This is a genomic window from Nonomuraea wenchangensis (assembly GCF_900111685.1).
Lineage (GTDB): Bacteria > Actinomycetota > Actinomycetes > Streptosporangiales > Streptosporangiaceae > Nonomuraea > Nonomuraea wenchangensis.
In genome coordinates this window covers 57,672-113,390 of the sequence record NZ_FOHX01000010.1, presented here as the reverse complement: position 1 = coordinate 113,390, position 55,719 = coordinate 57,672, and the positions used below count along the sequence as shown (strand labels likewise).

General features: G+C 72.0%; 55 protein-coding genes (2 of these 55 running past the window's edge). 21 read left to right on the top strand and 34 right to left on the bottom strand.

All coding sequences use genetic code 11. The annotated features are described in order from the left end of the window. From BMW85_RS28480 to BMW85_RS28445, 8 genes are all read right to left on the bottom strand, one after another. On the bottom strand, positions 1 to 1,567 hold the 5' portion of the coding sequence (locus BMW85_RS28480) for an exo-rhamnogalacturonan lyase family protein (protein ID WP_091087366.1). 1,007 nt of this gene lie to the left of the window's left edge; the window shows 1,567 of its 2,574 coding nt (coding positions 1-1,567); the start codon lies at positions 1,565 to 1,567; its stop codon lies beyond the left edge, outside the window. Beyond that, the gene (locus BMW85_RS28475; protein WP_091087364.1) at positions 1,564 to 2,184 is read right to left on the bottom strand and encodes a rhamnogalacturonan acetylesterase; all 621 of its coding nucleotides are present in this window, start codon (positions 2,182 to 2,184) and stop codon (positions 1,564 to 1,566) included. The genes BMW85_RS28480 and BMW85_RS28475 overlap by 4 nt, the downstream gene beginning before the upstream one ends. Then, positions 2,181 to 3,092: a carbohydrate ABC transporter permease gene (locus tag BMW85_RS28470; protein WP_091087362.1), complete on the bottom strand. Its 912-nt coding sequence runs from the start codon at positions 3,090 to 3,092 to the stop codon at positions 2,181 to 2,183. Before BMW85_RS28470 ends, BMW85_RS28475 begins: the two co-directional genes overlap by 4 nt. A gap of 10 nt (positions 3,093 to 3,102) precedes the next feature. Beyond that, complete coding sequence (locus tag BMW85_RS28465; RefSeq protein ID WP_091087360.1) at positions 3,103 to 4,080, bottom strand: ABC transporter permease; 978 nt, start codon at positions 4,078 to 4,080, stop codon at positions 3,103 to 3,105. Positions 4,081 to 4,153: 73 nt separating this feature from the next. Continuing rightward, entirely contained in the window at positions 4,154 to 5,587 is a 1,434-nt protein-coding gene (locus BMW85_RS28460; RefSeq protein WP_091087358.1) for an extracellular solute-binding protein, read from the bottom strand. Between the two features lie 119 nt (positions 5,588 to 5,706). Beyond that, positions 5,707 to 6,336, bottom strand: coding sequence for a YesL family protein (locus BMW85_RS28455; RefSeq protein WP_245775120.1), 630 nt, complete (start codon positions 6,334 to 6,336; stop codon positions 5,707 to 5,709). A 236-nt stretch (positions 6,337 to 6,572) separates the two neighbouring features. After that, positions 6,573 to 7,592 carry a LacI family DNA-binding transcriptional regulator gene (locus BMW85_RS28450; RefSeq protein ID WP_091087356.1) on the bottom strand — a complete coding sequence of 340 codons (1,020 nt, stop codon included), beginning with the start codon at positions 7,590 to 7,592 and terminating at the stop codon, positions 6,573 to 6,575. A gap of 135 nt (positions 7,593 to 7,727) precedes the next feature. Continuing rightward, entirely contained in the window at positions 7,728 to 8,303 is a 576-nt protein-coding gene (locus tag BMW85_RS28445; protein WP_091087354.1) for a TetR/AcrR family transcriptional regulator, read from the bottom strand. A gap of 100 nt (positions 8,304 to 8,403) precedes the next feature. Between BMW85_RS28445 and BMW85_RS28440 the strand changes: the two genes are divergently transcribed. After that, positions 8,404 to 9,228, top strand: coding sequence for an NAD(P)H-binding protein (locus BMW85_RS28440; protein ID WP_091087351.1), 825 nt, complete (start codon positions 8,404 to 8,406; stop codon positions 9,226 to 9,228). A gap of 233 nt (positions 9,229 to 9,461) precedes the next feature. Here BMW85_RS28440 and BMW85_RS28435 read toward each other — a convergent pair whose 3' ends face one another. Next, on the bottom strand, positions 9,462 to 10,127 hold the full coding sequence (locus tag BMW85_RS28435) for an acVLRF1 family peptidyl-tRNA hydrolase (protein WP_091087348.1): 666 nt from the start codon (positions 10,125 to 10,127) through the stop codon (positions 9,462 to 9,464). Between the two features lie 145 nt (positions 10,128 to 10,272). On the opposite strand from BMW85_RS28435, the gene BMW85_RS28430 reads away from it, so the two are divergent. Next, on the top strand, positions 10,273 to 11,301 hold the full coding sequence (locus BMW85_RS28430) for an EAL domain-containing protein (protein WP_091087346.1): 1,029 nt from the start codon (positions 10,273 to 10,275) through the stop codon (positions 11,299 to 11,301). Here BMW85_RS28430 and BMW85_RS28425 read toward each other — a convergent pair. The 6 genes from BMW85_RS28425 to BMW85_RS28400 form a co-directional block, all read right to left on the bottom strand. Beyond that, entirely contained in the window at positions 11,298 to 11,903 is a 606-nt protein-coding gene (locus tag BMW85_RS28425; RefSeq protein WP_091087343.1) for a response regulator transcription factor, read from the bottom strand. The genes BMW85_RS28430 and BMW85_RS28425 overlap by 4 nt on opposite strands. Then, positions 11,900 to 13,018, bottom strand: coding sequence for a sensor histidine kinase (locus BMW85_RS28420; protein WP_091087341.1), 1,119 nt, complete (start codon positions 13,016 to 13,018; stop codon positions 11,900 to 11,902). Before BMW85_RS28420 ends, BMW85_RS28425 begins: the two co-directional genes overlap by 4 nt. Beyond that, on the bottom strand, positions 13,015 to 13,749 hold the full coding sequence (locus tag BMW85_RS28415) for an ABC transporter permease (RefSeq protein ID WP_091087338.1): 735 nt from the start codon (positions 13,747 to 13,749) through the stop codon (positions 13,015 to 13,017). Before BMW85_RS28415 ends, BMW85_RS28420 begins: the two co-directional genes overlap by 4 nt. Continuing rightward, positions 13,749 to 14,636, bottom strand: coding sequence for an ABC transporter ATP-binding protein (locus tag BMW85_RS28410; RefSeq protein ID WP_091087336.1), 888 nt, complete (start codon positions 14,634 to 14,636; stop codon positions 13,749 to 13,751). The genes BMW85_RS28415 and BMW85_RS28410 overlap by 1 nt, the downstream gene beginning before the upstream one ends. Before the next feature lie 123 nt (positions 14,637 to 14,759). Continuing rightward, positions 14,760 to 15,605 carry an ATP phosphoribosyltransferase gene (hisG, locus tag BMW85_RS28405; RefSeq protein WP_091087334.1) on the bottom strand — a complete coding sequence of 282 codons (846 nt, stop codon included), beginning with the start codon at positions 15,603 to 15,605 and terminating at the stop codon, positions 14,760 to 14,762. 64 nt (positions 15,606 to 15,669) lie between these two features. Further along, positions 15,670 to 15,933, bottom strand: a complete 264-nt coding sequence (locus BMW85_RS28400) for a phosphoribosyl-ATP diphosphatase (RefSeq protein WP_020547470.1) — start codon at positions 15,931 to 15,933, stop codon at positions 15,670 to 15,672. Between the two features lie 253 nt (positions 15,934 to 16,186). Here BMW85_RS28400 and BMW85_RS28395 point away from each other — a divergent pair, with 253 nt between their 5' ends. From BMW85_RS28395 to BMW85_RS28380, 4 genes are all read left to right on the top strand, one after another. Next, positions 16,187 to 17,203, top strand: a complete 1,017-nt coding sequence (locus BMW85_RS28395; RefSeq protein ID WP_091087332.1) for a LacI family DNA-binding transcriptional regulator — start codon at positions 16,187 to 16,189, stop codon at positions 17,201 to 17,203. 244 nt (positions 17,204 to 17,447) lie between these two features. Further along, positions 17,448 to 18,695: an extracellular solute-binding protein gene (locus BMW85_RS28390; RefSeq protein WP_177240926.1), complete on the top strand. Its 1,248-nt coding sequence runs from the start codon at positions 17,448 to 17,450 to the stop codon at positions 18,693 to 18,695. A gap of 10 nt (positions 18,696 to 18,705) precedes the next feature. Continuing rightward, positions 18,706 to 19,638 (top strand): carbohydrate ABC transporter permease, encoded by a 933-nt coding sequence (locus tag BMW85_RS28385; protein ID WP_091087327.1) that lies wholly within the window; start codon positions 18,706 to 18,708, stop codon positions 19,636 to 19,638. Beyond that, the gene (locus BMW85_RS28380) at positions 19,638 to 20,594 is read left to right on the top strand and encodes a carbohydrate ABC transporter permease (RefSeq protein WP_091087325.1); all 957 of its coding nucleotides are present in this window, start codon (positions 19,638 to 19,640) and stop codon (positions 20,592 to 20,594) included. The genes BMW85_RS28385 and BMW85_RS28380 overlap by 1 nt, the downstream gene beginning before the upstream one ends. A gap of 73 nt (positions 20,595 to 20,667) precedes the next feature. Here the strand turns inward: BMW85_RS28380 and BMW85_RS28375 are convergent, their stop codons facing one another. From BMW85_RS28375 to BMW85_RS28330, 10 genes are all read right to left on the bottom strand, one after another. After that, the gene (locus tag BMW85_RS28375; RefSeq protein WP_245775119.1) at positions 20,668 to 22,635 is read right to left on the bottom strand and encodes a DEAD/DEAH box helicase; all 1,968 of its coding nucleotides are present in this window, start codon (positions 22,633 to 22,635) and stop codon (positions 20,668 to 20,670) included. Positions 22,636 to 22,916: 281 nt separating this feature from the next. Further along, entirely contained in the window at positions 22,917 to 23,279 is a 363-nt protein-coding gene (locus BMW85_RS28370) for a metal-sulfur cluster assembly factor (protein WP_091087320.1), read from the bottom strand. Beyond that, positions 23,276 to 23,713 carry a Fe-S cluster assembly sulfur transfer protein SufU gene (gene sufU / locus BMW85_RS28365; RefSeq protein WP_091087317.1) on the bottom strand — a complete coding sequence of 146 codons (438 nt, stop codon included), beginning with the start codon at positions 23,711 to 23,713 and terminating at the stop codon, positions 23,276 to 23,278. Before sufU ends, BMW85_RS28370 begins: the two co-directional genes overlap by 4 nt. Before the next feature lie 2 nt (positions 23,714 to 23,715). After that, entirely contained in the window at positions 23,716 to 24,969 is a 1,254-nt protein-coding gene (locus tag BMW85_RS28360) for a cysteine desulfurase (protein ID WP_091087315.1), read from the bottom strand. After that, positions 24,966 to 25,712, bottom strand: a complete 747-nt coding sequence (gene sufC, locus BMW85_RS28355) for a Fe-S cluster assembly ATPase SufC (protein ID WP_091087313.1) — start codon at positions 25,710 to 25,712, stop codon at positions 24,966 to 24,968. Before sufC ends, BMW85_RS28360 begins: the two co-directional genes overlap by 4 nt. A 6-nt stretch (positions 25,713 to 25,718) precedes the next feature. Further along, the gene (locus tag BMW85_RS28350) at positions 25,719 to 26,048 is read right to left on the bottom strand and encodes a non-heme iron oxygenase ferredoxin subunit (protein ID WP_091087311.1); all 330 of its coding nucleotides are present in this window, start codon (positions 26,046 to 26,048) and stop codon (positions 25,719 to 25,721) included. Further along, a complete protein-coding gene (gene sufD / locus BMW85_RS28345; protein WP_091087309.1) occupies positions 26,045 to 27,166 on the bottom strand; it encodes a Fe-S cluster assembly protein SufD in 1,122 nt (373 codons plus the stop codon). Before sufD ends, BMW85_RS28350 begins: the two co-directional genes overlap by 4 nt. Continuing rightward, the gene (gene sufB / locus BMW85_RS28340; RefSeq protein WP_091087307.1) at positions 27,166 to 28,578 is read right to left on the bottom strand and encodes a Fe-S cluster assembly protein SufB; all 1,413 of its coding nucleotides are present in this window, start codon (positions 28,576 to 28,578) and stop codon (positions 27,166 to 27,168) included. The genes sufD and sufB overlap by 1 nt, the downstream gene beginning before the upstream one ends. Further along, positions 28,575 to 29,288 (bottom strand): helix-turn-helix transcriptional regulator, encoded by a 714-nt coding sequence (locus tag BMW85_RS28335; protein WP_091087305.1) that lies wholly within the window; start codon positions 29,286 to 29,288, stop codon positions 28,575 to 28,577. Before BMW85_RS28335 ends, sufB begins: the two co-directional genes overlap by 4 nt. A gap of 95 nt (positions 29,289 to 29,383) precedes the next feature. After that, a complete protein-coding gene (locus tag BMW85_RS28330) occupies positions 29,384 to 30,619 on the bottom strand; it encodes a multidrug effflux MFS transporter (RefSeq protein ID WP_091087303.1) in 1,236 nt (411 codons plus the stop codon). Positions 30,620 to 30,792: 173 nt separating this feature from the next. On the opposite strand from BMW85_RS28330, the gene BMW85_RS28325 reads away from it, so the two are divergent. Together BMW85_RS28325 and BMW85_RS28320 are read left to right on the top strand one after the other, a co-directional pair. Then, the gene (locus BMW85_RS28325) at positions 30,793 to 31,701 is read left to right on the top strand and encodes an ABC transporter ATP-binding protein (protein WP_091087300.1); all 909 of its coding nucleotides are present in this window, start codon (positions 30,793 to 30,795) and stop codon (positions 31,699 to 31,701) included. Then, positions 31,698 to 32,486 carry an ABC transporter permease gene (locus tag BMW85_RS28320; protein ID WP_091087299.1) on the top strand — a complete coding sequence of 263 codons (789 nt, stop codon included), beginning with the start codon at positions 31,698 to 31,700 and terminating at the stop codon, positions 32,484 to 32,486. Before BMW85_RS28325 ends, BMW85_RS28320 begins: the two co-directional genes overlap by 4 nt. Before the next feature lie 41 nt (positions 32,487 to 32,527). Here BMW85_RS28320 and BMW85_RS28315 read toward each other — a convergent pair whose 3' ends face one another. Then, positions 32,528 to 33,712 (bottom strand): MFS transporter, encoded by a 1,185-nt coding sequence (locus BMW85_RS28315; protein ID WP_091087296.1) that lies wholly within the window; start codon positions 33,710 to 33,712, stop codon positions 32,528 to 32,530. A gap of 107 nt (positions 33,713 to 33,819) precedes the next feature. Between BMW85_RS28315 and BMW85_RS28310 the strand changes: the two genes are divergently transcribed. Beyond that, a complete protein-coding gene (locus tag BMW85_RS28310; protein WP_177240925.1) occupies positions 33,820 to 34,734 on the top strand; it encodes an EamA family transporter in 915 nt (304 codons plus the stop codon). Between the two features lie 316 nt (positions 34,735 to 35,050). On the opposite strand, the gene BMW85_RS28305 is transcribed toward BMW85_RS28310, so the two are convergent. The 5 genes from BMW85_RS28305 to BMW85_RS28285 are packed head-to-tail and all read right to left on the bottom strand — an operon-like array spanning position 35,051 to position 39,577. Continuing rightward, positions 35,051 to 35,728, bottom strand: a complete 678-nt coding sequence (locus BMW85_RS28305; protein WP_091087293.1) for a GntR family transcriptional regulator — start codon at positions 35,726 to 35,728, stop codon at positions 35,051 to 35,053. Positions 35,729 to 35,741: 13 nt separating this feature from the next. Next, positions 35,742 to 36,710 carry an ornithine cyclodeaminase family protein gene (locus BMW85_RS28300; protein WP_091087290.1) on the bottom strand — a complete coding sequence of 323 codons (969 nt, stop codon included), beginning with the start codon at positions 36,708 to 36,710 and terminating at the stop codon, positions 35,742 to 35,744. Further along, positions 36,707 to 37,672: a proline racemase family protein gene (locus tag BMW85_RS28295; protein ID WP_091087288.1), complete on the bottom strand. Its 966-nt coding sequence runs from the start codon at positions 37,670 to 37,672 to the stop codon at positions 36,707 to 36,709. The genes BMW85_RS28300 and BMW85_RS28295 overlap by 4 nt, the downstream gene beginning before the upstream one ends. After that, a complete protein-coding gene (locus tag BMW85_RS28290) occupies positions 37,669 to 38,670 on the bottom strand; it encodes a proline racemase family protein (RefSeq protein ID WP_091087286.1) in 1,002 nt (333 codons plus the stop codon). The genes BMW85_RS28295 and BMW85_RS28290 overlap by 4 nt, the downstream gene beginning before the upstream one ends. A gap of 10 nt (positions 38,671 to 38,680) precedes the next feature. Continuing rightward, entirely contained in the window at positions 38,681 to 39,577 is an 897-nt protein-coding gene (locus BMW85_RS28285; RefSeq protein ID WP_091087284.1) for a dihydrodipicolinate synthase family protein, read from the bottom strand. Positions 39,578 to 39,697: 120 nt separating this feature from the next. On the opposite strand from BMW85_RS28285, the gene BMW85_RS28280 reads away from it, so the two are divergent. Beyond that, entirely contained in the window at positions 39,698 to 40,687 is a 990-nt protein-coding gene (locus BMW85_RS28280) for a COX15/CtaA family protein (protein WP_091087768.1), read from the top strand. Between the two features lie 74 nt (positions 40,688 to 40,761). Next, positions 40,762 to 41,448, top strand: coding sequence for a SanA/YdcF family protein (locus BMW85_RS28275; RefSeq protein ID WP_091087765.1), 687 nt, complete (start codon positions 40,762 to 40,764; stop codon positions 41,446 to 41,448). Positions 41,449 to 41,454: 6 nt separating this feature from the next. Here the strand turns inward: BMW85_RS28275 and BMW85_RS28270 are convergent, their stop codons facing one another. Together BMW85_RS28270 and BMW85_RS28265 are read right to left on the bottom strand one after the other, a co-directional pair. After that, positions 41,455 to 42,642 carry a PrsW family intramembrane metalloprotease gene (locus BMW85_RS28270; RefSeq protein ID WP_091087281.1) on the bottom strand — a complete coding sequence of 396 codons (1,188 nt, stop codon included), beginning with the start codon at positions 42,640 to 42,642 and terminating at the stop codon, positions 41,455 to 41,457. 98 nt (positions 42,643 to 42,740) lie between these two features. Beyond that, a complete protein-coding gene (locus BMW85_RS28265; protein ID WP_091087278.1) occupies positions 42,741 to 43,685 on the bottom strand; it encodes a heme o synthase in 945 nt (314 codons plus the stop codon). A 349-nt stretch (positions 43,686 to 44,034) separates the two neighbouring features. On the opposite strand from BMW85_RS28265, the gene tkt reads away from it, so the two are divergent. From tkt to pgl, 6 genes are read left to right on the top strand one after another with little or no spacing between them, the layout of a single operon-like run. Continuing rightward, on the top strand, positions 44,035 to 46,065 hold the full coding sequence (gene tkt / locus BMW85_RS28260; protein ID WP_245775130.1) for a transketolase: 2,031 nt from the start codon (positions 44,035 to 44,037) through the stop codon (positions 46,063 to 46,065). Between the two features lie 9 nt (positions 46,066 to 46,074). Continuing rightward, complete coding sequence (gene tal / locus BMW85_RS28255; RefSeq protein ID WP_091087273.1) at positions 46,075 to 47,166, top strand: transaldolase; 1,092 nt, start codon at positions 46,075 to 46,077, stop codon at positions 47,164 to 47,166. Then, the gene (locus BMW85_RS28250; RefSeq protein WP_091087271.1) at positions 47,166 to 48,755 is read left to right on the top strand and encodes a glucose-6-phosphate isomerase; all 1,590 of its coding nucleotides are present in this window, start codon (positions 47,166 to 47,168) and stop codon (positions 48,753 to 48,755) included. Before tal ends, BMW85_RS28250 begins: the two co-directional genes overlap by 1 nt. Positions 48,756 to 48,777: 22 nt before the next feature. Continuing rightward, the gene (zwf, locus tag BMW85_RS28245; protein ID WP_091087269.1) at positions 48,778 to 50,358 is read left to right on the top strand and encodes a glucose-6-phosphate dehydrogenase; all 1,581 of its coding nucleotides are present in this window, start codon (positions 48,778 to 48,780) and stop codon (positions 50,356 to 50,358) included. After that, the gene (locus BMW85_RS28240) at positions 50,359 to 51,273 is read left to right on the top strand and encodes a glucose-6-phosphate dehydrogenase assembly protein OpcA (RefSeq protein WP_091087266.1); all 915 of its coding nucleotides are present in this window, start codon (positions 50,359 to 50,361) and stop codon (positions 51,271 to 51,273) included. A 32-nt stretch (positions 51,274 to 51,305) separates the two neighbouring features. Next, entirely contained in the window at positions 51,306 to 52,079 is a 774-nt protein-coding gene (gene pgl, locus BMW85_RS28235; RefSeq protein WP_091087265.1) for a 6-phosphogluconolactonase, read from the top strand. A gap of 7 nt (positions 52,080 to 52,086) precedes the next feature. On the opposite strand, the gene add is transcribed toward pgl, so the two are convergent. Continuing rightward, on the bottom strand, positions 52,087 to 53,166 hold the full coding sequence (gene add / locus BMW85_RS28230) for an adenosine deaminase (protein ID WP_091087262.1): 1,080 nt from the start codon (positions 53,164 to 53,166) through the stop codon (positions 52,087 to 52,089). Positions 53,167 to 53,263: 97 nt separating this feature from the next. Between add and BMW85_RS50495 the strand changes: the two genes are divergently transcribed. From BMW85_RS50495 to BMW85_RS28215, 4 genes are all read left to right on the top strand, one after another. Then, complete coding sequence (locus BMW85_RS50495) at positions 53,264 to 54,004, top strand: class I SAM-dependent methyltransferase (RefSeq protein ID WP_218155960.1); 741 nt, start codon at positions 53,264 to 53,266, stop codon at positions 54,002 to 54,004. A gap of 182 nt (positions 54,005 to 54,186) precedes the next feature. Then, a complete protein-coding gene (locus BMW85_RS49800) occupies positions 54,187 to 54,351 on the top strand; it encodes a hypothetical protein (protein WP_177240924.1) in 165 nt (54 codons plus the stop codon). A gap of 110 nt (positions 54,352 to 54,461) precedes the next feature. Beyond that, the gene (locus BMW85_RS28220) at positions 54,462 to 55,571 is read left to right on the top strand and encodes a TOMM precursor leader peptide-binding protein (RefSeq protein ID WP_091087260.1); all 1,110 of its coding nucleotides are present in this window, start codon (positions 54,462 to 54,464) and stop codon (positions 55,569 to 55,571) included. Between the two features lie 29 nt (positions 55,572 to 55,600). Next, positions 55,601 to 55,719: the beginning of a tetratricopeptide repeat protein gene (locus tag BMW85_RS28215; RefSeq protein ID WP_091087258.1), read on the top strand. 1,318 nt of this gene lie beyond the right edge of the window; the window shows 119 of its 1,437 coding nt (coding positions 1-119); it begins with the start codon at positions 55,601 to 55,603; its stop codon lies off the right edge, out of view.

The following is a 55,719-nucleotide window of genomic DNA, read 5'->3' as shown; positions in this document are numbered from 1 at the left end:
AGGCGTAGCCGCCCACGTCGTAGCGCCAGGTGTGGCGGTCGGGGTCGTAGGTGTGCATGACGTCGCCGTAGTCCCAGAAGCCGTACCAGCGGCGTTGCTCGCGTTCGCGGACGTACAGGTCGAACAGGAAGTCGAGGCGGTCCTCGATCTCGGCGCGGGCCGGCGTGGAGCGGTCAGGCAGCTCCCAGACGCCGAGCACGCCCGCCTCGCGCAGCCGCGCCGGCGTGGCGGTCAGCAGGGCGGGCTCGTTCATGGCGGCGGCGAAGGCGGCGAGGTCGGCGGCGGGCGGCGTGGCGGCGAGGGCGCGCAGGGTCAGCTCGTGCGTACGCGCGATGCCCCGCGGATCGCCGAAGCCCGGCTCGTAGTCCTCGTAGGTGATCTCCAGACCTTCGAGCTGCTCCTCGAAGGTGTCCTGGCCCATGCCGTCGTGGTAGAAGCGCAGGTCCATGGCGGGGGCGGAGGGCGACCACAGCCAGACGGTCGCCGTGGCGAGGCCGGTGGCCGCGTTCCTGACGTCGAGCCGGGTGGGGTGCAGCCGCCAGAAGTCGCGCAGCCCGAAGCCGAGGCCGCCGCTCACGCCGCCGACGTAGCCGTAGCCGGCCGAGCGGGTGCCCGACGGGATCGTCACCCAGGAGCAGCCCTCGCCGGTGCGCTTGCGCAGCGTGAAGCCGTCGGCGGAGGACTGGTCGAGGGTGTAGTCGTTCCAGGCGGGGACGAGGTGCAGGCGGCTCGCGACCTCGGGGGCGATCTCGCCGCAGGGCAGCCCGGCGACCTGGTCGCGGCGGACCCGCTCGCCGGGGTCGAGGCGCAGCCCGGTGAGGCCGCGCACGGCCTCGGTGAGGAAGCCGTCGGGGCCGGCCAGGCGTACGTGCCGGTCGTGCGGCTCGTCGCGCATGACGACGTCGGCGCGCAGGCCGAGGCCGGCCAGGAAGTCCCGCTCCGGGTCGCCGTCCCAGACGAACGTGTGCGTGATCCGCACGTCCTCGGCCCCGGCGTGGAAGTACAGCCGGACCGTGAACGGCAGCCAGTCCCCGTGCCGCCCGTCCAGCCTGAGCACCGCCCGCACCGGGCCGTCCTGCTCGACCGTCACCCGTTCGACCAGGCCGGTGCGCCGCTCGCGGGGCGGGGCGGCGCCCTCGTCGGGGGTGGGGCCGGCCTGGCGCAGGCTGACCAGGCGCACGTCCCTGGCGATCTCGCGCCCGTCGCGGGCGACCGAGCGGGCGAGCGTGCCGCCGCTCTCCTCGACCGTCCAGGTGACGACGCCGGTGGCGACGACCAGGGCGCCGGCCTCGCGGGTGACGGTGACGGGGGTGGACAGCGCGGCGGGCTCGCGGCCGGGCTCCAGGCGGTACTCCCGGGCGGCGGGGCCGGCGCCGGCGGCGTGCGCGGACCACTTGACCGAGCCGTCCGGCCAGGTGGCGCTCACCCAGCTCTGCACGGGCACCTCGCGGCCGGCGTCGTCGCTCAGCGCGAACGGCGTCCCCGGCGCGACCGTCCCCCTCGGCCAGGGCACGCCCCAGGCCACCCCCTGGTCGCCCGGTCGGTCCAGCCAGCGCAGCGCGGTCATGAGATCTCCTTCAGTCGCTCGGCGACGATCGCGGCCACCTCGTCGGCGCCGCGGAAGCAGAAGTGGGTGTCGTCGGCGACGCCGCCCGGGTAGAGGGGGTGCACGCCGGGCGGGAAGTGCGTGAACAGGGCTTTCGACCCCTCGGGGCCGAGCCGTTCGTACAGGGCGGTGGTGGCCGCGGTCAGGTCGACGAGCGGCACGCCCTCGGCGGCGGCCAGCTCGCGGACCTGGCCGGGGTAGCCGCCGTGCGTGGGGACGAGCCGGCCGCCCGCCCAGCGGCGGCGCTGCACGGGCGTGCACAGCACGGGCCGCGCCCCCGCGGCGCGCGCCTCCGCGACGAAGGCCCGCAGGTTCTCCCGGTACGGCAGCTCCGGCTCCTTCTGGTCGTTGTGCCCGAACTGCAGGACGACCAGGTCACCGGGGACGGCCTCGCGCAGCAGCGCCGCCCACAGCCCCTCGGCCCGGTGGCTGGCCGTGGTGGCGCCGCCCTTGGCGAAGTTGCGCACCGGCAGGCCGAGGCGGGCGCCGAGCTGGGCGCCCCAGCCCGACATGGGCGCCTCGGCGGCCGGGCAGGAGGCGACCGTCGAGTCCCCCGCCAGCAGCACGGTGACGGTCACTCCTTGACGCCTCCCAGCAGCACGCCCTTGGCGAAGTGCTTCTGCAGGAACGGGTAGAACAGCAGGATCGGCAGCGTCGCGATCACCACGACGGCGAACTTCAGCCCCTGCTCGGGCGGCACCCACGTGCGGTCCATCTGGGCGAGCGCGTTGGCGGCGTCGGTGCTGGTGAGCTGGCGCACCAGGATCTGCATCGTCCACTTGCTCGGGTCGTTGATGTAGAGCAGCGGCGACATGTAGTCGTTCCAGATCGCCACCGCGTAGAACAGCGAGAACGTGGCGATGATCGGCTTGGACAGCGGCAGGACGATCTTGAAGAAGACGCCCATCTCGTTGCAGCCGTCGATGCGCGCCGCCTCCTCCAGCGCCTGCGGCAGCTCCTGGAAGAAGCTCTTGACGATGATCAGGTAGAACGGGTTGATCGCCAGCGGCAGGATCAGCGCCCAATAGCTGTCGAGCAGCCCGAGGTCGCGCACCACCAGGTAGGTGGGGATCATGCCGCCGGAGAAGACCATCGTGAAGATGACCAGGTTGAGCACCAGCGTCCGGCCCGGCAGATAGCGCTTGGCCAGCGGGTAGGCCATGGTGAAGGTCAGCAGCACCTGCACCACCGTGCCGACCGCCGTCACGACGACGGTGGTGAGCAGCGCGCGCAGGAAGGTGGGGGTGTCGAAGATGTACGCGTAGGACTCGGTGACGAACTTCTCCGGCCACAGGAAGAACGGCCGGGAGGAGATCTCCGCCTCGCCGGCGAACGAGCCGGCCAGCACGTACAGCAGCGGCAGCACCGTGATCGCCGCCAGGCCGACGAGCACGATCACGTTGAGCGTGTCGAACACCCGGCTGCCGAGCCCGGCCTCGTTCCCCACCGGGAGGCCGGCTTTCTTGGTCTTGGTGATGGTGGCCATGCCGGGCTCCTCAGAACAGTCCACGCTGGCCGAGGCGCTTGGCCAGCCAGTTCGAGCCGAAGATCAGGATGACGCCGGCCACGCCCTTGAACAGGCCGACGGCGGTGGAGTAGCTGATCGCGCCCTGGGTGATGCCGGCGTAGTAGACGTAGGTGTCGAACACGTCGGCGACCGAGCGGTTCAGCGAGGTGGTCATCAGCCAGATCTGCTCGAAGCCCGAGTCGAGCAGGTTGCCGGAGGCGAGGATCGCCATGACCACGACCGTGGGGCGGATGGCGGGCAGCGTGACGTGCCAGAGCTGGCGGAAGCGGCCCGCGCCGTCCATGCGGGCGGCCTCGTACAGGTTGGGGTCCACACCGGCCAGCGCGGCCAGGTAGATGATCGTGCCCCAGCCGGTCTGCTTCCAGAGCTGCTGGAGGATGATCAGCGGTCTGAACCACTCCTCCTGCGCCATGTAGTCGATCTTGGCGGTGTCGCCCAGGAGCTCGCGCATCCAGCCGGCGAGCACGCCGAAGTCCGCCGCGAACAGCACGTACGTCAGCGACGCGACGATCGTCCAGGACAGGAAGTGCGGGATGTAGATGAGCGACTGCACCGAACGCTTGAGAAAGCCGACCCGCACCTCGTTGAGCAGCAGCGCGACGATGATGGGCGCGGGGAAGACGAACAGGATGTGCAGCAGCGCCAGCAGGAGCGTGTTGAACATCAGCCGGCCGAAGTCGGGTCCGGCGAACAGCTCCTCGAAGTGCTTGAGCCCGACCCAGGGGCTGCCGGAGTAGCCGAGGAAGGGCAGGAAGTCCTGGAAGGCGATCGTCAGCCCGTACATCGGCAGGTACTTGAAGATCACGAAGTACGCGACGCCGGGGACGAGCATCAGGTAGAGCCAGCGGTAGCGGCCTACCGCGGTGCGGAGCGGCACCTTGGCGGCGCCTTTCCGGCTCTCCTTGGGCGCCGCCTTCCCGGGAGGCGCCGCCAGGTCGGTGGCCACGAGCGGCCTCCTTTCGTGGGAGAGCCCGGGGGCGGCAGGGCCCCCGGGGCTCTCGGGCGGGGTCGGGCGGCCGCTACTGGCCGAGCTTCTTGACGAGGTCGTTGATCTCGGTCGTCACCTGGGCGCCGCCGCTGTCGTACCAGCGCTTGATCTCGCCCTTGAGCTGGTCCTCGGTGATCGCGCCTGACAGGAACTTGATCCGCGCGTCGGGGACGATCGTGTCGATCTGCGGGCCGCGCGCGACGGCGGTGTCGGAGACCACGGGCAGCGCCGCGTTGTGCACCGCCGTCTTGAGGTCCTCCTCCATGAGCTGCTTCTGCAGCGTGAGCATGTCCTGGTACGGCTTCCCCGACGGCACCCGCTGGTAGGCGATGCCGCCGATGTCGACGGTGCCCTTGGTGCTGAGCTGGATGAAGGCGTCGTCGGCGTTGTCCTGGATGACCTTGACGGCCGGGTCGTCCTCGTTGATGAGCGCGGCGGTGTCGCCGTTCTCGACCTTGTAGTTGCGGCCCTCGATGCCGTTGGTGACCAGGTTCTGGCCCTCCTTGGTGGCCAGCTTGTCCAGGGTCTTCAGCACGTTGTCGAGGTCCTGCTCGGTGCGCACGCTCTGCTTGGAGATCGCGAGGACGTCGGCGTAGCCGGTGAACGGGTAGGAGAACTTCTGGCCGTCGGAGCGCTTGAGGTTGCCGACCATGGCGACCTTGTCGCCGTAGTTCTCCTTGTCCTCCTGGTAGAACAGGTCGAGGACCTGGCGGGAGCGGATGTTGACGTCGATGATCATGCCGCCCTTGCCCTGGTGGAACGGCTCGTTCCACTTGGCGGTGTCGAGCGTGGCGAAGTCGGGGTTGATCATCCCGCCGTCCACCATCTTCTTCAGCCAGCGGTTGGCGTCGAGGAACTCGGGGGTGTCGAAGCCGGGGACGATCTTGCCGTCGCGCTCGCCCCAGCCGTTGGGGGCGCCGAACCAGGTCTCGATCACGTCGTACGGGCTGGCGCTGGCGTAGTTGCCCGGCCATTTCGGGATGATGAGGCCGTAGGTGTCGTTCTTGCCGTTGCCGTCGGGGTCCTTCTCGGTGAACGCCTTGGCGACGTCGTAGAGGTCGTCGACCGACTCGGGCAGCTTCAGGCCCAGCTTGTCCAGCCAGTCCTTGCGGATGACGATCGCCGAGCGCAGCAGGGGCCGCATCCGGTAGAGGCCGAAGATCCGGCCGTTGATCGAGGAGTTGAGCGCGCTCCGCTCGTCGGCGGGCTTGAGGTTCGGATATTTGTCGAGCTTGTCGGTCAGGTCCCAGAACGCCCCGGCCTGAGCGGACTTCACGAACGCCGGCAGGTGCGGGTCGACCACCATGACCTGCGGGAGGTTGTCCGAGGCCAGGGTGACGTTGAGCTTGTCGGTGTACTCGGCGTTGGGCACCCAGGTGATCTGCAGCTTCTTGCCGAGGAACTTCTCGACGGCCTGCTGCAGCTCACCCTTCGGGTCGGGCGCGGTGCCGAACAGCTTCGACATGAACGTGATCGTGTTCGGGTCGGACTGAGGCGCCTCCCCGCCGCCCGAGCAGGCCGAAGCGGTGAGAGCAGCCGTTACCGTTAACACGCCGGCGAGGAGCCGCCGGCGACGGGATGCGCTCATGAGTTCCCTTTCGAATGCAGGCGCGCCTCGTTCTCCTCGAAGAAGCGCAGGCAGAGCCACGTGTTGAGATGGATCCACGCGCCGAAGCTGATCAACGGGGCGAGGACGGGCGCCGCCGAGGTCGCGAAGGCGATGGCGGAGAGCACGAGCAGCAGCAGCACGGACGAGGCCGGGCGCATGAGCGCCAGGTGGACCGCCTTGGGCACGTACGCCCACAGCGGCAGGTCGTGATGCGCGTAGAGCGGGCCCACGTAGGCTCCCGCACCGGCCAGTGCGACGAGCGCCACGAGGGTCGCGATCCGCATCGCCCCCATGCCGGGGCCGAGCGCGGACAGGTACAGATAGTTGCCGACGAGCAGGACGCCGGCCACCGCCAGAGGCAGGACCAGCAGCGAGGCCCGGACGAACTCGCGCCGGTAGACGCCCCAGAATTCGCGCCAAGCCTGAAACGATTCATAACGAGCGTGTCTCCGGGCCAGGGTGTAGGCGGCCACGGTGGCGGGCCCGAGCCCGAGCACCACCCCTCCTGCGAGGGTGAACACGAGCCACATCAGGTTGAGCCGGACCGCCCAGATGGCCTCTGAGCAGGCAGCTTGGATTCTGATCGACATGGCGGGACGAGTCATCCGGCACCACCTTCTCGTGGCATCCGCCCCGACACGGGGGTGGGCTGTTGCGCCGCCGTTCCTGCCCGGTTACACGGGAGTGAACGGCGGTTGGTGCGAAATTAGTGTTGAATCGACTCAAAGTCAATGACGAGATTCGCGGAGATTCGGGTCCTCGTCGTGAGGGCGGGGGGCCGTACGGGCATGCGCGGACGCGGCCCGTCGCGCGCGCGAGAGGCCGTGACCGGGGGCGGGCGTCAGGGATCGCGGCGCGGGGCGCTCGACTCCCTGATCACCAGGTCCGGCTGGAAGATGACCTGCCTGTGCCGGTGCTGCTCAGGGTCGGCCACCTCTTCGAGCAGCAGGTCGATGGCGGTGCGGCCGAGCAGTTCGCGCGGCTGCCTGACGGACGACAGCGGCACGGCCGCCGCCGCGGCGAAGTCGATGTCGTCGTAGCCGATGATGGCCAGGTCCTCGGGCACGCGCAGCCCGTGCGCGGCCATCGCCTGCAGGAAGCCGAGGGCCATCATGTCGTTGGCGCAGAAGGCGGCCGTGGGCCGCTCGTCCGGCGGCAGCGCCGCCACCCGTTCCCCGATGGCCCGCCCGCCGGCCACGGTCAGCGCGGGCGCGGTACAGGTCAGCAGCTCGACGGCGCCGCCGGTGGCGGCGATCGCCGCCTCGGCGCCCGCGTGCCGGTCGGCCACCTGTTTGACCGACATCGGGCCGCCGGCGAACATCACGCGCCGGTGCCCGCGCTCGACGAGGTGGGCCCCGGCGAGCTGCCCGCCGAGCCGGTCGTCGACCGCCACCGAGCACTGCAGCCCGGTGGCCGGGCTGTCGACCAGCACGACCGGCGTGCCGCGCGCGGCCAGCTCCTCCAGCCATGGGTTCTCCGCCTCGACCGGGGTGATGAGGATGCCCATCACCCGCTGCTGTTCGAGCTGGTCGAGGTGGCGGCGCTCGCGGCCGGGGTCGCCGGCGCTGTTGCACAGCACCACCATCGTGTCGTGGTCCTCGGCGACCGACTCGGCGCCCTGGGCCACGTCCACGAAGAAGGGGTTGGCCACGTCGAGCACGACGAGGCCGACCGTCCTGCTGCGGCCCACCCGCAGGTGGCGGGCCACCTCGTTGCGGACGAACCCGAGTTTCTTGATCGCGTCGAAGACGCGTTCGCGGGTGGCCGGTGACACGATCTCCGGGCGGTTGAGCACGTTGCTCACCGTCCCCACGGAGACGCGCGCCAGCTGCGCGACCTCCTTGATGTTCCTGGTCGCCATCGATCCTCACGAGGCCGTGCTGCGGGTGCATGATTCGCCGCTCTCACGTGGTCCGCGTACGGAGCTCCACGGTGAACTCGGCCCATCATAGCCGGGGTCAAGATTCTTTTGAATCGTCTCAATAGCTCAAAACGGTCACAGGGGCACGGTCGCCCCCTCCGCCCTCATGCCGTCCAGCATGAGCCGCAGGTAACGGCCGGGGTCGGCGGCGACGGGGGCGGGCAGCCGGTCGGGGTGGCAGGTGAAGACGTTCAGCAGGTGGACGAGGTCCTCGACGCCGACGTCCCGGCGCATCGCGCCGTCCTCCTGCGCCCGGCCCACGAGCTCGCCGAACCGCTCCAGCCAGCCGTCCCGCGTCCGCGCGAACCCGTCCCTGCCGGTGTACGCCTCGTCGGGCAGCGCGGCCAGGGCGGTCGCGAGCGCGGCCCGGCCCGGCTCGGCCGCCCAGGAGACGAAGGCGCGGATCGCGCTCCAGGCGTCGGCCGCCTCGTCCGCGGCCTGGTCGAGGGCCTCCGCCATGCTGTGCACGTAGTGGTCGCCGACGGCGGCGAGCAGGGCCTGGCGGTCGGGGAAGCGGCGGTAGAGGGTGCCGACGCCGACCCCCGCGCGCCGGGCGATGACCTCCATGGGCGCGTTGACGCCGCGCTCGGCCAGGACGGCGGCGGCGGCCTCGACGATCCGGCCCAGGTTTCGCCTCGCGTCGGCGCGCACCGGCGTCTCCCCTCTCCTCCGGTCGATCAAGTGGACGATCAGATTCCGGTTAGTGTACCGTGCGGCCAACCGGAATCTGATCGTCCGCTTAGGAGACCTCATGATCGTCATCACCGGGGCCACGGGCACCATCGGGCGGGCACTGGCCGGGCAGCTGGCCGGGCACGACGTGCTCGCCGCCGTCCGCCGGCCCGCCGACCTGCCGTGCCCGTACGCGCTCGCCGACCTCGAGCGGCCCGAGACCATCGGCGCGTTGCTGTCGCCCGGCGACCGGCTGTTTCTCAACAGCTCGCTCTGGCCCGGCTTCGCCTCGGCCCACCGGGCCGTCATCGACCTCGCGGCGCGGGCGGGCGTCGCCCAGGTGGTCACGGTCTCCGTACGGGGTGCCCGTCCCGGAGGGCTGCTCGGGGGTGGCATGCACGGCGAGGTGGACGAGCACCTGCGGGCGTCCGGCGTGCCGTACGCGATCCTGCAGCCGACCGGGTTCATGCAGAACCTGCCGGGCGAGGTCCGGGACGGGCGCATGTACGGCTCGTACGGGCCGGGACCGGTCAACTACATCGACGCCAGGGACATCGCCGACGTGGCCGCCGCGCTGCTCACCCGCCCGGCCGGGCCGGGGCGCGACCACGTGCTCACCGGGCCCGAGTCGCTGCCGCACGAGCGCATCGCCGAACGCGTCAGCGCCGCCCTCGGCCGTCCCATCCGGTACGTGGACCTCCCGGTGCCCAAGATGGCCGCCCACCTGGAGCGACAGGGCATGCCGGCGCCGTTCGCCACGGACCTGGCCGCGCTGATGGCCGAGACGGGCGACGGCCGCTGGGCGCCCACCACGACCGAGGTCGAGGCCATCACCGGCCGACCGCCCCGCACCCTGGACGACTTCCTCACCGACCACCGAACCACCTTCACAACGACGCCCTGACGCACGCGGGTGGCGGGCTGGGATGGGGTGGACCCAGGCGGACCACCTCGGGCCGGCCACTTCAGGTAGGCCGACTCAGGCGGGTCTCCTCAAGCGGGTGCGCTGGGAAATGGACCCCGGACGGACCACCCCAGGCGACCGGCTCAGGCAGCCCCCCAGGCGAGGCCCACTCCACGGGACCCTCCCAGACTGGGCCGCCCCAGAACGCGGCAGTCCCAGACGGGAACGGAGGCTCAAGCGGGCGGAGGTTCGTGGTCTACCACTCGGACGCGGACTGCGCGGAAGGTGGCCGGGGTGTCGCGGAGTACGGCAAGCCGTGGGTCGGGCACCACGAGGAACGGCTGGGCTTCCAGTGCCAGCAGGGGCGCGAGCCGCCGGTCGCGGCGCAGCGCGTCCATCGCCCGCCGGTCGCCCCCGAGCACGACGGCCTCCAGCTCCCCCAGGTGCGGCGACAGCACCCGCACCGCCGTCTCAACGGCGTCGTCGCCGGCCCGGCTCGCCTGGTTGCGCCGCCGCCGGGCGAAGCGCTGCTGCGACCAGCCCCCCGCCGCCGTACGCCCCTGGACCAGCCGCGAGCCGACCTTCGAGGCCAGCAGCTCGTCGCCGTGGAAGACGCCGGCCGCGTAGCCGCCGAGCCGGACGAGGAACACCCCCACCCGGCGCTCGGCCCGTACGTGCGCGACGAGCCCGCTGACGTGCGGCGGCCCGGCGGCCATCGGCGGGAACGGCACGTGCAGCTCGGCCAGGGCGCCGTCGCGGGCCCGCAGCCGGACCACGTGCCCGTCGCCGCTCGCCGTGAAGGGCCCGTGCCGCTCGGCGAACCCGTCGATCCACGGATGCACCCGCCCCGGCGGCACCACCACCCACCGGCCCCCACCCTTAGCCGGACGCCCGCTCATGCCTCGAAGGCTAGCCGACAGCTCCCGGGCGACGGGGCCGGGGATGGGGCCGGGGATGCGGCCCGGGACAACTCAAGGGGAAATGACGGTTAAATCTGTTTCGCGGGTCTTATGTGGCGTGCGGGTTCCGCCGGATCCTGTCCTCGTGGCGACCTCCCTGCTCACCAGCCCCCTCGTGGATCTCGACACGGGGGCGATCATCGCCCATGGCGCCGGCGTGGACCCTTCGGGCGAGCTCCGGGCGACCCCGCTGCCGATGATGCTGGAGCTGCCCGTCCACGTCGTGCTGTCGGGCGCGGGCGCCCTGACCCCGCTGCACGAGGCCCTGCGCCGGGCGGGGCGGCACCCGCGCGAGGCGATCCTGCTGCTCACCGGGACCTGCTACGAGCAGGACCAGCCGCTGCTCAAGGTCGCGCTCAACGGGCTGCGCACGATCGGCTACCTGCTCGGCCTCGCCGACGTGGGCTCCAACGGGCCCTCGCCGGAGCTGGCCGCGGACGTCTCGCCGTACCTGGTGGCGCTGGCCCCGGAGCTGGTCGCGCGCGTCCCCGGCGACCACCGCGCGACCAGCGTCGCCCGGTCGGTGGTGACGCTGGCCCGCGGGATCGGCGCGCACGTGATGGCGCCCGGCGTCGAACGCGAGAGTCAGGCGGCGACGGTCCGCGGCCTCGGCGTACGCCTCGCGCACGGCCCCCTGCTGGCCCCCGGCCCCGACGGCAAGGTACGCGTCCCGCTCCCGGTCACCGACCCCGGCCCCGGCGCCGCCCTGCTCGGCCCCCGCGTGCAGGAGCTGCTGATCCCCGCGGTGACGCTGCCCGCCGAGGCCAGGGCGGAGGAGGCCGTCGCCGCCTTCGGCCACGAGCCGACGATCACCAGCGTGATCCTGGTGGACGAGTACCAGCGCCCCCAGGGCAGCCTGGACCGCGGCCGTTTCCTGCTGTCGTTCGCCGCCCGGTTCGGCCACGCCCTGCACAGTCAGAAGCCCGCGCGGCGCCTGGCCGACCCGCCGCGTACGGTGCCGCGCACCACTCCGGCGATCGCCGCGGTGCAGGCGGCCAGCAGGGACGCCGGCCGCGTCTACGACGACCTGGTGGTGACCGACGAGATGAACCGCTGCCTCGGCATCGTCCGCGTCTCGGACCTCATCAGGGAGGTCACCTCCATGACGCGCTAGACCCAGCCCTGCGTACGGGCCCGCTGCACGGCCTCGATGCGGTTGCGGGCGTGGGTCTTCTGGATCGCCGAGGACAGGTAGTTGCGCACGGTGCCCTCCGACAGGTGCAGCCGCTCGGCGATGTCGCCGATGGTGGAGCCGTCCGCCGCGGCGGACAGCACGTCGCGCTCGCGCCCCGACAGCGGGTTGGGCCCCGCGCTGAGCGCCGCCGCGGCCAGGCCGGGGTCGATGACCCGCTCCCCCGCGTGCACGCGCCGGATGGCCGCCGCCAGCTCCCTGGCCGGGCTGTCCTTGACGAGGAAGGCGACCGCGCCCGCCTCCATCGCGGTGCGCAGGTAGCCGGGCCGCCCGAACGTGGTCAGGATCATCACCCGGCAGCCGGGCGTGCGCCGGGTGATGGTCGCGGCGGCGGCCAGGCCGTCGGTGCCGGGCATCTCGATGTCGAGCAGCACGATGTCGGGCCGGGCGCGGGCGACGACCTCGGCCGCCTCCGCGCCGTCGGCGGCCTCGCCGACCACCTCGATGTCGGGCTCCAGGTTGAGCAGGGACGCCAGCGCGCCCCGTACCATGCCCTGGTCCTCGGCCAGCACCACCCGGATCACGCCGGCACCTCCACCCGCAGCCGGAACCCGCGCGGGCCCGGTCCCGCCGCCATCGCGCCGCCCGCCTCGACGGCCCGCTCGTTCAGCCCCGACAGGCCGCTGCCCATGAGGACGGGCTCCTTGCCGCGCCCGTCGTCGGCGACCTCCAGGACGGCCAGCCCGTCCTCGTACGTCACCTTGATCTCGCAGCGGCCGGCCCGCGCGTGGCGTACGACGTTCGTGGTGCCCTCGCGCACCGCCCAGGCCAGCAGGCCCTCGACCGGCTCCGGCAGGGGCGTGCCCGACACCTGCACGCGGGCCCGCACGCCGGCCGCCGCCAGCACGGACCTGGCGTTGTCGAGCTCCTCGACCAGGCCGCGCCGCCGGTAGCCGGTGACGGCCTCGCGTACCTCCGACAGCGCCTTCCTGGCGACCGACTCGATGTCCCTGACCTCGCGCTGCACCTCGGGCGCGCCCTCGGCCAGCCGCCCCGCCAGCTCGCTCTTGAGCGCGATCAGCGACAGGCTGTGGCCGAGCAGGTCGTGCAGGTCGCGGGCGATGCGCAGCCGTTCCTCGGTGGCGGCCAGCCGGGCCACCTCGCCCTGCGCCCGGTGCAGTTTGACGGTCAGCCCCCGGGTGTTGCGCACGCTGATGAACAGCACGCCGAGCGTCACCACCTGCAGCCCGAGGATGATGATGGTCTCGGGCGAGCTGTGGTGGAGCAGGCCGCCGCCGACCAGCAGGCCCAGGTTGGCGAGCATGGCGAGCAGCGCCGCCGCGGCCGGCAGCGTGAACCCGCACAGCACGACGCTGTAGACCGGCATGCTGAGGAAGGAGCCGCCGAAGACCAGCGCGCCGGTGACCCCAACCGCGGTGGTGAGCGCGAGCAGCGGGTACGTCCACCGCCCCCGTTCCAGGAAGCTCCGGGCGCTCACGACCGTGGCCAGGAACAGCACGACGAACGCCGCCAGCACCGCCCCCGCCCAGACCGCGCGGACGCCGGTGATCGCGCCGGTCACGATCTCCGCGACGGGGAAGACCAGGTAGACCAGCCCGACGGACAGGCCGAGCAGCCGCCGCCGGAGCGAGGGCCGGTCGTCCTCCCCGCCGAAGCTGATCCGCTCGGCGAAGCTCATGCCCGCACTGTAGCCCGGCGGTAGAGGAAGGCGGCGGCGAGGCCGAGCACCACCCCCCAGGCGGCGACGACCAGGACGTCGGCGAGCCCGAGCCCGTGACCGCCCGCCACGCTCCAGCCGAGTGCCGCGTAGTGGTAGGACGGGGTGACCTCGGCGACGGCCTTCATCGTGGTGCCGAAGATCTCCGGCGGGAACCACAGCCCGCCGGCGATGGCCAGGGCGAACATGCAGATCATGGCGGCCGGCTGGGCGGCGTCGGGCGACAGCGCCGAGCCGATGGCCAGCCCGAGCGCGATGAACGGGATCGTGCCCAGCCACATCGCCAGCAGCAGCCCCGCCCACCGCGCGGGCGGCATCGACACGCCCTGCTGCACGATGGCGACGACGCTGACCAGCAGCAGCGACGGCAGCACGAGCAGCAGCGCGGTCGCCAGCTTGGTGACGATGATCGCCCAGCCGGGCAGCGGGGTGATCTGGAGCTGGCGCAGCCAGCCCGACTGCCGCTCGGTGGCCCAGGGCACGGCGGAGCTCATCATGGACGATGCCAGGCCCCCGTAGGCCGCCATCGACACCATGAGGATCACCGCGTAGCTGACGCCGCCGGCGTCGGTCTGCTCGCCGTAGATGTTGGCATTGATCAGGTAGAGGAGGACGGGGAAGGCCACCACGAAGATGAGGTAGCGCCGGTTGCGCAGCATGCGCAGCGTCTCGGTCCTGGCGTAGTAGAGCATCAGGAGGGCTCCCGGGTGAGGGCGAGGAAGGCGGCTTCGAGGTCGGCGCCGGACAGCCGCACGTGCCGTACGTCGAGCGTGGTGCCTCGGTACAGCCCGTTCAGGGTGGCGTCGGGATCGCCGGTGTGGAGGGTGACCTCGCCGTCGGCGATCTCGACGGAGGTCACGCCCGGCAGCCGGTCGAGGCCGGCCGCGGGCTGCGAGCCGAGGGCGAAGCGGACGATCTGGCCGCCCGCCCCGGCCTTGATCTCGGCGGCGGTGCCGTCGGCGGCCAGCCGGCCGCGGGCGATGACGACCACCCGGTCGGCGTGGGCGTCGGCCTCCTCCAGGTAGTGGGTGGCGAACAGCACCGTACGCCCGCCGGCGGCGTAGTCGTGCATGGCGGCCCAGAAGCGCAGCCGGGACTCCACGTCCATGGCCGCGGTCGGCTCGTCCAGCAGCAGGATCTTCGGAGCGCCGGCGACGGCCAGGGCGAAGCGCACGCGCTGGGACTGGCCGCCGGACAGCTTGTTCGCCCGGCGGCCGGCCAGCTCGGTCAGGTCGGCCAGGCGCAGGATGTCGTCGAGGGGCAGCGGGCGCGGGTAGAGCCGGCGGACGAGGTCCACGAGCTCCTTCACGGTCAGCTCGGGGATGAGCGTGCCGTGCTGGAGCATGGCGCCCATCTCGCCGTCGCGTACGGCCGCGTCCGGCGCGCGGCCGTGCACGGTGACCTGGCCGGAGCTCGGGCGCAGCAGGCCGAGCAGCAGGTTGATGGAGGTGGACTTGCCGGCGCCGTTGGGGCCGAGGAGCGCGACGGTCGAGCCGGGTTCGATGGCGAGGGAGAGGTCGTCGACGGCGAGCACGTCCCCGTAGTGCTTGCTGACGTGATCGAACGTGATGGCGTTCATGCGTCGAACGTTAAAGTCACGGCCGGGACCCGGGCAGTGTGATCCTTCCGGGTTCGACCGTGACATTTGTCAGACGCGGCCCCCGCTCGTCAGAAACGCCAGGATGTCAGAGGCGGCAGGCTGTCAGAGGCGGCAGGCGTAGATGTCGGTCACCAGGATCGCCCGCGCGCCGATGTCCCAGAGCTGGTCCATCACCTGCTGGTGGCCCTTGCGGCGGACCATCGCGCGCACCGCCACCCAGCCCTCGCGGTGCAGCGGCGAGACGGTGGGGCCCTCCATGCCGGGCGTGAGCGCGATGGCCTCCTCGATGCGCTCGGCGCGGATGTCGTAGTCCATCATCACGAAGTCGCGGGCGTGCACGACCCCCTGGAAGCGGCGGACGAACTGGCCCGCGCCGGGCGTCTCCGGCGCGCCCTGCCGCTTGATGAGCACCGCCTCGGAGCGCATGATCGGCTCGCCGAAGACCTCCAGGCCGACGTTGCGCAGCGTGGTGCCGGTCTCGACGACGTCGGCGATGGCGTCGGCCACGCCGAGCCTTATCGCGGTCTCCACCGCGCCGTCCAGCTTGATCACCCGGGCGTCCACGCCCTGGTCGGAGAGGTATTTCTCCAGCAGCCCGGCGTAGGAGGTGGCGATGCGCCGGCCCTCCAGGTCGTGCACCGAGGTCATCGCGCCGGCCGTGCCGGCCAGGCGGAAGGTGGAGCCGCCGAAGCCGAGCGGCATGATCTCCTCGACCGGCGCGCCGGAGTCGACGAGCATGTCGCGGCCGGTGATGCCGACGTCGAGGGTGCCCTCCCCGACGTAGACGGCGATGTCGCGGGGGCGCAGGAAGAACAGCTCGCAGCCGTTGTCCTCGTCGACGACGACCAGCTCCTTGCTGTCCCTGCGGGAGCGGTAGCCGGCTTCCTTGAGCATGGCCTGGGCGGCCTCGCTGAGCGCGCCCTTGTTGGGTACTGCCAGACGCAGCATGTCAGGTCCTCGTTCGGTCTCTCGAGTTCTCCAGGTCGGGTGCGGCGGCGGGCGCGGGCGCGCCCTAGAGATGCTTGTAGACCTGGTCGAGCCCGATGCCCTTGGCGATCATGAGCACCTGCACGTGGTAGAGGAGCTGGGAGATCTCCTCGGCCGCCCGGTCGTCCGACTCGTGCTCGGCCGCCATCCAGCTCTCGGCGGCCTCCTCGACGACCTTCTTGCCGATGGCATGGACGCCGGCGTCGAGCGCGGCCACGGTGCCCGACCCCGCGGGCCGGGTGCGGGCCTTCTCGGACAGCTCGGCGAACAGCTCTTCGAAGGTCTTCATGGTCTCTCTCGTCGTCGATGGCGTGCCTGACAAGCCTAGTCTGCGGGACGAGGTGACGCCGCCCGCCGTCCGCCACGCGAGACGCCCCCGATCGGCCCACGGCGGATCCGACGGCGGCGCGGAACCCAATGGGACTGTACACGGAGCCGTTTCCGGTTTATGAACCGGAAAAGCATTGTGCCCGGATCGGACCGGAGATTGCCAATGTCGCTGATACGGTTCAGCGGTTTATCGGGCGCGGGAGGGAGCGGGCGTGAAGAGGCCGACGATCGCCGACATCGCGCGGCGGGCCGGCGTGTCCAAGGGGGCCGTGTCGTACGCGTTGAACGGCCGCCCCGGCGTCTCGGAGGAGACGCGGGCGCGCATCAGGGCCATCGCCCAGGAGCTCGGCTGGCGACCCAACCTGGCCGCGCGCTCGCTGAGCGGCTCCCGCGCCGACGCGATCGGCCTGGTGCTCTGCCGGCCGGCCCGTTTCCTCGGCGTGGAGCCGTTCTTCATGGAGCTGGTCAGCGGCGTCGAGGACGAGCTGGCGGCCAGCTCGTGCGCGCTGATGCTGCAGGTGGTGCCGGACCGTCAGGCGGAGATCGCGGTGTACCGGCGCTGGTGGGGCGAGGGCCGGGTGGACGGCGCGATCCTGGTGGACCTGTGCGCCGCCGATCCCCGGGTGGCGGAGGTGGAGCGGCTCGGCATGCCCGCCGTGGTGGCCGGGCATCCCTCGGGCGCGGGCCCGCTGCCCGCCGTGTGGTCGGACGAGGCCGCCGTGATGGCCGAGGTGATCGGCTACCTCGCGGCGCTCGGCCACCGGCGGGTGGCCAGGGTGGCGGGGCTGCCGGCGCTGCTGCACACCCGGATCAGGGACGAGGCGTTCGCGCGGGGCTGCGCGGCGGCCGGCCTCGGCGGGCATCCGGTCGAGCACACCGACTACACCGGCGAGGAGGGCGCGCGGGCGACGAGGCTGCTGCTCAGCGCCCGGCCCCGGCCCACGGCGATCGTCTACGACAACGACATCATGGCGGTGGCGGGCCTGTCGGTCGCCCAGGAGATGGGGCTGGCCGTGCCCGCCGGGCTGTCGATCGTGGCCTGGGACGACTCCCCGCTCGCGCGGGTGGTCCGGCCGCCGCTGACGGCCGTGACCCGGGACGTCCCCGCCTACGGCGCGCACGCCGCGCGCACCCTGCTCCGGGTGATCGCCGGCGAGCTGCCGGACGGCGCCCCTGAGCCGCCCGCGCGCCTGCTGCCGAGGGGGAGCACCGCTCCGCTTTCATTGTGACGGAAAATTTCCGCTGGGGCCGTAACCGAAGGTCATCGCCGTCGCGGGAGCCGGGAACGCGCTCTCTCACAAAATCGCCTATTGTGGCTTACCCGCTTAAGTGGTGAAATCCGCTCCCACAAGAAATGGGCGCCGGCCAAGGGACCCGCAGGCACATCCGCACGTCCGCCGGCGCAAGTCCGGCGCCCATCCGACGGAGAGATCGGATGGCCCCATGCGACGAACCATGCCCATGCGACGAACCATGGCAGCGTGCAGCACGATCCTCGTGGCCGCCCTCAGCACGGCCTGCGCCACGAGCGGCCAGACCCGGACGGAGCAGGCCGACCAGAACGCCCCCATGACCCTGTCCTTCTGGTCCACCGGCGGCGACGACGAGACGGCGACCTTCCAGAAGGCCGCCGACCTCTACCACCAGAAGCACCCCAACGTGACGGTCAAGGTGCAGACCCTGTCCTGGGACGACGCCTACGCCAAACTCCTCGCCGCCGCGACCAGCCGTACGGGCCCCGACATCCTCTCCGGCGGCATGACCTGGACCATCCAGTTCGGCGCCCGCGGCGCCATGGTGGACCTGCGCAAGCACGGGATCGACGCGCTCAAGGGGCAGGCGCAGCCCGCCCAGTGGGAGTCGGCGGTCTCCCCCGACGGCTCGGTGTACGGGGTGCCGCTCGACATGTCCACCCTGGCCCTCTACTACCGCACCGACCTGCTGGACAAGGCCGGCATCGACGCCCCGCCCAAGACGTGGGAGGAGCTCGTGAAGGACATCGGCACGCTCAAGGCGGCCGGGGTGAAGAAGCCCTACAGCCAGGACTGGGGCAACCTCGACTGGATCGGCTACTTCAACTACCTCTACCAGGCCGGCGGCGCCTTCTACACCGCCGACTGCAAGCCCTCGCTCGACACCCCGCAGGCCGAGCAGGCGCTGACGTACTGGGTGGACCTCTACCGCGAGCACGGCGCCCCCACCGCCACGGTCGAGGGCTCCGACGCCCTCGACACCGGCACCGCGATGGTGGTGGCCGGCAACTGGATCGCCAAGGGCCTCGACACCAACAAGCCCAAGCTGAAGGGCAAGTGGGCGATGGCGCCGCTGCCCGCCGGGCCCGCCGGGCCGACCACGTTCATCGGCGGCCGGGCGATCGGCGTCACCTCCTACAGCAAGTACGCCCAGACCGGCGCGGACTTCGTGAAGTTCATGTACACCGACGAGGCCATCGCCGCCGTCGCCGACGAGGCCAGGAAGCGCAACATCTCCTACATCCCGCCGCGCCCCGACAAGATCGTGGGCGGCTCGACGTTCACGCCCGAGCAGGCGCAGGTCTTCGCGCAGGCGATCGGCACGGGCAAGGCCGCCCCCGGCTGCCCCGGCTGGGACGAGAGCGCCTCCGACGTCGCCAAGCAGCTCCAGTCGGCCATCCTCGGCAAGACGGACGCGAAGACCGCGCTCGCGGAGGCGGCCAAGGTCATGCAGCGCAACGCCGGTTAGGAGGCCGACAATGGCGGGTCCCGTCCCCATCGGCGGCCGGCTGCGCCGCGTCCCCGTCGACCGGCTGCGCCGCTACGGCACCTCGTACGCGATGCTGCTGCCGTTCCTCGCGCTGTTCGCGGCGTTCCTGCTCTGGCCGCTGGCCAACTCGCTCTACCTCAGCTTCACCTCGTTCGACGGGGTCAACCCGGCCGTCTTCACCGGCCTGGACAACTTCGCCGAGCTCGCCGGCGACGCCAGGTTCCGGCACGCGCTCGGCAACACCGCGCTCTACGTGGTGGCCTCGGTCGTGCTCGGCACCCTGCTGTCGCTGGGGCTGGCGCTGGCCTTCAACGGCCCGAGCTGGCCGCACCGCATCATGCGCACGCTGTTCTTCCTGCCGTCGGTGACCTCCTCCATCGCGCTCATGCTCATGTGGAAATGGGTGCTGTTCCCGAGCGAGGCCGGCCTGGCCAACACGATCGTCCACTGGCTCGGCGGCTCGACCGTGCCCTGGCTGGCCACGCCGAGCCTCACCATCCCGATCCTGGTGCTGATGTCGGTGTGGGGCGGCATGGGCTACGGCATGGTGCTGTACGTCGCCGGGCTCGGCTCCATCCCCGAGGAGTACTACGAGGCGGCCAGGATCGACGGCGCCTCGACCTGGCAGCGGTTCCGCCACATCACGCTGCCGCTGCTGCGGCCGGTCACCACGTACGTGGTGGTGACCGGGCTGATCGGGGCGTTCCAGGTGTTCGAGGCGGTCTACATCGTCTTCCGCGGCACCAACAACATCGGCGGCGTGCTCGACTCGGCGCTGATGATCGTGCCCTACCTCTACGACCAGGGGTTCACCCACTTCAAGCTGGGCTACGCCTCGGCGATCGCCTGGGTGCTGTTCCTGATCATCTTCGTGCTGAGCCTCGTCAACCTGCGCGTCGGGCGCGCGATGAAGGAGCTGTGATGGCCGTCGCCCCCATGGACCGGCTCGCCCCGGCGCGGCGGCGGGCCCGGCACGAGCAGCCGCGCGCGGGCGGCCGGGCCCGGCGGAACCGGCACCTGCTGCGCCTGCCGTTCTATCTGCTGTCACTGACGATGGTCGTGCCGTTCTACTGGCTGGTCATCACGGTGCTGAAGCCGCCGACGGAGCTGTCCAGGATCCCGCCGTCGTTCGTGCCGGAGTCGCCGTCGTTCGTGAACTTCCACGACCCCGAATGGTCGGCGGAACGGGTCAACCCGGGGCATCTGCAGGGGGTGTTCCAGCGGTTCCAGGTGGAGTTCGGGTTCTGGCGGTTCCTGTTCAACAGCGTCCTCGTCACCACGGCGATCACCGTGGGGGCGCTGCTGATCTGCTCGCTGGCGGCGTACGTGATCGCCAAGCACCGGATCAGGGGCCGCCGGGTCATCTTCCTGATGATCATCGCGTCGATGATGGTGCCCTGGCAGACGACGCTCATCCCGAACTACGTCATCATGCGCAACCTGGGCTGGCTGGACACCTACACGGCGTACATCGTGCCGGGGCTGGCCAAGGCGTTCGTGCTGTTCTTCCTCGTGCAGTTCCTGCAGTCGGTGCCGAACGAGCTCATCCAGGCGGCCCGCGTGGACGGCGCCGGGGAGTGGCGGATCTGGTGGCAGATCGTGCTGCCGCTGCTGCGGCCGGCGCTCGCCGCGATGTCGATCTTCATCGTGCTGGCCGAGTGGAACAACTTCCTGTGGCCGCTGGTGATCGTGCAGAGCGACGAGATGGCGAACCTGCCGGTCGCGCTGGCCCGGCTCAACTCGTACTTCGGGGCGCCGGACCATCAGGGCGCCATCATGGCGGGCGGGTTCATCGCCTCGGTCCCGACCATCGTGTTCTTCCTGATCTTCCAGAAGTACTTCACCCGGGGCATCGCCCTGAGCGGCCTGAAAGGCTGACCTGTCCCGGGAACGCCGCCGCCCGCCGCACCTCGGGGGTGTGGCGGGCGGTGGGTTGGTTCAGCGGGGTCGGTCAGCGCGCGGGGCGGCGGTCCGCGGAGAACGGGCGGGGGCGCTGGCCGCGGTCGTCGGAGCCGCGCCAGTCGCCGCGCGACCCGCGGTCCTGGCCGGCGCGCCCGCCACGGTCGTCGCCACGGTAGCCACGCTCGCCGCGGAAACCACCGCGCCGGTTGTCGCCCGAGAAGCCACGGTCGTTCGAGACGCCGCGGTCGCCCGAGAAGCCACGGTCACCGGAGGAGCCCCGGTCACCGTTGTAGCCACGGTCGCCCGAGAAGCCCCGGTTACTGTTGTAGCCACGGTCGCCCGAGGAGCCGCGGTCGTTCGAGAAACCACGGTCACCGGAGAAGCCGCGCTCCCCCGAGGGGCCGCGGTCGCCGTTGTAGCCGCGGGCACCGTTGGAGCCGCGGTCGTCGCGGGAGCCGCCGCGGTAGCCGTCACGGCCGCCCTCGCGGACGGGCCGGTCGCCCTCGCGGAAGCCGCGCCTCGGCTGGTAGCCGCGGTCGCGGCCCTCGCCCACGGTGCGCGACTCGTCGCCGTGCCGGCGCGGACGCCGGTCCTCGCCGCTCCCGTAGGAACGCTCGCCCCCGAAGGAACGCTCGCCGTCCTCGTGGCGGCGCGGGCGGCGCTCGCCGTCGAAGTCACGGCGCGGGCGGCGGTTGCGGCGGTCGGAGCCGCCGGCCCCGCCGCCCTCACGGCGCGGCCGCAGCGGCTTGCGCACGTCGGGCTCCCACACGGGGATGGCCTCGCCGCTCGGGATGCGGGCGCCGGTCACCTCGGCGACCCGCGGGTGCCCCGGGGCGGCCTTGAGCCGGAACGGGTGGATGCCGGCCCGGCGGGTGAGCGCGTCGGTGGAGCGCCGCTCGTTCGGCAGCACCAGCGTGACGACGGTGCCCTTCTCGCCGGCCCGCGCGGTGCGCCCGCCACGGTGCAGGTAGCTCTTGTGGTCCTGGGGCGGGTCGAGGTGCAGCACCAGCGAGATGTTGTCCACGTGGATGCCGCGCGCCGCGACGTCGGTGCAGACCAGCACGTTGACCGAGCCCTCGCGGAACTCGGCGAGGATGCGGGTGCGCTGGTTCTGGCGCTTGCCGCCGTGCAGGCCGCCGGCCTTGACGCCGACGCGGGCGAGCTGCTTGCACAGCCGGTCCACGCCGTGCTGGGTGCGCACGAAGATGATGGTGCGTCCCTCACGGTTGGCGATCTCGGCCGCCACGTCGAACTTGTCGTCGCGGGTGACCTGCATCACGTGGTGCTCCATGGTGTCGACCGGCGAGGTCGCGGGGGCCACGGAGTGCGTGATCGGGTCCTTGAGGAAGCGCTGCACCAGCTTGTCGACGTCGCCGTCGAGGGTGGCGGAGAACAGCAGCCGCTGCCCGTCGGAGGGGGTCTGCGCGAGCAGGTCGGTGACGACCGGGAAGAAGCCGAGGTCACACATGTGGTCGGCCTCGTCGAGGACGCTGACCTCCACGTCGGCGAGCGAGCACTCGCCCTGCCGGATGAGGTCGCCGAGCCGCCCGGGGGTGGCGATGACGAGGTCGACGCCGCGCCGCAGCGCCTCGATCTGCTTGCCCATGGACATGCCGCCGACGACGACCTTCATGCGCAGCCCGAGGCCGCGGCCGAGAGGTTCGAGGGCGTCGTGGACCTGGAGCGCGAGCTCACGGGTCGGTACGAGGATCATCGCGCGGGGCCGCCCGGGAACGGGCCTGACCCCGGCGAGGCGGGCCATGGTGGGCAGGCCGAAGGCGAGGGTCTTGCCGGAGCCGGTCTGGCCACGGCCGAGCACGTCGTTGCCGGCGAGCACGTCGGGGATGGTGGCGCTCTGGATCGGGAAGGGGCTCTCGATGCCCTGTCTGGCCAGTCCGGAGACGAGCGGCCTGGGCAGCCCCAGGAGCTCGAACTCGGACGGGCCCGCTTCCGGGGCGGCCGTGGAGGTCGCGCCGGAGATGCTCTCGTCGAGCGCGGGCATGACAGCGTCAAGCATGGTCACGAAAGTCGTGCCTTTCCGTCGAAGTGGCACGTCACTTCTGCGAAAGGACGAGCCAAGATGTACGGCACACGCCGTACCAGATCAGAGAAAGAGGGGGAGGATGCACCGGCGCACCGGCCGCAGGCGATGCTGAAACGCGCGATGAGGCGTCAGGTGCATCTGATCCAACGCCGGGATGGTATCGGATATTTCCCGGCCGGGTTCGGACCTTCCGAAAACCCTTATGACACGCTGAAACGGCTGACGTCGGACGCCAGCCGTGCAGCGAACAGAGGTCAGACGTTGAAGCCTAGCATACGAAGCTGCTCACGGCCCTCATCGGTGATCTTGTCCGGGCCCCATGGCGGCAGCCAGACCCAGTTGATCTTCACGTCGGAGACCATGCCGTCGAGCGCCGAGTGCGCCTGGTCCTCGATGACGTCGGTCAGCGGGCAGGCCGCGCTGGTGAGCGTCATGTCGATGGTGGCCACGGGCTTGCCGCCGCCGGCCGGGTCGAGGTTGAGGCCGTAGATCAGGCCCAGGTCGACGACGTTGATGCCCAGCTCGGGGTCGACGACGTCCTTGAGCGCCTCCATGACCTCCTCGCTGGTGATCTCACCGTCGAACTCGGTCGTCGGCGTCTCCGTTGGCTTGCTCATTGGGCGGCACTCCTCACCACTGCGTCCTTGTAGGCCATCCAGGACAGCAACGCGCACTTCACGCGGGCCGGGAACTTGGCCACGCCCGCGAAGGCGACCGCGTCGCCGAGCACGTCCTCGTCGGCCTCCACCTGCCCCCTGCCCTGCATGAGCCGGGTGAACTCGTCGACGACCGACAGCGACTCCGCGACCGACGAGCCGGTGGTCAGCTCGTGCAGCACCGAGGCGGCAGCCTGGCTGATCGAGCAGCCCTGCCCGTCGTAGGAGACGTCGAGCACCTTGTCGCCGTCCACCTTGACCCTGAGCGTGATCTCGTCGCCGCAGGTCGGGTTGACGTGATGGACCTCGGCGTCGTACGGCTCGCGCAGCCCGCGCCCCTGCGGGTGCTTGTAGTGCTCCAGGATCAGCTCCTGGTACATCGACTCGCCGATCATGGCTATGCGAACACCTTCTGGACGTGATGCAGGCCGCGAACCAGGGCGTCGATCTCGCCCGTGGTGTTGTACAGATAGAACGACGCCCGCGTGGTCGCGGGTATTCCGAACCGCAGGTGCAGCGGGCGGGCACAGTGGTGCCCGACGCGCACCGCGACGCCGAACTGGTCGTCGAGGATCTGCCCGACGTCGTGCGGGTGGATGCCCTCCATCGTGAACGACACCGTGCCGCCCCGCGCCTCCAGGGTCTCGGGGCCGATGACGCGCAGCCTCGGCACCTCGCGCAGCGCCTCCAGCGCGTAGCGGGTCAGCTCGCGCTCGTGCGCCTCGATCGCCTCCAGGCCGACTCCGGTGAGGTAGTCGACGGCGGCGCCGAGACCGATGGCCTCGACGATCGGCGGCGTGCCGGCCTCGAACTTGTGCGGGGCCGGGGCGTAGGTCGAGCGGTCCATCCAGACCGCCTCGATCATCTCACCGCCGCCGAGGAACGGCGGCATGGCGTCGAGCAGCTCGGCCCGCGCCCACAGCACGCCGATGCCGGACGGGCCGACCATCTTGTGGCCGGTGAAGGCCACGAAGTCGGCGTCCAGCGCGGCGACGTCCACCGGGTGGTGCGGCACGGACTGGGACGCGTCCAGCAGGATGAGCGCCCCCACCTCGTGGGCCCGCCTGGCCAGCTCGACCACCGGGTTGACGGTGCCGAGCACGTTGGACTGGTGGGCCACCGAGACGATCTTCGTCCGCTCGGTGATCACGCCGTCGGCCAGGTCGAGCCGGCCCTCGTCGGTGACGCCGAACCACTTCAGCGTGGCGCCGGTGCGCTGCGCGAGCAGCTGCCACGGCACGATGTTGGAGTGGTGCTCCATCTCGGTGACGACGATCTCGTCGCCGGGCCCGAGGGTGAAGCGGGGGTCGGTGTTGACGGGGTTGCCGAAGGAGTAGGCGACGAGGTTGAGCGCCTCGGAGGCGTTCTTGGTGAAGACCACCTCGTCGCGCGACGCGCCGACGAAGCCCGCGACCTTGTCACGGGCGCCCTCGTACGCCTCCGTGGACTCCGCGCCGAGCACGTGCATGGCCCGCCCCACATTGCTGTAGTGCAGGGCCAGGTGCTCGCGCATGGTCTCGATGACCAGGTTGGGCTTCTGCGAGGAGTTGCCCGAGTCGAGGTAGACGAGCGGTCGCCCGTCGGGCAGCTCGCGGGAGAAGACCGGGAAGTCCTTCCTGATCCGCTCCACGTCCAAGCTGGTGGAAGTCATGCAGATGCCTTCGTGTACTGCTCGTAGCCCTCGGCCTCGAGCTTGTCGGCCAGCTCCGGCCCGCCCGCCTCGACGATGCGCCCGCCGGCGAAGACGTGCACGAAGTCGGGCTTCACGTAGCGCAGGATGCGGGTGTAGTGCGTGATCAGCAGCACACCGGTGTCGCCGGTCGCGCGGAAGCGGTTGATGCCCTCGGACACCACGCGCAGCGCGTCCACGTCGAGGCCGGAGTCGGTCTCGTCGAGGACGGCGATCTTCGGGTTGAGCAGCTCCATCTGGAGGATCTCGTGGCGCTTCTTCTCGCCGCCGGAGAAACCCTCGTTGAGGTTGCGCTGGGCGAAGGCGGGGTCGATGGACAGCGCGTCCATGCCGTTCTTCAGGTCCTTGGCGAACTCGCGCAGCTTGGGCGCCTCGCCGCGGACGGCGGTGACGGCCGAGCGCAGGAAGTTCGAGACCGACACGCCGGGGACCTCGACGGGGTACTGCATGGCGAGGAACAGCCCCGCGCGGGCGCGTTCGTCGACCGACAGCTCCAGCAGGTCGACGCCGTCGAGCAGGACCCGCCCGCCGGTGACGGTGTACTTGGGGTGGCCGGCGATCGCGTAGGCCAGCGTCGACTTGCCCGAGCCGTTGGGGCCCATGATGGCGTGCGTCTGGCCGGAGTTCACCGTGAGGTTGACGCCGCGCAGGATTTCCTTGTCCTCGACGGCGACGTGCAGGTCGCGGATCTCAAGGGTGGACATGGTTGCTTATGACTCCTTCGAGAGCGAGACGAGGACGTCATCGCCGTCGATCTTGACTGTGTAGACGTTCACGGGCTTGATGGCGGGCGGGCCGGTCGGCTTGCCGGTGTGCACGTCGAAGCACGAGCCGTGCAGCCAGCACTCCAGCGTGTCGTCGTAGACCTCGCCCTCGCTGAGCTTGACCTCGGCGTGTGAGCAGACGTCGTGCAGGGCGAAGACCTGCTCGCCCTTGCGCACCAGCGCCACCGGGGTCTCCCCCACCTCGACGCCGATCACTCCCCCGTCGGGGATGTCGGCGAGCGCGCACACCTTCTCGAAGCTGCCGGCGTCGCTCATCGGGCGAGCTCCGCCTCGACGGCGCTCATGACGCGCTCGCGCAGCTCCTCGACATGGATCTTCTCGATGAGCTGGCCGAGGAAGCCCCGCACGACCAGGCGGCGCGCCTCGTCGTGGGGGATGCCGCGGGCCTGGAGGTAGAAGATGTGCTCGTCGTCGAGGCGGCCGGAGGCGGAGGCGTGCCCCGCGCCGGCGACCTCACCGGTGAGGATCTCCAGGTTGGGCACCGAGTCGGCGCGGGCGCCGTCGGTGAGGATGAGGTTGCGGTTGAGCTCGTAGGTGTCGGTGCCCTCGGCCTCGACCCTGATGATCACGTCGCCGATCCAGACGGCGTGCGCCCGGTCGCCCTGCAGCGCGCCGCGGTAGTCGACGTTGCTCTTGCAGTGAGGCTGGGAGTGGTCGACCAGCAGGCGGTGCTCCAGGTGCTGTCCGGCGTCCACGAAGTAGACGCCCGACAGGTCGGCGTCGCCGCCCGGCGCGGTGTAGGCCACGCTGGGCGACAGCCGCACCAGGTCGCCGCCGAGCGTCACCACGAAGCTGCGGAAGGTCGCGTCCTTGGCGAGCTGGGCGTGGTGGTGCGAGACGTGGACGGCGTCGTCGTCCCAGTCCTGGAGGCTGACGACCTTGAGGTTGGCGCCCTCGCCGACGACGAACTCGATGTTGTCGGCGTAGACGGCGCTGCCCTTGTGGTCGAGCACGACCACGGCCTCGGCCAGCGGCTCCACCTTGACCACGAGGTGGCCGTAGGCGGCGCCGTCGCCCTCACCGGTGAGGGTGAGCACGGTCGGCTTGGAGGCGACGGCCTCGCGCGGCACCGTGATGACGGTGGCCTTCTCGAAGCTGTTCCACGCCTGGGCGCTGACCCGGTCGGTGGGCGTGAACGACTTGCCGACGCGGGCGTCGTCACGGCCGACCGTCTCGACGGTGACCTCGGGGGCGGCGTCGACGTCCAGACGGACGTGACCCGCCGCCTCGGCCTTGCCGTTGTGCAGGCCCTTCAGCCGCGTGAGCGGCGTGAACCGCCAGGCCTCCTCGCGACCGGTCGGGACGTCGAAGTCGCCCAGGTCGTAGGACGACTTCTCGTGCAGGGTCGACAGGGGCTTCTCGTTCAGGCCCATCAGCCGACGGCTCCTTCCATCTGCAGCTCGATCAGCCGGTTGAGCTCGAGCGCGTACTCCATGGGCAGCTCACGCGCGATCGGCTCCACGAAGCCGCGCACGATCATCGCCATCGCCTCGTCCTCGTCGAGCCCGCGGCTCATGAGGTAGAACAGCTGGTCCTCGCTGACCTTGGAGACCGTGGCCTCGTGGCCCATCGAGACGTCGTCCTCGCGGACGTCGACGTAGGGGTAGGTGTCGGAGCGGCTGATCTGGTCGACCAGCAGGGCGTCGCACTTGACGGTGCTGGCGCTGCCGTGGGCGCCCTCCTCGATCTGCACCAGACCGCGGTAGGAGGTGCGGCCGCCGCCGCGCGCCACCGACTTGGAGATGACGCTGGAGCTGGTGTTGGGCGCCAGGTGCACCATCTTGGAGCCGGCGTCCTGGTGCTGGCCCTCGCCGGCGAAGGCGACGCTCAGGGTCTCGCCCTTGGCGTGCTCGCCCATGAGGTAGACGGCGGGGTACTTCATCGTGACCTTGGAGCCGATGTTGCCGTCGATCCACTCCATGGTGGCACCCTCGTAGGCGACGGCGCGCTTGGTGACCAGGTTGTAGACGTTGTTGGACCAGTTTTGGATGGTCGTGTAACGGCAGCGGGCGTTCTTCTTCACGATGATCTCGACGACGGCGCTGTGCAGCGAGTCGCTGGAGTAGATCGGCGCGGTGCAGCCCTCGACGTAGTGCACGTAGCTGTTCTCGTCGACGATGATGAGCGTGCGCTCGAACTGGCCCATGTTCTCGGTGTTGATCCGGAAGTAGGCCTGCAGCGGGATCTCGACCTCGACGTTCGGCGGCACGTAGATGAACGAGCCGCCGGACCACACGGAGGTGTTGAGCGCGGCGAACTTGTTGTCGCCGACCGGGATCACCGAGCCGAAGTACTCCTTGAAGAGCTCCTCGTGCTCCTTCAGGCCCGTGTCGGTGTCGACGAAGATGACGCCCTTCTCCTCAAGGTCCTCACGGATCTTGTGGTAGACGACCTCGGACTCGTACTGGGCGGCGACGCCGGCGATGAGGCGCTGCTTCTCGGCCTCGGGGATGCCGAGCTTGTCGTAGGTGCTCTTGATGTCGGCGGGCAGCTCGTCCCAGGACGTGGCCTGCTTCTCCGTCGAGCGCACGAAGTACTTGATGTTGTCGAAGTCGATGTCCGTGAGGTCGGCGCCCCAGGTGGGCAACGGCTTCTTGCCGAAGAGCCGGAGACCCTTGAGGCGCAGGTCGAGCATCCACTCCGGCTCGTTCTTCAGCGCGGAGATCTCGCGGACGACCTCTTCGGACAGGCCGCGCCTGGCCGTCGCCCCGGCGATGTCAGGGTCGGCCCAGCCGAACTTGTAATTCCCGAGGCCTTCCAGCTCCGGGCGGTCGGTGACAGTCACCTTCCGGTCTCCTTGCTCTTATCGTGAGGACTCTTGTCCCTGTGTGCGGATTCGCCCAGCGTCTGCGGGCTCACGTGCGTCGTGCAGACCCCGTCGCCGTGCGCGATCGTGGCCAGGCGCTGCACCGGTGTGCCGAGGAGCTGCGCGAACGCCTCCGTCTCGGCCTCGCAGAGTTGAGGGAACTCCGCTGCCGCGTGGGCCACCGGGCAGTGATGCTGGCAGAGCTGGTCGCCGCCGGACTTGGCCTTGCTGGCCGAGGCGGCGTAACCCTCCGCCGACAGCGCCTGCGCCAGCACCTGTACGCGCTGCTCGGCCGGCACCGTCCGCATGGCCGGCTCCAGCCGCTTGAGCAGGCCGGAGACCTGCGAGCGGGCGAAGTCGGCCACAGCGTCCTGCCCCATGCGCTCGGCCAGGTAGCGCAGCGCGCTGCCGGCCAGGTCGTCATAGGCGTGCTCGAAGGCACTGCGCCCCGCGTCGGTGATGGCGAACAGCTTGGCCGGTCGCCCCCGCCCGCGCTGCCCGCGCGGGCGCACCGTGCGGGGCTCGATCATCCCGTCGGCCAGCAGGGCGTCGAGGTGACGCCGGACGGCCGCGGGTGTGAGCCCGAGCCGCTCGCCGAGGGCGGCGGCCGCGACGGGACCATGCTCAAGGATCAGCCGGGCGACGCGGGCACGGGTGCCGCGTTCGCTTCCGGGCTCGATCGTGGGCATGTTTTTCACAACATCAGTGTGCCGTAAATCCTTCCCGGCTCACAAATGGATCGCGGCAGCTCGGCAATGGAATTTGTCACGCAGGGTAGCCTTACCTAACTCCTGCTCGGCACCCGCGTACGGCCCAGGACGCCGAACGCCAGGGTGGCACAGACGATGAGCCCGAGCATCACGGAGGCCATCGGCACGGCGGTGCCCGCGCCGACGACGCCGACCAGCGGCGCCGAGACCGCGCCCAGCGCGAACTGCAGCACGCCCATCAGCGCCGACGCGCTGCCGGCCACCTGGGCGGGCTGCGAGCCCAGCGCCAGCGCGCTGGTGCCGGGCAGCGTCAGGCCCTGGCCGAGCATGATGACGACCAGGCCCGCCACGATGCCCCACAGACCGAGCCCGGTGAGCGCGGCCGTCATGAGCAGGGCGGCGCCGGCCAGGCTGGTGGCCAGGCCCGCCACCACGAGGGCCGCCGGGGGCACCCGCCCCGACAGCCGGCCGCCGACCTGGGCCATGACGGTGAGGGCGAGGGCGTTGAGCCCGAAGATGAGGGAGTACTGCGTCGGGGTGGCGCCGTAGACCTCCTGCAGCACGAACGGCGAGCCGGAGATGTAGCCGAACATCGCGGCGAAGGCCAGGCCGCCGGTGAGCGCGTACCCCATGAACGAGCGGTCGCGCAGCAGGTGCCAGAACGTGCGGACCGTGTGCCCGAGCCCGCCGCTCTCGCGGCTGCCGGCCGGCAGCGTCTCGCGCACCCCGGCGAGCACCGCGATCAGCAGCACGACGCCGGCCAGGCTGAGCGCTATGAAGACGCCCCGCCAGGAGGTGAACGCCAGCAGCTGCGCCCCGGCGATCGGGGCGAGGATCGGCGCCAGGCCGCTGACCAGCATGAGCGTGGCGAAGATGCGGGCGATGGCGGCGCCCTCGTACAGGTCGCGCACCACGGCGCGCACGATGACCAGGGCCGCGCCGCCGAGCATGCCCTGCAGCAGGCGGAAGGCGATGAGCATCGGCACCGACTGCGCGAACGCGCACAGCAGCGAGGCGACCATGAACCCGGCCACGCCCACGATCAGCGGCATCCGCCGCCCGCGCACGTCGCTGAGCGGGCCGGCGATGACCTGCCCGACCGACACGCCGATGAGGCAGGAGGTGAGCGTGAGCTGGACCTGGGCGGGGCCGCTCAGCATCTCGGAGGTGATGGCGGGCAGCGCCGGGAGGTACATGTCGATGGAGAGCGGCCCGATGGCCGAGAGCGCGCCGAGAAGCACCAGGAGCAGCGCCCGCCGCTCCTTCCGCTCGGCTCTGACGGCGGTGGACGTGGCTGCGGCCACGGACATGCAATCCCCTCTCCTCGCGAACCAGGTGGCCCACGAGGGCCGAGGTAGGGAAACCGCTGTCCGGTCCTCCTAATTCCCGGTTATCAGATATTTCCCTATCTTTCCATAGGAGCCCACGCCCACGGACTCACCTGAGGCCCGGACCGCCCCGCGCAGTCCTTAGACTCGTCGTCATGGAATCCCCAGCCGTCGAGATCCTCGACCTGGTCAAACGTTACGGCGCCGGCGTCGCGCTCGACGGGCTCGCCCTGCGCGCCGAGCGTGGCGCGGTCACGGCCGTCCTCGGCCCCAACGGCGCGGGCAAGACGACCACGGTCGAGATCTGCGAGGGGTTCCGCACCGCCGACGCGGGCACCGTGCGGGTGCTGGGGCTGACCCCCGAGCGGCCCGAGCTGCGCGCCCGGGTCGGGGTCATGCTGCAGTCCGGCGGGGTGCCGCCGGCGGTGCGCTGCGGCGAGTGGCTGCGCCTGGTCGCGCGTTTCCACGCCCGGCCACTCGACCCCGGCGCGCTGCTGGGGCGGCTCGGGCTCGCCGGGCACGCCCGCACCCCCTTCCGCCGCATGTCGGGCGGGCAGCAGCAGCGGCTGTCGCTGGCCGCCGCCGTCATCGGCCGCCCCGAGCTGGTCTTCCTCGACGAGCCGACCGCCGGGCTCGACCCGCAGGCGAGGCACGCCTGCTGGGAGCTGGTGGGCGAGCTGCGCTCGGCCGGGGTCTCGGTGGTGCTCACCACGCACCACATGGACGAGGCCGAACGCCTGGCCGACCACGTGGTGATCATCGACAAGGGACGGGTGGTGGCCGAGGGCACGCCCGCCTCGCTCACCGGGGCCGAGCGGCAGCTCAGGTTCCGGGCGCGGCCGGGGCTGACGCTGGAGGAGCTGCTCAACGCGCTCCCTTCGGGCAGCGCGGCCAAGGAGTCGCCGGCCGGCCACTACATCATCGAGGGCCGGGTCGGCCCCGAGCTGCTGGCCACCGTCACCGCCTGGTGCGCGGCCGAGGGCGTCACGGCCGACGACCTGCGCATCGAGCGGCGCACCCTTGAGGACGTCTTCCTGGAGCTGACCGGCAGGGAGCTGCGTTGAGCACGTACGAGCGGGTCACGGGCACGCTGGACCTCACCCCCGCGCCGGGCGCGGCGCCGTTCCCGCGCATGGTGCTGGCGCAGGCCGGCGCGGAGCTGCGCGCCACCCTGCGCAACGGCGAGCAGCTCCTGCTCACCCTGATCATCCCGGTGCTGCTGCTGGTGGGCTTCTCGCTGGCCCCGCTGATCGACCTGGGCGGCGCGCGGCGGGTCGACTTCCTGGTCCCCGGCGTGCTGGCCCTCGCAGTGATGTCCACGGCCTTCACCGGGCAGGCCATCGCGACCGGCTTCGAGCGCCGCTACGGCGTGCTCAAGCGGCTCGGCGCGACCCCGCTGTCGCGGTCCGGGCTCATGCTGGCCAAGACCGTGGCGGTGCTGGCCGTGGAGGTCATCCAGGCGGCGGTGATCGTGGGCGTCGGGCTGGCGCTGGGCTGGCGGCCGCAGGGGTCGTTCCTGGCCGCGGCGCTGCTGATCGTGGCCGGCACGGCGGCCTTCAGCGGGCTCGGCCTGCTCATGGCGGGCACGCTGCGCGCGGAGGCGACGCTGGCCGCCGCCAACCTCGTCTACCTGGTGCTGCTCGGGGCCGGCGGGGTGGTCTTCCCGCTGGCGAAGTTCCCCGAGAGCCTGCGGCCGGCGCTGGAGGTGCTGCCGATCTCGGCGCTGACCGGCGGGCTGCGCGCGGTGCTCGCCGAGGGGGCGGCGCTGCCGCTGGCCCCCCTGGGCGTGCTGGCGGCCTGGGCGGTGCTGTCGCTGGGGCTGGTGTCGCGGACGTTCCGCTGGGAGTGAGCCCGGCGACAGACGGCCGCTGGGAATGAGCCTGGGGGCCGTCAGCCCGCGCGTACGGCGCCGTAGCGGCGGCGGGTGAGCGCGGCCACGGCGGCCAGCGGCGCCGCCGCGGCGGCGGCCAGCCCGAACAGCAGCGGATAGCGGCCCGCCTCGGCCAGCGGCCCGGCCGCCCACGAGGAGAGGGCGCTGCCGACGAAGAGCGCGGCGGCGAAGAACGCGATCGTGGTGCCCCTGGCCTGCGGCACGACCGACGTCGCCCACGTCTGCAGCGACGAGTGCAGGAACGACCAGCCGCCGCCGAGCAGCAGCGCGGTGACGGCCACGGTGACGAGGTTGACCCGGGCCGCGGCCAGCGCGAAGCCCGCGACGAGCTGCGCCCCGCCCACCGTCATCAGCAGCGGCGCGGGCCAGCGTCCCGACAGCCGCTTGACCAGCTTCGCCTGCACCCAGAGCCCGAGCCCGTACGCGGTGATGCCGAGCCCGGCGAGGGCGGCGGCGACGCCGGAGTGCTCCAGAGCCGGGGCGAGGAACGGCATCACGCCCAGCATGATCGCGCCCTCGGCGAAGGCGAGCGCGAAGACCAGCAGCGCCCAGCGCTGCCCGAGCACCATGCCGAGGAAGCGCCGCATCGCGGCGGGGGCGCCGTCGCGGGGCGGCTCGGGCAGCGAGCGCAGGGCCAGCGCGCAGACCAGGGCGCAGGCGGCGGGCACGGTGAAGGCGGCCCGCCAGCTCACCAGCCCGGCGAGCGCGCCGCCGAGCCCGGTGGCGAGGGCGGTGCCGAGCGCGGTCGCGCTCATGAGGTCGGTGAGCGCGCGCTGCCGGAGCGCGGGCCGTACGGTGTCGCCCACGTACGTGAGCCCGGTCGGGATCACCGCGCCGAAGCAGGCGCCGGTCACCACCCGGGCGGCCACCAGCGCCCAGAGCGCGGGCATGAGCGCCGAGACCAGCCCGGCCACGGCCGCGCCCACCAGCGCGCCGCGCATGATCCGCACCCGCCCGAACCGGTCCGACAGCACGCCCCAGAGCGGCTGGGTGAGTCCGTAGGCCAGGAAGTAGCCGCTGGCCGCGGTGACCGACGCCGACAGCGGCACGCCGAGGTCGGTGGCGATCACGACGAGCATGGGGCTGACGGCGAAGCGGTCGAAGCTGCTGACGAACGAGGCGGCGGACACGCCCAGTGGAGGAGCGGCGAGGCCGGCGGGGGCGGGGGTGGGGGTCGCGTCCATGGCGTACCACTTTAAACGTGCCCCTAAATGCGGAAATGTCGCGGACCCCAAGTAGGCTCTACCGGTCCGTTCCCCTTCATCCCGCCTTCCCGTGAGGAGCCGGCTCCGTGACCGCCTTCGCCCTGGACGACCCGATCGAGCGCGGCTCCGGCCTGCCGCGGCCGGGTAACCTGCTGCGCGCGGCGGCCGACTCGATCCCGCCGTCCTCGCTGGTGCTGCTCGCGATCATCTCGGTGCAGCTCGGCGCGGGCCTGGCGAAGGAGCTGTTCGCGGTGCTGCCGCCGAGCGCGGTGGTGTTCCTGCGCATCGCGGCCGGCGCGGTCATCATGGGTGCCTTCGTCCGGCCGAGGCTGAAGGGGCTGACCTGGCGCGACTGGGCGGTCGGCGTCGGGTTCGGCCTGACGCTGGCGCTGATGAACCTGTCGTTCTACGAGGCGCTGGCGCGGCTGCCGATGGGCATCGCCGTGGCGATCGAGTTCCTGGGGCCGCTGGGGGTGGCCGTCGCGGCGTCGCGGCGGCGGATCGACCTGCTGTGGGTGACCCTGGCGGCCACCGGGGTGGCGCTGCTCGCGCCCTGGGGCGACTCGGCCGCGGCGAGCTGGGCCGGCATCGGCTTCGCGCTGGTGGCGGGGGCCTGCTGGGCGGGCTACATCCTGCTGTCGGCGGCGGCCGGGCGGCGGTTCCCCGGGACGAGCGGGCTGGCGTTCGCGATGATCGTGTCGGCTGTGGTGATCGCCCCGGTCGGGGTCACGACCGGCGGGGCCGAGCTGCTGCAGCCGCACCTGCTGCTCATCGGGCTGGGCGTGGGGCTGCTGTCGTCGGTGATCCCGTACTCGCTGGAGCTGAAGGCGCTGCGGCGTATGCCGCCGCAGGTGTTCGGCATCCTGATGAGCCTGGAGCCGGCCGTGGCGGCGCTGATCGGCGTGCTGCTGCTGGGCGAGGTCCTGGACGCGCAGCACTGGGTGGCGATCGTGTGCGTGGTCGCCGCCAGCCTGGGCTCGGCCAGGCGCGGCAAGGCGTAGGAGAGACCCGCGGGAAAAGGGTCCGCCGCGCGCCGCGGGACGGGAACTCGCGGGCGCGCGGCGGAGGGCTCGGCGTCTATGGGCGGGGTTGTGCCGAGCCCGAGGAAGGCCAGCGGAGGGCGGGATTCCGCGTGACCGAGCTTGTGGGGTGCCGCCCTGCTCCTCGCGACGGGGAGCGCGGCCGGTCGGGCCGCGGGGGCGGGTGTGTGGGTGGTGCGGGCGGGCCCGGATGTGTGTCTTCCGGCGGGCCCGCAATGAGATTACCTCGCGCGGGGAATGTCCGATCCCCGAATGTGCAAACTCGTGCGCGGGATCGTCAGGAGCCGGCGTGGGCGGCCCAGATGCCGCGGACGTGGCCGATGTGCTCGTCCATGAGCCGGGCCACGGCCTCGCCGTCGCCGCCGGCGAGGGCGTCGAGCAGCGCCAGGTGCTCGCGGGCGGAGTCGCCGAGCGCGTCGCGCTCGGAGAGCTGGGACAGGCCGTAGAGCCGGGCCCGGTTGCGCAGGTCGCGTACGACGGACACCAGGCGCGCGTTGCCCGACAGCGCCAGCAGCTCGACGTGGAAGCGCAGGTCGGCGTCGACGTAGGCGAGCAGGTCACCGGCCTCGCCGGCGACGACGATCTCCTCGGCGATCGGCCGCAGCCGCTCGAACGCGGCGGCCTCCATGGTGCCGGCCAGCCTGGCCACCGTCGGCACCTCGATGAGACGGCGCAGTTCGGTCAGCTCGTCGAGGTCGCGGTCGGACAGCTCGGTCACCCGGAAGCCCTTGTTGCGGACCGCCTCGACCAGGCCCTCCTTGGCCAGGTCGAGCATCGCCTCGCGGACGGGGGTGGCCGAGACGCCGAACTGGGCGGCCAGCACCGGGGCGGAGTAGACCACGCCGGGCCGCATCTCGCCGGCGATCAGCGCGGCGCGCAACGCCTGCGCCACCTGCTCGCGCAGGCTCTGTCGCTCCCCCACCGCCGGCAGGTCGAGCCGGTCTGCGGCAGCCATCCGCCCTCCCTGTCTACGCTCCCTCGCCGGTTTCGCCGCCCGCCCACGCCTCGTAGGCGGCGGCGGCCACCACGAGGTCCTCCCACGCCATGCCGGTGCTCTTGAACACCCGCGGCCCGGTGCCCACCGGCACCGCGCCCGCGACCAGCTCGGCGAGGTCGCCCGCGAGATGACCAGAGGTGATCGTACCGTGGCGGATCGGAACGATGACATCGCCGGCCTCCTCCAGCGCCGCCGTGCGCGCCTCGACGACCACGGTGGCGCGGGCGACGAGGTCGCCGTCCAGCTCGCGGGCGTCGGGCTCGTGGGAGCCGACGGCGACGACGGTGACGCCGTCGCGGGCGAGCTTACCGGGGAACAGCGGTTCCCTGGCGGTCGTGCAGCAGGCGATCAGGTCCGCCTCCGCCACGGCCGCCGCGACGGCGGCGCTCTCCTCCTGGCCGTGGGCGCGGGCGGGCAGGCCGGCGGCCCGGCAGCGCTCGGCCAGGGCGGCGGCGCGGGCGGGGTCGCGGCCCACGACCGTGACCCCGGTGACCGGGCGGACCTCGCGCAGGGCGAGGACGTGCCCCCATGCCTGCGGCCCGCTGCCGAAGACGAGGAGCCGGCCGCCCTCCGGCCGGGCCAGGTGGCGGACGGCCAGGGCGGAGACCGCCGGGGTGCGCAGCGAGGTGAGCGCGATGCCGTCCAGGGCGGCCAGCGGGGCCAGGGTGGCGCCGTCGAGCAGCAGATATGTCCCCTGGATCCGGGGCAGCCCCCGCTCCGGGTTGGCGGGCGCGATGGAGACGGCCTTGACGCCGACGTAGCGGGCGGTGGCCGCGGGCATGAGCAGGAGCTGTCCGGCGGGCACGGTCACCACGGGCCGCTGCGGGGTGTCCTCCGGGTCGAGCCCGGCGCGCAGGGCGTCCTCCAGGACCCGTACGGCCCGGCCCATCGGCACCAGCCGCTCGACCGTGGCGGCGTCAAGGTAGGGCAGATCAGTCATCGCAGCACGAACCCCGTTCCGACCGGGTCCTCGGGATCCAGCTCGAAGACGTGCCGCCCGGTCCGGTACGCCATCCCCTCGATCTCCGGCACGATCCCCTCGGCGACGACCTCGGCCACCCGCGCCACGAACGAGCTGCCGACGACGCTGTGGTGCACCAGCGTGCCGCGCAGCCCGTCGTCGTGCAGCAGCGCCAGCCGGGCGGCGGTGCCTGAGCCGCAGGGCGAGCGGTCCACCTCGCCGTCGGCGAAGACGGTGACGTTGCGCTGGTGCGCCGCCCCGTCCGCGTCCGGCAGCACGTCGTGGAAGATCACGCCGTAGACGCCGGACAGCCGCTCGTCGCGGGGGTGCCGGGTGGCCGGGTGCCCGGCCAGCGCGGCCTTGATCCGCCGGGCGTGCCCGATGAGCGCGGTCAGGTGCCGGGGCTCCACGGACAGGCCCACGGCGGCGGCCGGCAGCGAGGCGTAGATCGCGCCTCCGTAGGCCAGGTCCACCTGGACGCCGTCCGCCGGGACGTCCCGCGCGAGCACGTACGACGGCACGTTCACGAACGTGACCCCGCGCACCCGCCCGCCGGAGGTGCGCACCCGGGCGGTGACCCGCCCGGAGGGCACGTCGATCACCACGTCGGTCACGCCGTCCCGCGGTGCCGCCACCAGGCCCTCGTGCACGGCGTACGCGCCGAGCGCGATCGTGCCGTGGCCGCAGGCGGTGGAGAACCCGTCCTTGTGCCAGAACAGCGCCCCGAGGTGCGCACCGGGGTCGTCCGGCGGGACCAGGAAGCAGCCGTACATGTCGGCGTGGCCGCGCGGCTCGTGGCAGAGCAGCCGGCGCAGGTCGTCGGCCTTCTCCATGGCGGCGATCCGGCGGGCGGGCACGTCCTCGCCGGGGAGGTCGGGCCCGCCGCCGGTGACGATGCGGAACGGCTCGCCGCCGGTGTGGTAGTCGACGGTGGTGATCACAGCTGGAAGCCCTCCGGGAAGGGGTCGCGCGGGTCGAGGAAGTATTGGGCGGTGCCGGTGACCCAGGCGCGGCCGGTGATCGACGGCAGGACGGCGGGCGCGCCGCCCACGGTGCTCTCCTCCAGCAGCCGCCCGACGAAGCGGGTGCCGATGAAGGACTCGTTGACGAAGTCCTGCTCCAGGGGCAGCTCGCCGCGGGCGTGCAGCTGGGCCATGCGGGCGCTGGTGCCGGTGCCGCACGGGGAGCGGTCGAACCAGCCGGGGTGGATGGCCATGGCGTGCCTGGAGTGGCGGGCGTCGGAGCCGGGGGCGGCGAAGTAGACGTGGTGGCAGCCGTGGATGCGCGGGTCCTCGCGGTGCACGGGCCGGTCGGCGGCGTTGATGGCCTCCATGGTGGCCAGGCCGGCGGCGATGATCTCGTTCTTGGCCTTGCGGTCGAAGGGCAGGCCGTAGGCGTCGAGATCGACGATGGCGTAGAAGTTGCCGCCGTAGGCGAGGTCGTACGGGATCTCGCCGAAGCCCGGCACGGTGACGACGGCGCCCAGCCGGTCGCAGTAGGAGGGCACGTTGCGCAGGGTCACCGACACGGCCATGCCGTCCTCGACGGCCACGTCCACCTCGACCAGCCCGGCGGGGACCTCCAGGCGGACGGTGGTGACCGGCTCGGTCACCTCGACCATGCCGGTCTCGACCAGGACGGTCGCCACGCCGATGGTGCCGTGGCCGCACATCGGCAGCAGCCCCGACACCTCGATGAACAGCACGCCGAAGTCGGCGTCCGGCCGGGTGGGCGGCTGGAGGATGGCGCCGCTCATCGCGGCGTGGCCGCGGGGCTCGTTCATGAGCAGCTTGCGGATGTGGTCGAGGTGGTCGCGGAAGTGGACCCGCCGCTCGGCCATGGTGGCGCCGGGGATCACGCCGACGCCGCCGGTGATGACGCGGGTCGGCATGCCCTCGGTGTGCGAGTCGACGGCGTGGAAGACGCGCGTGGTTCTCATGCCGGAATCCTCACCTCAGCCCTTCCGCGAGCACCTTCTCGGTGACGGCCCGGACGGCCGCCTCCTGCTCGCCGGTCAGCGGCTGCCGGGGCTGGCGGCAGGGGCCGCCGCGCCGGCCGGCCAGGTCCATGGACAGCTTGATCGCCTGGACGAACTCGGTCTTGGAGTCCCAGCGCAGCAGCGGGTGCAGCGTCCGGTACAGCGGCAGCGCGGTGGCGAGGTCGCCCGCGACGGCGGCCCGGTAGAGGGCGGAGGTGGCGGCGGGCAGGGCGTTGGGGTAGCCGGCCACCCAGCCGGTCGCGCCGGCCAGGGCCAGCTCCAGCAGCACGTCGTCGGCGCCGATCAGCAGGTCCAGGCCGGGGGCCAGCTCGGCCAGCTCGTACGCCCGCCGCACGTCCCCGGTGAACTCCTTGACCGCCACGATCAGGCCCTCCTCGTGCAGCCGGGCCAGCAGCGCGGGGGTGAGGTCGACCTTGGTGTCGTAGGGGTTGTTGTAGGCCACGACCGGAAGCCCGGCCGCGGCCACCTCGCGGTAGTGGGCGAGGACGGCCCGCTCGTCGGCGCGGTAGGCGTTGGGGGGCAGCAGGAGCACCGAGCCGCAGCCGGCCTCGCGGGCCTGCTCGGCCCAGCGGCGGGACTCGGCGGCGCCGTACGCGCCGGCTCCGGCCATGACGTTGGCGCCGCCGACGGCGGCGACCGCGGTCTCGACGACCGCGGCGCGCTCCTCGGCGGTGAGCGTCTGGTACTCGCCGAGCGAGCCGTTGACCACGACGCCGTCGCAGCCGTTGTCGACGAGCCAGCGGCAGTGGTCGGCGTAGCCGTCGAGGTCGACGGACAGGTCGTCGCGCAGGGGCAGCGCGGTGGCGACCATGACGCCGCGCCAGGGCTTGCGTTCCGCCAGGGCCATCAGGGATTCCTCCAGGAGTGGGGGGACCGCTTACGGCTGTAATATGTCACATACTTTCGAGGCTGAGAAGCCCCCTTGCCGGTTCGGGGACCGGTCGCCACGGCCCGTACCATCGGTGACGTGAAGCTCTCCACTGACCACCCCAACCCTCTCGTGCGCGGATTGGCCTCGTTCTGGGCCCCGACCCCACGGTCGATGCGCGCCTGGGCGCTGGCCTCGGTGGTGGCCAACGCGGGCATCACGGTGACCGGCGCCGGCGTGCGCGTCACCGCCTCGGGGCTCGGCTGCCCCACCTGGCCCCAGTGCACACCCGACAGCTTCGTGCCGGTGGCGCACCCCGAGGTGTCGATGCTCAACATGCTCGTCGAGTTCGGCAACCGGCTGCTGACCTTCCTGGTGCTGGCCGTGGGCGCGGCTTGCGTGCTCGCGGCCTGGCGGCTCCTGCCGCGCCGCCGGGCGCTGATGCGGCTGGCCCTGCTGCAGCCGGTCGGCGTGCTGGCCCAGGCGCTGTGGGGCGGCCTGGTGGTGCGCACCGCGCTCAACCCGTTCACGGTGGGCATGCACTACCTGCTGTCCACCGGACTCATCGCGGCCTGCTGGCTGCTGTACGCCCGCGCGGGCGAGGGCGACGGCCCGGTCCGATCGGTGGTCCACCGGGACCTGCGCGTCCTCGGTCACGTGCTGCTGGCCGCGGCGTTCGTGCTGCTGGTGGTCGGCGTGGTGGTGAGCGGCACGGGGCCGCACTCGGGCGACGAGATCGCCTCCCGGTTCGACCTCGACATCGAGGCCGTGGCGAGGTTCCACGCCGACGTGGCCTACATCGTGGTGGGGCTGACGTTCGCGCTGCTGCTCGGGCTGCGCGTGTCGGGGGCGCCCCTGGCGGCCAGGCGGGCTGCCCTCGCGCTGCTCGTGGTCGAGCTGTCGCAGGGCGTGATCGGCTACACCCAGTACTTCCTGGCGGTGCCCGCCGCGCTGGTGCTGCTGCACGTGCTCGGCTCGACCCTGGTGTGGATCGCCGCGCTGCGGGTGGTCACCTCGCTGCGTTCCCGCGAGCCGCTGCCCGCCGCTCCGGCCGGCCCCTCCCCCACCGAAGTGGCCGCCACTGTGTGATCGGTTATGCCAGGGTGTGTGGTGAGATGTCCGCCACTCCCCCGGCCCGGAAGGGGTGCGATATGTGGGGAAAGGTGCACCCCTCCCGGAAGACGCTGCGGCGCGCGTACCACGGGCTGGTGCTGCTGAGCGTGCTCGCGCTCGCGCCCATGACCTGGGCCTGGCTGAGCAGCTCGGGCCACCGCGTCATGGCCGAGGGCGCGGGCTGGACCGCCCGCGTGCCACCGGCGGAGGCGGCGCTGGTGCTCGGCGCCGGCCTGTACGCCGGGCGGCCCTCGCCGATGCTGGCCCGCCGCCTCGACATCGCCGCCGAGCTCTACCACGCAGGCAAGGTGCGCGCTCTGCTGCTGTCCGGCGACAACAGCCGTAAGGAGTACGACGAGCCCACCGCGATGCGCGACTACCTGCGCGCCGAGGGCGTGCCGGACGCGGCGATGGTGCTGGACTACGCCGGCTTCGACACCTGGGACTCGTGCGTACGGGCCAGGCAGGTCTTCGGCGCCCGCAGCGTCACCGTCGTCACGCAGGAGTTCCACGTGCCGCGCGCCGTGACGCTGTGCCGCACGGCCGGGCTGGAGGCGTTCGGGGCGGGCGACGACTCCTCCCGCCGCTGGGCCGGCACCACCTACGTGTACGCCGCCCGCGAGCTGTTCGCCACGGCCAAGGCGTTCGCCGACGCGAAGGTCCTCGACGCCGACCCGGTGTTCCCCGGCCCGCGGGAGACCTCGCTCGCCCGCGCGCTCACCGCGCCCCGCCCCTGACGCCGGTCAGCCGGGAGCGCCCGGCGCGTAGCCGGGCGGGGGCGTGCCGCCCGCGACCGAGCGGGCGTGCGCGGACGGCACCGGGAACTGCCCGCGCGCGGTGCTCATGCACTCCAGCAGCGCCCGCTGCTCCTCGTGGAAGGTCTGCTCGTCCACCATGTGGCGGGCCGCCCGCTCGTGCAGCAGCCCCAGCTCGGTGGCCGCGAGCTGGTAGTCGGCCATCGCGCGCAGCCCGCGCTTGCCGCCGTACGCCTTGGCCCACTGCCGGGCCTGGCGGCGGCGGGAGAAGGCCGACAGCATGAAGATGTCGGCCTCGTTGACGAGCTTGGTCGGCTCGTACGCCGGCAGATAGCGCTGGATCAGCGCCACGATCCGCCGCCGGTCGCGGAACACCACGCCGATGAGCACGACCAGCACCACCAGCAGCGTCAGGTAGGCCACCACGAGACCGGGGAAGCCGCCGTAGGAGGCCAGGCCGTTCCACAGGCCGTGCAGGATCATCGCACCCGACCAGCCGGCCAGGATGAGGAACACCCGCTCGGAGCCGCGCTGGGCAGCGTACGCCACGGCCACGCCGATCATCGAGCTGAACAGCGGATGGGCCAGCGGCGACAGGATGCCGCGCAGCACCACGGTGACCGCGAGGCCCTTGACGCCGGAGGTGGACAGGGCCGCCAGGTAGTAGCTGACGTTCTCGCTCATGGCGAAGCCGAGGCCGACCATGCTGGCGTAGATGATGCCGTCGGTCGGCCCGTCGAGCTCGGCCCGCCGGAACCTGAGCAGGCCCAGCAGCACCAGGCCCTTCATCGTCTCCTCGACCACGGGAGCGCCGAAGGTGGCCGCGACGTTGCGCGCGCTGTCCTGCGACAGCTTGACGGTGTCCATGAAGTAGTGCAGGTTGAGCGAGTTGATCACACCGGCGACCAGCACCGCGACGCCCGCGCCCCAGGCGAAGGCGAAGATGAGGTTGCTGCGCGGCTCGGGCTCCATGCGGTCGAGCGCGAGCACGGCGGCGAGCAGCAGCGGGACCGGCGCGAGGGCGAGCGCGAGCGCGATGAAGAACTGCACCGGCTCGCCGTTGAAGATGTCGAAGGAGAACGAGATCAGCGCGCAGATGCCGGTGAGGACCAGCCCGATGATCAACGTCGTGGACGGGCGGTCCTTCAACACCCAGCGTGGATCACGGCTCGCCATAGGGTGACCTTAACGGATCAGCGTGTCGGGGCCGGTGCCGGTAGGTCGCCCCGGACACCCACTCCTCACCGTACGGACACGCAGAGCCCGCCCCCGGGTCAGGCCAGCAGCGGATCGATGGCGACGGCGAGGAACAGCAGCGCGAGATAGGCGTTGGACCAGTGGAAGAAGCGCATGGGCCGCAGGTCGACCCCCGTCTTGCCGGCGTTGAGCCGGCCCAGCAGGCGGTGCACCTCCCACAGGCACATGACGCCCAGCACGGCGGCCACGACCGGGTAGAACAGCGTGGTGCCCGCCACCGGCCACAGCGCCAGCGAGCACAGCACGGTGGCCCACGTGTAGGCGATGGACTCCATGATGACCCGCCGCTCGGTGGCGACCACCGGCAGCATCGGCACCTTGGCCGCCGCGTAGTCCTCCTTGTAGCGCATGGCGAGGGTCCAGGTGTGCGGCGGCGTCCAGAAGAACACGACGCCGAAGAGCACCAGCGGGGCCCAGTCGAGCCGGTCGGTGATGCCCGCCCAGCCGATCATCACCGGCATGCAGCCCGCGATGCCGCCCCAGACGATGTTCTGGGCCGTGCGCCGCTTGAGGATCATCGAGTAGACGAGGACGTAGAACAGGATCGCGCCGAGCGAGAGCAGCGCCGCCAGACCGTTGGTGGTGACCCACAGACCGGCGGTCGACAGGATCCCGAGCACGATGCCGAAGATCAGCGCGCCGCGCGGCGACACCTGGTGCCTGGCCAGCGGGCGGCGGCGGGTGCGGCGCATCTTCTGGTCGATGTCGCGGTCGACGTAGCAGTTGAGCGCGTTGGCGCTGCCCGCCGACAGGGTGCCGAACACCATGACGGCGACGGACGTCCACAGAGGCGGCAGGCCGCCGGCCGCGAGGAACATCACCGGCAGCGTCGTGATCAGCAGCAGCTCGATGATCCGCGGTTTGGTGAGCGCGATGTAGGCCTTGACGATCATGCCGATCGAGCGCGGCGCCTCCACCTGCGGAGATCGGGCCGTCGCCTGCCTGTTGGTGAGCACCGTCAAGGCGCTTCCAGCCTGTGCGGGGTCAACGCGTAACCTCTGATTAGAGCGGATCCATGGTGGGCGCCGTGACGCCTCTGCGAACAAACAAACTGTAGTCGCAGGGACGGCCGGTCCGGCCAATGGGGGGCTTTGCGCCGTGCATGGACACGCTCGCGCCGATTGGAATTGATCGCCTGCTCCACTCGGTTAGGGTCCCTGTGGGCGGGATAGCCAACCGGCACAGCCAAAGACATCCACAGCCGAAGACATCGAGAATCCGGAGACCGAGCACTTGAGCAGCGAACTCGTGCCAGCCCTTGAATGGACCGACCTGGACGATCAGGCGGTCGACGTCGTTCGAGCCCTGGCGATGGACGCAGTGGAGAAGGCGGGCTCGGGTCATCCCGGCACCGCCATGAGCCTGGCCCCCGCCGCATACCTGTTGTTCCAGCGTGTGATGCGTCACGACCCGACCGACCCCAACTGGCTGGGTCGCGACCGTTTCGTCCTGTCGTGCGGCCACAGCAGCCTGACGCTCTACATCCAGCTCTACCTGTCCGGCTACGGCCTCACCCTGGACGACCTGCGCCGGCTGCGCCAGTGGGACAGCCTCACGCCCGGCCACCCCGAGCACGGCCACACGGCCGGCGTCGAGACCACGACCGGCCCGCTGGGCCAGGGCCTCGGCAACGCGGTCGGCATGGCGATGGCGGCTCGCCGCGAGCGCGGCCTGTTCGACCCCGGCGCCGAGGCCGGCGCCTCGCCGTTCGACCACCACATCTGGTGCTTCGTCAGCGACGGCGACATCGAGGAGGGCATCAGCCACGAGGCCAGCGCCCTCGCCGGCCACCAGAAGCTGGGCAACCTCATCGTGGTGTGGGACGACAACCACATCTCGATCGAGGACGACACGCTGATCGCCAAGTCCGAGGACGTCGTCAAGCGCTACGAGGCCTACGGCTGGCACACCGAGAGCGTCGACTGGACCGCGGGCGACGACTACCACGAGGACGTCCAGGCGCTCTACGACGCGCTGGAGGCGGCCAAGGCGGAGACCGGCCGGCCGTCGTTCATCCGGCTGCGCACGATCATCGGCTGGCCCGCGCCCAACAAGCGCAACACCGGCAAGATCCACGGCTCGGCGCTGGGCGAGGCCGAGGTGGCCGCCACCAAGCAGGTGCTGGGCATGGACCCGGCCAAGACCTTCGACGTGCCGGCCGCGGTGCTCGCGCACGCCCGCGAGGTGGTCCAGCGGGGCCGCGCCACCCGGAGCGAGTGGGACAAGCACTACGCCGAATGGCGGCTGGCCAACGCCGAGCGCGCCGCCGAGCTCGACCGGATCTCGCACCGCGAGCTGCCGCCCGGCTGGGCCGCGGCGCTGCCGTCGTTCGAGACGGGCGCCTCCATGGCCACCCGCAAGGCCAGCGGCGAGGTGCTCAACGCGCTCGCGCCGGTGCTGCCCGAGCTGTGGGGCGGCTCGGCCGACCTCGCCGAGTCCAACAACACCACGATGAAGGGCGAGCCGTCCTTCATCCCCGAGGAGTTCCAGACCAAGGAGTTCCCCGGCAACCGCTACGGCCGCACGCTGCACTTCGGCATCCGAGAGCACGCGATGGGCGCCATTCTCAACGGCATCGCACTGCACGGCGGCACCCGCCCGTACGGCGGCACGTTCCTCGTCTTCTCCGACTACATGCGCCCGTCGGTGCGCCTGGCCGCGCTGATGAAGCTGCCGGTGATCTACGTGTGGACGCACGACTCCATCGGTCTCGGCGAGGACGGCCCGACCCACCAGCCGATCGAGCACCTGTGGTCGCTGCGCGCGATCCCCGGCCTCGACGTGGTGCGCCCGGCCGACGCCAACGAGACGGCCTACGCCTGGAAGGCCGTGCTGGAGCACAAGGACCGGCCGGCCGCGCTGGCGCTCACCCGCCAGAACCTGCCGGTCTTCGAGGGCACCAGCGCCGACGGCGTGGCCCGCGGCGGCTACGTCCTGCGCGACGCCTCCGACGGCCAGCCCAGGGTGATCATCATCGCCACCGGCAGTGAGGTCGAGCTGGCCGTACACGGGCGCGAGCTGCTGGAGGCGCAGGGGATTCCCACGCGGGTGGTGTCCATGCCGTGTGTCGAGTGGTTCAACGGGCAGGATTCCGCCTACAGGCAGACCGTCCTGCCGTCGTCGATCAGGGCTCGGGTCGCGGTCGAGGCGGGCATCGCGCTCGGCTGGCACGAGTACGTCGGCGAGTGCGGCGAGGTGGTCAGCCTCGAACACTTCGGTGCGTCGGCCCCGTACAGGACTCTGTACGAGCAGTTCGGGCTGACGGCAGAGCGCGTCGCGGCGGCGGCCAAGGCGAGCCTGGCGAAGCTGGGTCAGGACAAGGGCGAGACGACGGGAAACTGAGACAACACGATGAGCGAGATCCTCAACAAGCTGTCCGGCCAGGGCGTTGCCATCTGGCTCGACGACATCAGCCGTGAGCGTCTGCGCAGCGGCAACCTGGAGCAGCTGATCCGCGAGAAGAACGTCGTCGGGGTCACGTCCAACCCGACGATCTTCGCGGGCGCGCTCAGCAAGGGCGACGCCTACGACGTGCAGCTGCACGACCTGGCCGTGCGCGGCGTCACCGTCGAGGAGGCGGTGCGCGCGATCACGACCTACGACATCCGCTGGGCGGCCGACGTCCTGCGCCCGGTGTTCGACGCCACCGGCGGCGTCGACGGCCGCGTGTCGCTGGAGGTCGACCCGCGCCTGGCGCACGAGAGCGACAAGACCGTGGCCGAGGCCCGCGCCCTGTGGTGGATGGTCGACCGGCCCAACCTCATGATCAAGATCCCGGCGACCATGGCGGGCCTGCCGGCGATCACCCAGGCGATCTCCGAGGGCATCAGCGTCAACGTCACGCTGATCTTCTCGCTGGAGCGCTACCGCAAGGTCATGGACGCCTGGCTGGCCGGCCTGGAGGCCGCGCAGGCCAAGGGTCTCGACCTGGCCTCCATCGAGTCGGTGGCCTCGTTCTTCGTCAGCCGGGTCGACACCGAGATCGACAAGCGCCTCGACCAGCTCGGCAAGCCGGAGCTGAAGGGCAAGGCGGGCGTGGCCAACGCGCGGCTGGCGTACGCGGCGTACGAGGAGGTCATGAACTCCGAGCGCTGGCAGCGCCTGCGCTCGGCCGGCGCCCGCCCGCAGCGCCCGCTGTGGGCCTCGACCGGCGTCAAGAACCCCGACTACAGCGACACGCTCTACGTCGACCAGCTCGTCGCCCCCGGCACCGTCAACACGATGCCGGAGAAGACGCTCGACGCGAGCGCCGACCACGCCGACATCACCGGTGACACCGTCCGCCCCTTCTACGAGCAGGCCTGGAACACCATGGCCGCGCTCAAGGACGCCGGCGTCGACTACGACGACGTGGTGCGCCTGCTGGAGGAGGAGGGCGTGCAGAAGTTCGAGGCGTCCTGGAACGAGCTTCTGGAGAGCGTCACCAAGAACCTGGTTCCGTGATGGAGGTGCACTACCGCGAGGAGGGGGTGGCCGAGGCCGCCTCCTCCCTCGCGGGGCGCCTCGTCGCCGACGGCGTGCCGGCCCGGCTCGCCGCCGGCGACCCCACGTTGTGGGACGAGGACGCCGAGGGGGAGACGGAGGGCGGGCGGCCCTTCCGCGTCCCCCGCGAGCTGCTCGCCGAGCTGGACGCGGTGTCGGCGCGGCTGCTCGCCGCCGTCGGGCCCGGCGAGGAGGGGCCGCATGTCGTGCTGATCGCCACGGGCTGCGCCGCGCTGGCCGCCGAGGCGATCTGCGACACGGCCGACGTGCCGCTCACCGTGCTCGACACCGCCGACCCCGGCCAGGTGCGCCGGGCGCTGGCCGACCGCCCTGAGTCCACGGTGGTGGTGGCCGCCGCCGGCACCGCCGAGGGCGACGCGTGCCTGCGCCTGTACGAGGAGCTGTTCGAGCGGGCGGGCCTCGCGCCCGCCGCGCGGGTGGTGGCCGTCGCCGATCCCGGCACGCCGCCGGCCGAGCACGCCCGCGAGCGCGGCTACGCCGTCGTGCCGGCCGGCGAGGGCGCGCTGTCGGCCGCCGCGCTGCTGCCCGCCGCGCTGGCGGGCGCCGACGTGGCCCGGCTGCTCGACGACGCCGAGGAGGTGCTCCCCCTGCTGTCGCGCGACGTCGGCAACCCCGGGCTCGACCTGGGCGCGGCGCTCGGCGGCGCGGCGCTCACCGGGCGCGGCAAACTGCTGCTGGAGGACCGGCTCTCGCCGATCGCCGGGCTGCCCGACTGGGTCGAGGCGCTGGTCGCGGGGTCCACCGGCAAGCAGGGCCGCGGCATCCTGCCGGTCGTCGGCGCCGACCCGCTGGCCGCCGCGGACGAGCTCGTCGTCGGCCTCGACACCGACCTCGGCGACGTCCGCGTGGACGGCCGGCTCGGCGCGCAGTTCCTGGTCTGGGAGTACGCCACCGCCGTGGCCGCGCTGGCGCTGGGCGTGGACCCCGACGACCGTCCCGACGCGGCCGAGCAGGAACGCCAGGCCGCCGGCCTGCTCACCCTGCCCGACCTTCCCGCCGGCGCGCCCGTCTTCACGGACGGCCCGGTCGAGGTGTACGGCGCCGTCGCCGCCAAGGACCTGCGCGGCCTGTTCGCCGAGCTGCTGCACGCCGTCCCCTCCGACGGCTATCTGGCGGTGACGGCCTACCTCGACCGCCTGGCGGCCTTCGACGCGCCGGTGCCCGTGGGCGCCGACTTCGAGCAGATGACCGACGCCTGGATGATGGCCGACCCGGCCACGCTGCGGGCGCTGCTGGCGCTGCGTACCGACCGTCCGGTGACCTTCGGATGGGGGCCGCGCTATCTGCACGGCGCAGGCCAGTATCACAAGGGCGGGCCCCAGAACGGGGTGTTCCTGCAGATCACGGGGGCAGTGGCCGACGACGTGGCGGTTCCCGGCCGGTCCCGCACGCTGGGCCGTCTCCAGCTCGCCCAGGCTCTCGGCGACCTGGAGGCGCTGGAGACGCGGGGGCGGCCCGCCGTACGCCTGCATTTGACCGACCGCGCGGCCGGAGTCGCGCACCTGCTCGCAGCCGCACAGGAGGTTTGAGATGACAGACCCGGCAGCACCCATGGAGGAGGCCGTGACCGTGGCGGCGGCCGTCGCGGGCACCGCCACCACGATCGAGGCCGCCGAGGCCAACCCGCTGCGCGACCCCCGCGACAAGCGGCTGCCCCGGGTGGCGGGGCCCTGTGTGATGGTGTTGTTCGGCGTGACCGGTGACCTGGCCAAGCGCAAGCTGCTGCCGGCGATCTACGACCTGGGCAACCGGGGGCTGCTGCCGCCCGGCTTCTCGCTGGTCGGCTTCGCCCGGCGGGATTGGAAGGACCAGGACTTCGCCCAGCTGACGCACGACGCCGTCAAGGCGCACGCCCGGACGCCGTTCCGGGAGGAGGTCTGGAAGCAGCTTCTCGAAGGCATCCACTTCGTCCCCGGCGAGTTCTCCGACGAGGGCGCCTTCGACGCGCTCGCCATGGCGCTGAACGAGATCGACCAGACGCGCGGCACCGGCGGCAACTACGCCTTCTACCTGTCGGTGCCGCCCAAGTTCTTCCCCGTGGTGGTCGAGCAGCTCAAGCGGACCGGACTCTCCGACGCGCCCGAGGGCTCGTGGCGGCGGGTGGTGATCGAGAAGCCGTTCGGGCACGACCTGCAGTCGGCGCACGAGCTGAACGAGATCACCACGTCGGCCTTCCCGGAGAGCTCGATCTTCCGGATCGACCACTACCTGGGCAAGGAGACGGTCCAGAACATCATGGCGCTGAGGTTCGCCAACAACCTCTACGAGCCGATCTGGAACCGCGGCTTCGTCGACCACGTGCAGATCACGATGGCCGAGGACATCGGCATCGGCGGGCGCGCGGGCTACTACGACGGCATCGGCGCGGCCCGCGACGTGATCCAGAACCACCTGCTCCAGCTCCTCGCGCTGGTGGCGATGGAGGACCCGACCTCGTTCGACGCCTCCGCGCTGCGCAGGGAGAAGGAGAAGGTGCTGCGGGCGGTGCGGCTGCCGTCCGACCTCAAGGCCTACACCGCGCGCGGCCAGTACTCCGCGGGCTGGCAGGGCGGCCAGAAGGTCGTCGGCTACCTGCAGGAGGACGGCATCTCCCCCGAGTCGACCACCGAGACCTACGCCGCGATCAAGCTGGAGATCGCCAACCGGCGCTGGGCGGGGGTGCCGTTCTACCTGCGCACCGGCAAGCGGCTGGGCCGCCGGGTGACCGAGGTCGCCGTGGTGTTCCAGCGCGCGCCGCACCTGCCGTTCAGCAAGACCGACACCGAGATCCTGGGCCAGAACGCCCTCGTCGTACGGGTCCAGCCGGACGAGGGCATCACGGTCCGCTTCGGCTCCAAGGTGCCGGGCACGGCCATGGAGGTGCGCGACGTGTCCATGGACTTCGCCTACGGCGAGTCGTTCCTGGAGTCGTCGCCGGAGGCGTACGAGCGGCTGCTGCTCGACGTGATGATCGGCGACCCGCCGCTGTTCCCGCACCAGCGGGAGGTGGAGCTGTCCTGGACGATCCTCGACCCGATCGAGGAGTTCTGGACCACGCAGGGCCAGCCCGAGCCCTACGAGTCGGGCTCGTGGGGGCCGCAGTCGGCCGACGCGATGATGGCCCGCGACGGACGGGTGTGGAGGAGGCTTTAGATGACGACGTTCATGCTGTCGGACACGACGGCGGGCAAGATCTCCGCGCAGTTCACGCATCTGCGCCACCAGATGGGCGCGCCGGCCATAGGGATGGTGCTGACGCTGGTGGTGGTCTGCGAGGAGCGGCACCAGTACGACGCGCTGCGCGCCGCGACCGAGGCGGCCCGCGAGCATCCCTCGCGCATCATCGTGCTCATCACCCGCGAGCCGGACGAGGCGATCAGGCTCGACGCCGAGCTGCGCATCGGCGAGAACACCCCCGGCGAGGTGGTCGTGCTGCGCCTGTACGGCGAGCTGGCCCATCACGCCGACTCGGTGGTCAGCCCGCTGCTGCTGCCGGACACGCCGGTGGTCGTGTGGTGGCCGGGCGTGGCGCCGGAGGTGCCCTCCAAGGACCCGATCGGCGCGCTGGCGCAGCGCCGCATCACCGACGCCAAGGGCTTCGACGGCGGCGGCGTGCAGTCGCTGGTGACCCGGGCCAAGGGCTACGCGCGCGGCGACACCGACCTGTCGTGGGCGCGGCTGACGCCGTGGCGCAGCCTGCTCGCGGCGGCGTTCGACCAGCCGGTGGGCAAGGTGCGCAAGGGCGTGGTGGAGGCCGCGGCCGGGCACCCGAGCGCGCCGCTGCTGGCCGCGTGGCTGTCGGAGCGGCTGGGCGCGACGGTCAAGGTGACCGACTCCGACGGGCCGGGCCTGACCGCGGTGCGGCTGCAGACCAGCGACGGCGAGCTGGCCGTGGTGCGCGCCGACGCCCGCCTGGCCACGCTCTGCCGTCCCGGCCAGCCCGACAGGAACGTGGCCCTGGCCCGGCGCACCACCTCGGAGCTGATGTCCGAGGAGCTGCGCAGGCTGGACAGCGACGAGATCTACGAGGCCGCGGTGAAGCGGTTCGCACGGACTTACAAGGGATGACACGAGAGACCGTGACAACGAAACAGGCGTCCGTGAGCGCCCCCGGCATCATCGTCCACCGCGACGCCGACGTGCTGGCGAAGGCGGTGGCGGCGCGGATCATCACCCGGCTGGTCGACGCGCAGTCGGCCAAGGGTTCGGCCTCGCTGGTGCTCACCGGCGGCACGGTGGGCATCGCCACGCTGGCCGCGATCGCCGCCACGCCCGCCCGCGACGCGGTCGACTGGCGGCGGCTGGACATCTGGTGGGGCGACGAACGTTTCCTGCCTGCGGGCGACGCGGAGCGCAACGAGACCGGCGCCCGCGAGGCCCTGCTCGACCACGTGGACGTGGACCCCGCGCGGGTGCACGTGATGCGCGGCCCCGACTCGGGCATGACGGCGGAGGAGTCCGCCGAGTCCTACGCCGCCGAGCTGCGCGCCGCCGCCCGGCCGGAGGACCACGGGCCGGTGCCCGGGTTTGACGTGATGCTGCTCGGCATGGGTCCCGACGCGCACGTGGCGTCGCTGTTCCCCGGCCTGCCCGCCCTGTACGACACCCGCCCCGTGGTGGCCGTGCACGGCTCGCCCAAGCCGCCGCCCACCCGGATCTCGCTGACGCTGCCGGCCATCCGGGCGGCGCGCGAGGTGTGGGTGGTCGCGGCCGGCGAGGAGAAGGCCGGTGCGGTCCACCTGGCCCTGTCGGCGTCCGGGCCCGTCCAGGTGCCGGCGGCCGGGGCGCGGGGGCGGCAGCGGACGTTGTTCCTGCTCGACCGGGCGGCGGCCGGGAAGATCCCGCCGGAGCTGGGCCGCCTGGCCTCCCCCTGACGCACGCTCAGCCGGCCCCGCCTTCCGCAGGACCCTGTGCGGGGCCGGTCAGCTCGTCGATCTCGGCGAGGAGTGCCCGCTTGCGCTCCTCCGCCATGTACGACGCCCGCACCCCGTTGGCCGCCAGCTCCGCCAGCTCGGCGCGGCCGAGGCCGAACACCCGGGCCGCGACCCGGTACTCCTCGGCCAGCGTGGTCGCGAACATCGGCGGGTCGTCGCTGTTCAGCGTCACGTACAGCCCCTCCTCCAGCATCCGGGGCAGCGGGTGGTCCTCGATGCGGGCGATCTGCCCGGTGCGGAGGTTGGAGGTGGGGCAGACGTCCAGCGGGAGCCGGGTCTCGCGCAGGTGCGCCATCAGGCGGGGGTCGGCCAGGCAGTTGATGCCGTGGCCGATCCGCTCGGCGCCGTAACCCTCGATGACCTCCCAGATCGTCTCGGGCCCGGTCATCTCGCCGCCGTGCGGGACGCTGTGCAGGCCGGCGGCGCGGGCGGCGGCGAACGCGGCCCGATAGGCGTCCCGGTATTTGGCCCGCTCCTGCTCGATGCCCCCGATGCCGAAACCTACCAACGCGGCGGGAGGTTCCTGGAGGGCGTGGTCGAGGGTGACCCTGGCGGCCTGCTCGCCGTACTCGCCGGGGATGTCGAAGATGTAGGCGATCTCCACGCCGTGCTCGGCGGCGGCGCGGCGGGCGGCGAGGTCCAGCGCCTCGGTGACCGCGCGCATCGGGAGGCCGACGACGTGGTGGGCGTACGGGGTGACCTGCAGCTCCGCGTACCGGGCGCCTTGGGAGGCGAGGTCGCGGGCCAGGCCGAGCACGAGCGTGGCGACGTCCTCCGGCTCGCGGACGAGCTGGTTGACCGCCGCGTACACGCGGGCGAAGTGCGGGAAGTCGCGGAAGGTGTAGAAGCGGCGCAGCTCCTCCTCCTCGCGCGGCACCTCGGTGGCGCCGGGGTGGCGGCGGGCCAGCTCCAGGACGGTGGGGATCGAGGCGGATCCGACCAGGTGGACATGCAGGTCGACCTTGGGGAGCGCGGCGATGAACGCGTCGAGGGCCGGGCCGGGCGCGGGCGCTGTCGTGGTGGTCATGGCGATGACCTTAAGCGCGGAGATTCGCGTCCCGGTAGGGAAATCGGGGGAATCTGACGCAGATATGTGAGTTTTTGGCCCGGGTTAGGGTGAGGGCGTGGTGAACGCCGACGCCTACGACCGCGGGTTCGCCCGGCTGAGCCGGCACGCCGTCGCGCCTCTGCTGGCCCGCTCCCGGAGCGCGCGGCGGCTGCTCGACGTGGGCTGCGGCAGCGGGGTCGTCACCGAGGCAGCGCTCGCCCTGGGGTCCGAGGTGACCGCCGTCGACGCCGACCCGGCCATGGTGGAGCTGACCGCGCGGCGCTTCCCCGGCGCGGCGGTCCGGCGGGCCACGCTGCCCGAGCTGCCGTTCGACGACGGGGAGTTCGACGCCGTCGCGGGGAACTTCGTCATCAACCACGTGCCCGACACCGCCGCGTCGCTGCGCGAGCTGCGCCGCGTGCTGCGGCCCGGCGGGACCCTCGCCCTCAGCTGGTGGGCGGCCGGGGAGATGACCGCCACCGCCGTGCTCTCCGACGCCATGGAGGCGGCGGGCCTGGCGTCCGGGCCGCCCCGGCCCTTCGCCGCCGACGCCGGCCCCGAACGGTTCGCGGCGCTGCTGGCCGCGGCGGGGTTCGCGGACGCGGAGGTGGAGAGCGTGCGGTGGCGGCACCGGGTGGACCTCGACGCCTGGTGGACGGAGGTCGTGGGCGCGGGCGGGGCCCGGTTCGGGACGATCGGGCGGCAGCCGGCGGCGGTGGCCGGCCTGGTCCGGGCGCACTACGAGCGGCTGGCGGCGCCGTACGCACGCGACGGCTTCCCCGTCCGCGCCCACATCGCCCACGCCCGCCGCCCCTGAGCCGCCCCTGAGCCGCCCCTGAGCCGCCCTCGCGAGGTGCGCGGACATTTCTCGTCCAGACCGATTCCAGGTTCGTCCAAGAAGAACTCCCGGCCATGTTCCGCGACATTTCCGCGCGCCGTTGACCGCCCGGACGACGCATAACTACATTCGTGGTCAACCGGCAAGGAAAGGGAGAGTAAATGTCGGAACCACGGCGTGAGTCAGCGGAACTGCACGAGGCCGGCGCCCTGACGGCCACCGACGCGGACGTCGAGGTCGTCAGCGTCGAGGAGCAGGAGAAGCAGATCAGCTCGACGATCGAGGGCCTGCCCGACGCGGCGGCCATCCTGACCTACGAATACTAGGAAAGGATGAAAGGCGGCACCCGGAGCGGATCGGGCGCCGCCTTTCCCCGCCATTTTCCGCGACATTGTTTCCGCCATTCTTTCGCGGCCCGTACCGGAAAGGGAGCGTCGTGTACGAAACCGCCAATGCACATCCCCAGCGCGTAGGCGGGTGGGGTCTTTTCCAGCTCGACGACGACGCGATCGTCATCGCGCGCGACCCGCGCAGGATCATCATCCGGGCCCAGCCCGAGGCGGGCCTCACGCCGCAGGCCGTGCGGGACCTGTTCGACCTGCTGGACGGCAGCCGCTCGGTGGACGGCGTGGTGGACGCGATCCAGGACGTCCACCCCAAGGTCTCCCCCACCGCCGTCCGCCAGCTGGTACGCAAACTCGGCGACCAGCGTGTCCTCGTGGACGCGCAGGTCCCGGTGCCCGAGGGGCTGTCCCTGGACGACCTGGCCTCCTACCGCCGCCACCTGGCCTACTACGCCGACTTCGAGACCGAGCAGCGCAGCCGCTTCGACATCCACCTGGCGGTCAAGCGCTCGCGCGTCCTGCTGGTCGGGCTGGGCGGCGCGGGCAGCATGATGGCGGCCTCGCTCGTCTCCTCCGGCGTACGGCGGCTCGTCGGCGTGGACGGCGACGCGGTCGAGCGGGACAACCTGCACCGCCAGCTCTTCTACACCGCCGACGACATCGACAGGCCGAAGGCCGAGGCGCTCAAGGAACGCCTGGAGCAGCGGGCCCCCGACCTCGAGTTCACCGCCGTCCCCCGCTACCTGATGTCGGCCGGCGAGCTGGAGGAGCTGCTCGACGACGTCGACCTGGTCATCCACGTGGCCGACTACCCGCCCAGGGGGTCACGGCTGGAGACGACCCGCGCCTGCGTGCGGCGGCGGGTGCCGCTGCTGATGTTCTTCAACGCCTGCGCGGGCCCGCTCTGCGTGCCCGGCAAGACCGCCTGCTACCGCTGCTACGAGCGCGCCTCGGCACGCGTCCACCCCCGGTACGGCGGGGTCAGCGACCAGGTGGACCTGCACTACCCCTACACCTCGCGCACCATGCCCGGCCTGAACCTGCTGATGTGCGGCCTGGCGACGTGGGAGGCCGTGTCCTTCCTGGCCGGCACCGAGACCCCCGCGACGCTCAACGGCATGATCAGCGTGGACGCCCCCTCCGGCGAGGCGCGCCGTGCTCCGCTCCAGCGCGACCCCGACTGCGACGTGTGCGGCGACTGAGCCGCCGAGACACCGAAAGAAGCATCGGCATGTCCGCCAGATCCCCCGTCAGCGCGCGCTTCAAATCGGTCAGCACCGTGCGCGTCACCTTCCAGGAGCCGCCGGACGGCTCCCCGGAATGGCCACTCCCCCCGGACATCCCCGGCGG

Coding starts and splice junctions, on each gene's coding strand:
- BMW85_RS28470 (WP_091087362.1), bottom strand. CDS start 3,092: ATGGCCACCATCACCAAGACCAAGAAAGCCGGCCTCCCGGTGGGGAAC.
- BMW85_RS28460 (WP_091087358.1), bottom strand. CDS start 5,587: ATGTCGAAGCTGTTCGGCACCGCGCCCGACCCGAAGGGTGAGCTGCAG.
- BMW85_RS28455 (WP_245775120.1), bottom strand. CDS start 6,336: ATGACTCGTCCCGCCATGTCGATCAGAATCCAAGCTGCCTGCTCAGAG.
- BMW85_RS28450 (WP_091087356.1), bottom strand. CDS start 7,592: ATGGCGACCAGGAACATCAAGGAGGTCGCGCAGCTGGCGCGCGTCTCC.
- BMW85_RS28440 (WP_091087351.1), top strand. CDS start 8,404: ATGATCGTCATCACCGGGGCCACGGGCACCATCGGGCGGGCACTGGCC.
- BMW85_RS28435 (WP_091087348.1), bottom strand. CDS start 10,127: ATGAGCGGGCGTCCGGCTAAGGGTGGGGGCCGGTGGGTGGTGGTGCCG.
- BMW85_RS28420 (WP_091087341.1), bottom strand. CDS start 13,018: ATGAGCTTCGCCGAGCGGATCAGCTTCGGCGGGGAGGACGACCGGCCC.
- BMW85_RS28415 (WP_091087338.1), bottom strand. CDS start 13,749: ATGCTCTACTACGCCAGGACCGAGACGCTGCGCATGCTGCGCAACCGG.
- BMW85_RS28410 (WP_091087336.1), bottom strand. CDS start 14,636: ATGAACGCCATCACGTTCGATCACGTCAGCAAGCACTACGGGGACGTG.
- hisG (WP_091087334.1), bottom strand. CDS start 15,605: ATGCTGCGTCTGGCAGTACCCAACAAGGGCGCGCTCAGCGAGGCCGCC.
- BMW85_RS28400 (WP_020547470.1), bottom strand. CDS start 15,933: ATGAAGACCTTCGAAGAGCTGTTCGCCGAGCTGTCCGAGAAGGCCCGC.
- BMW85_RS28390 (WP_177240926.1), top strand. CDS start 17,448: ATGGCAGCGTGCAGCACGATCCTCGTGGCCGCCCTCAGCACGGCCTGC.
- BMW85_RS28385 (WP_091087327.1), top strand. CDS start 18,706: ATGGCGGGTCCCGTCCCCATCGGCGGCCGGCTGCGCCGCGTCCCCGTC.
- BMW85_RS28380 (WP_091087325.1), top strand. CDS start 19,638: ATGGCCGTCGCCCCCATGGACCGGCTCGCCCCGGCGCGGCGGCGGGCC.
- BMW85_RS28375 (WP_245775119.1), bottom strand. CDS start 22,635: ATGCTTGACGCTGTCATGCCCGCGCTCGACGAGAGCATCTCCGGCGCG.
- BMW85_RS28370 (WP_091087320.1), bottom strand. CDS start 23,279: ATGAGCAAGCCAACGGAGACGCCGACGACCGAGTTCGACGGTGAGATC.
- sufU (WP_091087317.1), bottom strand. CDS start 23,713: ATGATCGGCGAGTCGATGTACCAGGAGCTGATCCTGGAGCACTACAAG.
- BMW85_RS28360 (WP_091087315.1), bottom strand. CDS start 24,969: ATGACTTCCACCAGCTTGGACGTGGAGCGGATCAGGAAGGACTTCCCG.
- sufC (WP_091087313.1), bottom strand. CDS start 25,712: ATGTCCACCCTTGAGATCCGCGACCTGCACGTCGCCGTCGAGGACAAG.
- BMW85_RS28350 (WP_091087311.1), bottom strand. CDS start 26,048: ATGAGCGACGCCGGCAGCTTCGAGAAGGTGTGCGCGCTCGCCGACATC.
- sufD (WP_091087309.1), bottom strand. CDS start 27,166: ATGGGCCTGAACGAGAAGCCCCTGTCGACCCTGCACGAGAAGTCGTCC.
- BMW85_RS28335 (WP_091087305.1), bottom strand. CDS start 29,288: ATGCCCACGATCGAGCCCGGAAGCGAACGCGGCACCCGTGCCCGCGTC.
- BMW85_RS28330 (WP_091087303.1), bottom strand. CDS start 30,619: ATGTCCGTGGCCGCAGCCACGTCCACCGCCGTCAGAGCCGAGCGGAAG.
- BMW85_RS28325 (WP_091087300.1), top strand. CDS start 30,793: ATGGAATCCCCAGCCGTCGAGATCCTCGACCTGGTCAAACGTTACGGC.
- BMW85_RS28315 (WP_091087296.1), bottom strand. CDS start 33,712: ATGGACGCGACCCCCACCCCCGCCCCCGCCGGCCTCGCCGCTCCTCCA.
- BMW85_RS28305 (WP_091087293.1), bottom strand. CDS start 35,728: ATGGCTGCCGCAGACCGGCTCGACCTGCCGGCGGTGGGGGAGCGACAG.
- BMW85_RS28300 (WP_091087290.1), bottom strand. CDS start 36,710: ATGACTGATCTGCCCTACCTTGACGCCGCCACGGTCGAGCGGCTGGTG.
- BMW85_RS28290 (WP_091087286.1), bottom strand. CDS start 38,670: ATGAGAACCACGCGCGTCTTCCACGCCGTCGACTCGCACACCGAGGGC.
- BMW85_RS28285 (WP_091087284.1), bottom strand. CDS start 39,577: ATGGCCCTGGCGGAACGCAAGCCCTGGCGCGGCGTCATGGTCGCCACC.
- BMW85_RS28270 (WP_091087281.1), bottom strand. CDS start 42,642: ATGGCGAGCCGTGATCCACGCTGGGTGTTGAAGGACCGCCCGTCCACG.
- tkt (WP_245775130.1), top strand. CDS start 44,035: ATGGACGCAGTGGAGAAGGCGGGCTCGGGTCATCCCGGCACCGCCATG.
- tal (WP_091087273.1), top strand. CDS start 46,075: ATGAGCGAGATCCTCAACAAGCTGTCCGGCCAGGGCGTTGCCATCTGG.
- BMW85_RS28250 (WP_091087271.1), top strand. CDS start 47,166: ATGGAGGTGCACTACCGCGAGGAGGGGGTGGCCGAGGCCGCCTCCTCC.
- zwf (WP_091087269.1), top strand. CDS start 48,778: ATGGAGGAGGCCGTGACCGTGGCGGCGGCCGTCGCGGGCACCGCCACC.
- BMW85_RS28240 (WP_091087266.1), top strand. CDS start 50,359: ATGACGACGTTCATGCTGTCGGACACGACGGCGGGCAAGATCTCCGCG.
- add (WP_091087262.1), bottom strand. CDS start 53,166: ATGACCACCACGACAGCGCCCGCGCCCGGCCCGGCCCTCGACGCGTTC.
- BMW85_RS49800 (WP_177240924.1), top strand. CDS start 54,187: ATGTCGGAACCACGGCGTGAGTCAGCGGAACTGCACGAGGCCGGCGCC.